Here is a 57,671-nt window from a genome sequence, read left to right on the forward strand (position 1 = left end):
CGACCTCCTCGCGAGAATCAGTTGACGGCCCGGGCCGGGGCACCAACCACGGAACCGGGCGGTATGGATATGCGCCGGCCTCGCCACTGAACGGTTGCCGCAACCGGGCGAACAGGGCAAAAGGCCTGACGGAAGATCCTTGGGAGACGTGGGGGAGCACGGCAGGACATGGCGGACACGGACGACATCGATATCAACGAGGCCCCGGGTACGCCGCGGTCGGCTCCGCTGGATTACCACGAGTTCCCACGCCCGGGAAAACTCGAGGTGCGGGCAACGAAGCCGCTGGCCAACAGCATCGACCTGACCCGGGCCTATTCGCCCGGCGTGGCCGAGGCCTGTGTGGAGATTGCGCGCGACCGTTCCAACGCGACCCGCTACACCGCCAAGGGGAATCTCGTCGCGGTCGTCTCGAACGGGACGGCCGTGCTCGGCCTTGGCGACATTGGCGCACAGGCCGCGAAGCCCGTGATGGAGGGCAAGGCGGTCCTGTTCAAGAAATTCGCGAATATCGACTGCTTCGATCTGGAGGTGAACGAGACCGATCCGAAGAAGCTGGCCGAAATCGTCTGCGCGCTGGAGCCCACCTTCGGGGCGGTGAACCTGGAGGACATCAAGGCACCGGATTGTTTCGAGGTCGAAGAGATTTGCCGGGAGCGCATGAATATCCCGGTCTTCCACGACGACCAGCACGGCACGGCCATCGTGGTGGGCGCCGCCGCGACCAACGCGCTGCGGGTCGCCGACAAGCGGTTCGAGGATATCAAGGTCGTCTCCACCGGCGGCGGCGCGGCCGGGATTGCCTGTCTGGACATGCTCATCATGTTGGGCGTCAAGCGGGAGAATATCTGGCTCTGCGACCTTCACGGCCTGGTCTACGAAGGCCGCGAGATCGACATGAACCCGAAGAAGGCCGGGTTTGCACGCGAAACCGATCTGCGGACGCTGGACGAGGTCATCGACGGGGCGGACATGTTCCTCGGCCTCTCGGGTGCGAATGTGCTCTCGCCGGAAATGGTGAGCCGCATGGCCCGGCGCCCGATCATCTTCGCACTGGCCAATCCGGTTCCGGAGATCTTCCCAGACGTGGCCCGCACGGCCGCGCCGGATGCGATCATCGCCACCGGGCGGTCGGACTACCCCAACCAGGTCAACAACGTGCTCTGCTTCCCGTTCATCTTCCGCGGCGCGCTGGATGTCGGGGCCACGGACATCAACGACGAGATGAAACTGGCCTGTATCTCGGCCATGGCGTCGCTGGCCCGCACGACAACGGCGGCGGAGACCGCCGCGGTCTACAAGGACGAGCAGCTCACGTTCGGCGCCGATTACCTGATCCCGAAACCGTTCGATCCGCGGCTGACGGGCATCATCGCGACCGCAGTCGCCAGGGCCGCCATGGACTCCGGCGTGGCGAGCCGGCCGATTGCCGATCTCGACGCCTACAGGCAGGAACTCGACAGCGCGGTCATCCGCTCCGCATTGCTCATGCGCCCGGTGTTCGAGGCGGCATCAAAGGCGCGCCGCCGGGTCGTCTTTGCCGAAGGTGAAAGCGAGCGGGTGCTCCGCACGGCAAACGCGATGCTGGAGGAGACCACGACGGTGCCGATCCTGATCGGGCGGCCTGACGTGGTCAATGCGCGACTGGAGGCGGCGGGCCTGTCGATCCGGCCCGGACATGACTTCGAACTGGTCAACCCGGAGCACGATTCACGTTACCGGGACTACTGGCAGAACTATCACCGCATCATGGCGCGTCAGGGCGTTACCCCGGAGCTCGCCCGCACCATCATGCGCACCAACACCACGGCCATTGCCGCGATCATGGTGCATCGTGGAGAGGCCGACAGCATGATCTGCGGCACCTTCGGCCAGTTCAGCTGGCATCTGCGCTACGTGACGCAGCTCTTGCAGGAAGGGACGCTCAACCCGGTGGCGACGGTCTCGATGATGATCCTCGAAGACGGGCCGCTGTTCGTCTCCGACACCCAGGTCAATCACCAGCCGACGTCCGAACAGATCGCCGAAACGGTTATCGGCTGCGCGCGGCACATCCGCCGGTTTGGCATCGAGCCGAAGATCGCCCTGTGTTCGTTTTCGCAATTCGGCAACCTGGACATCGATTCCGGTCGCCGCATGCGCGGTGCGCTGGAAATCCTCGACGCACGCAAGCCCGACTTCATCTACGAGGGCGAGATGCATCTGGACGCGGCGCTCGACCCGGAGATCCGCGAACGCCTGCTGCCGGATTCCCGGTTGGAGGGTTCGGCAAACGCCCTGGTCTTCGCCAATGCCGACGCTGCGAGCGCCGTGCGAAACATCCTGAAGACGAAGGCCGACGGGCTCGAGGTCGGGCCGATCCTGATGGGGATGGGGAACCGGGCGCATGTGGTGACACCTTCGATCACGTCGCGCGGTTTGCTAAACATGGCCGCGCTGGCCGGAACGCCGGTGGCGCATTACGGCTAAGTCCGCGGACCACACGGTCGCGCTCACGGACGTCGATTCAAACGCCCTCCCTTCCGGAGGGCGTTCCTCTTGATGGAAATCCATGGCGAGCCTGACACACAACCATCGTTGATTGAATCTGGTATACCTAGTACCATGATTGGGGCCGTCGCCCGTCTCGGGAGATCGGCGGCCAGGGGAGGCAATGGCACGGCCGGCTTCGCAGGAAGCATGCCGGCATCGGAGGAAGACGTGAAGATCTGCAATTGGCCGGACACGCTGCCCGGAGCCACTGCCCGCGCGGTCTCGAATCCAGACGCGCAAGCCGGGTCTGCCGGCGCCCAGGCCAACGACGCTGTCGCGGCGCGAGACTTTCCGTCGGCTGACGAAGTTCTGAGGCTCATCGACGCCCTTCCGACAACCGCACAGGGCCGCGAAACGGCCGAGCTCAGGGCGGCCGTCGTCGGCATGATGCGAAACGAGGCCAGCACGGCACCGACCCTGTCGCGCCAGTATCCGCAGGATTTCTCCGTCGATGCCTCCTATCGCTCGGGTCTGCCCGACTTGCAGAACGGGCCCGACAGCCTGATCCGCGGCGCGCGTGACCAGATCCGCCATGTGGGCATTTCCAACTTCCGCCTGCCCGTCCGCTACCGGATGCGATGCGGTGGGGATCTGACGCTGGAGACGTCGGTCTCCGGCACGGTCAGCCTCGCGGACGACCGTAAGGGCATCAACATGTCCCGCATCATGCGCAGCTTCTACGCCTCGGCCGAACGGGCGTTCAGCTTCGACGTGATGGAGGATGTTCTGCGCGGTTATCGCGCAGACCACCAAAGCCCGGCCGCGAGGTTGGCGATGAACTTCCGCTTTCCGGTCCGCGTGCAATCCTTGCGGTCCGGTCTCGAAGGCTACCAGTATTACAACACGACGCTGGAAGTCGCCGACCAGGAAAACACGCATCGCCAGGTGATCCACCTCGATTACGTGTATTCCTCGACCTGCCCATGTTCGCTGGAACTCTCCGAACATGCGCGTGCAACGCGGGGCCAGCTTGCCACACCGCATTCGCAGCGCTCGGTTGCGCGGCTTTCCGTCGTGGTCCGGCCCGGGTCCGGGATCCTCTGGTTCGAGGATGTGGTCGACATGTGCCGCCGGGCCGTTCCGACGGAGACGCAGGTCATGGTCAAACGGGAGGACGAACAGGCGTTTGCCGAGCTCAACGCGGCCAACCCGATCTTCGTGGAGGACGCTGTGCGGCTTTTTGCCGAGCAACTGGCCGGTGACGACAGGATCGCCGATTACAGGGTCGTCGCGAGCCATCAGGAAAGCCTGCACAGCCACGACGCCGTGGCCGTCATCGCGCGCGGACCGGCCTTCGAACAGCTGCCGATCGAACCCCACCTGTTCGACGATCTGCGCAACCTGCGATGAGGCCGGACTCGATTGCCTCCGACGCTCATCGGACGCGCACGCAGACGAACACCCGCTCGGTGACGGACGCCGATGCGCTCCTGCGGGCCATGTTCGAGGCGGCGATAGCGGCGGCGATGCCCGCGAGCTGTGTACCGCCCCATCTGCCGGAATATCCGCCGGTTGGCCGGCTTGTCGTCATTGGCGCCGGCAAGGCGTCTGCCGCGATGGCCCGGGCTGCCGAGGCGCACTATGGCCGGCCGTTGGAGGGGCTCGTGGTGACGCGCTATGGCCATGCCGTGGATTGTGCCGGCGTGGAGATCGTCGAAGCCGCGCATCCGGTGCCGGATTCGGCAGGGCAACGGGCCGCCGAGCGGATGCTGGCCCTGGCGGCAGGGCTGGGGAAGGACGATACGGTCCTGTGCATGATATCCGGCGGCGGCTCGGCACTACTGACACTGCCGGCCGAGGGACTCAGCCTCGAGGAAATGCAGGCGATCAACCGCGATCTGCTGCGCAGCGGCGCGAGCATCGACGAGATGAATTGCCTGCGACGGCACCTCTCGGCCATCAAGGGCGGCCGTCTCGCCGCGGCCTGCGCCCCGGCGAGGGTGGTCAACCTGTTGATCTCCGACGTACCGGGCGACGCGCCGATCAATATCGCTTCGGGACCGAGCGTGGCGGACCCGACGACCTGTTCCGACGCACTCGCAATCGCGGAACGATACGGGCTGGACCTGCCGCAACGGGCACAGGAGCTCCTCCGGTCGGGCGCCGGAGAAACGCTGAAACCCGGCGCTCCCGAACTGCGGCGTGTCGAGACGCATCTGGTTGCCGCGCCGCAGGCATCGCTGGAGGCGGCAGCTCGCATTGCCGACAAGGCCGGTATCGCGGCCCACATCCTCAGCGATTCCATAGAAGGCGAAGCGCAGGATGCCGCGAAGGCTCTGGGGGCGATCGCGCGGCAGGTGGCCCAGCGCCAGCAACCCTTCGCGAAACCCTGCATTCTTGTCTCCGGTGGCGAGACGACCGTCACCCTGCGCGGGGAGGGGCGCGGCGGGCGGAACGTCGAGTTCCTGCTGTCGCTTGCCTGCGTGCTCGACGGGACCGACGGGATATATGCAATCGCCGGCGACACGGATGGCGTGGACGGCCGTGAGGAGATCGCCGGCGCAATGATCCGCCCCGACACGCTCGCGCGCGGAAGCGCCCTGGGGATGAATGCGCGGGACTTTCTTGACCGGAACGACGCACACACGTTCTTCGAGCGGCTCGGAGATCAGGTTGTGACCGGCCCGACATTGACGAATGTGAACGACTTCAGAGCGATCCTTATAGCCTGATGTAGTACTCTGGCAGGATGGATCGTGGGAGGCGGCCGGACATGAAGAACCACAACACAGCGGATGACCTGGTTCGCATTGCGCCGAATGCGCTGGTGGAGCGCGACACGTTCGGCGAACGCGCGCATGACTTGCAGTGCCTGATCGACAACGCAATCCAATGCCCGGAAACTATCGCGATCTCCTGCCGGCGCGTACATCACATTGCCGAGGGTTTGCGCATGGACATGCCGGCGCTGCTCGCGCCCTTCGGCCCGTCTCCGCTTCTGTCGGTGCAGCCGTCGAGCCCGGACCGGGCATGGGGCGGACCACCCGGTTTCCACGATGTCGGGATGAACCTGGCGATCATGGAGCAAAAGCTCCGAGACGGCCGGGTCGCGAACTTGAACGGCCGGTACTTCGCCTACATCCTGCGTTTCGCGACCGATGTCGCCCGCCTCGATCCGGAGCCCTTCGAGGAGGCGGCCGCTGGCGCCGACCCAGTCGACGCAGCGTTGAAGGCGTTCGAAGCGGAAATGGGGGAACCCTTTCCGCAGGATCCCGGGCAACAGCTCGCCGATGTCCTGTCGTCGATGGCGACCGCATGGGAAGGCGTCACCGCGCGCCTTTTGCGCCAGTCGCAGGGATCGCCGATCGATGCCGGTCTCGGTTTGCTGATTCAGGACCATCGCTGGAGCCTGGGAAATGCGGACTTCGGCGCGGGAACGTGCCGGCTCTACGACCGCGCGACCGGGAGCGAACGGATCAACGGACGCTTTCGGTCCGGGTCCGCCCTTGAAGACAGCGATGCGCTCGACCACGCGCAGGATGGCAAGGAAATGGATCTGGAAACCACCTTCAAGGACGCGTTTCCGGATCTGTTCGCCAATATTGCAGATATCCTGCGAACCGGCCGTACCGTGTTCAAGGACGACCGGGACTACAGTTTCATCGCCGCCAACGATCACGTGCTTATCGTCGATGCGCGCAAGGCAAATCGCGGCGTGCAGGCACAGATCAACAATGCGGTGTCGCTTGTCGAAGCGGGTATCATCTCGAAGGACGAGGCGCTCCTGCGGATAGAGCCCAAATCGCTCGCCGAGCTTCTTCATCCGCAGATCAGCCTGGACGGCGAACAGACGCCGGTCTTTGGCGGCGTTGCCGCCTCGCCCGGTGGCGCCTGCGGACGCGTCGTCTTCAGCGCCCAATCCGTGCAGGCCTACGCGTCTCAGGATATCCCCTGTGTGCTGGTGCGGCGCGAGACCGGCCCCGAGGATATACGCGGCATGCACCTGGCAAAGGCGGTCGTGACCGAGCGGGGCGGGATGACCAGTCATGCCGCGGTGATTGCCCGCGGGCTCGGCGTGCCCTGCATCACCGGTGCGGCGGAGATCTCGATATCTGCCGACGGCGATTCGTTCAGGACGCAGGACGGGGCGCTGTTCCGAGAAGGCGACGTGATAACCGTCGACGGCACCAACGGCGACGCCTATGCCGGCGAGGTGCCGCTGGTTCCGCCCGAACAGGATGCAGGATTCCAGACGTTCATGTCCTGGGCCGACGAGATCCGCGATGTGGGTATCCGCGCGAATGCCGACACGCCGGAGGACGCCGCATTGGGGTTGACGCTCCATGCCGACGGGATCGGCCTGTGCAGAACCGAGCACATGTTCTTTGAGCCCCTACGGCTGAACGTGATGCGGGAGATGATATTTGCGGAGTCCGAAGTGGACCGCCGGACCGCGCTCGAACAACTCCGCCCGATGCAGCAGAGCGACTTCAAGGACTTGTTCGTGACCATGGACGGTCTGCCTGTCTGCATTCGCCTGTTCGACCCGCCTCTGCACGAGTTCCTGCCAACCGACCGCGCGGGGTGTTCCAACCTGGCAAAGTCGCTCGGATTGTCGCTGACCGAGGTCACGAAGCGCATCGCGGCCATTTCCGAGTTCAACCCGATGCTTGGAATGCGCGGCGTGCGGCTTGGCATCATGCACCCTGAAATCTACGACATGCAGGTGCGCGCCATTCTCGAAGCCGCGATCGAGGCAAGCTCCGTCGTCGGCAAGCAGATCGAGCCCGAGATCATGATCCCACTCGTGGCAAGTTCGCTTGAGGTCCGGCTGGTCAAGGAACGGATCGAAAGCGTTGCGGCCGCCGTGCGCATCGCGACGGGCCGCGATATCCGGTACCGGACCGGCGTGCTGGTAGAGACTCCGCGCGCGGCCCTTTGCGCGAATGAAATTGCCGAACACGTCCAGATTCTGAGCTTCGGAACGAACGACCTCACGCAGATGACCTTCGGGTTGTCGCGTGACGACGTTGGCCGCTTCATGAAGGCATACGTCCAGCGGGGCGCAATCTCGCACGACCCGTTCGAAATGCTGGACAAGACAGGCGTTGGAGAACTCATGCTGCTGGGGGCAAGCCGGGGGCGGGAGGTCAACAAGGACATTGTCCTTGCGGTCTGCGGCGAGCACGGCGGCGATATCGATACCATCGAGTTTTGCAGAAAAGCCGGGTTCGACTACTTCTCCTGCTCACCGTTCCGGGTACCGATTGCGCGCCTGTCAGCGGCGCAACTCGCCGTGCGGTCGCCGTAGCTTCCCGGTGCGCTAGACCGCGCTGGCGCTCGCGGACGGGGCCGTCAAATGCGGCACTAGACCCTCCAGCATGGCCAGGCACGACTGTAACTGCGCGACCTCCAGGTACTCGTCCGGCTGATGCGCCTGGGCGATGGAGCCGGGACCGCAGATTGCAACGGACATACCCATTGACTGAAACAGCCCCGCCTCGGTTCCGAATGCCACCAGGCCAGCCGTGGCCGCGCCTGTCAGCGCGAGGGCGAGGTCGCGGGCCGCGTTCTCCCGCACCGGGAGCAATCCGTCGATCTCCGCGATGACCTCGGTTTCGATCCGGGCATTGGGGGCTGTCTGCTGCATCTCTGGCAGCAAGACGTCGCTGCAGAGGGCTTCCACGGCCGCCCGGACGAACCGCGCGTCCTCGGCCGTCACCGGGCGTGTTTCCCATTCGACTTCGGCCATCCCGGCAAGGACGTTGCGTGCAATGCCGCCCTGCAGGCGACCGACATTCAACGTGCTCCAGGGAGGATCGAACCGGCTGTTCGTCGGAGCCCGTTCGCGCAATTCACGCCGGATTTCCAGCAACCGATGCACGAAGCGCGCCGCGAATTCGACGGCGTTGACGCCTTTTTCCGGTGCCGATCCATGTCCGTCGGTCCCGTGGAAGCGCGTGGTGTATTCGTTGCATCCCTTGTGCCCCTCGACCACGCGCATTTCCGTCGGCTCCCCGACGATTGCCATTGCAGGCGCAACGCCCCTGCGTCTCAACTCGGCCACCAACTGCTGCGCGCCGAGACAACCGACCTCCTCGTCATAGGTGAAGGCGACGTGCAGCGGGCGGCACAACGGGCGACCCGCGAATTCCGGAAGGCAGGCGAGAACGGCGGCGAGAAACCCCTTCATGTCGCAGGTGCCTCGGCCATAGAGCCGTCCTTGTGCCCGACGCAGCCGGAACGGGTCGCCCGTCCATCCGGGCCCGTCTGCCGGCACGACGTCGGTGTGGCCGGAGAGCACGAGGCCGCCATCAGCCTCGGGTCCGAGCGTCGCAAAGACATTGGCCTTCGTTCCGGTGGCGTCGTGAGACAATTCCACCGTCGCGCCCATGTCCTCAAGGCGGGTGGCGAGATACGTGACCATCTCGAGGTTCGGCGCGGCCGAAACGGTAGGAAAGGCGACCAGATCCTCAAGGATCGCGATGGCGGAGGCGAGCCGATCCATCGTCAATCCTTCACGAAGAGGCGGCGCGGCCTGTCGCAAAAGCACTCCGCCGGACCGTCGGGGCGGATCAGGATGCTCTCGGTGATCTCCAGCCCCCAATCCTCCATCCAGAGGCCGGGCATGAAATGGAACGTCATGCCGGGCTCCAGGATCGTTTGATCCTCGGCGCGCAGGGAAATGGTGCGCTCGCCCCAATCGGGGGGATAGCTCAGCCCGATCGGGTATCCGCAGCGCGCGCCCCGTTCGATACCGGCGCGCTCCAGCGGCGCCGCGAGCGCGTTGGCGACATCGGCCGCGCGGTTGCCCGCACGGGCGGTGTCGAGCCCGGCCTCCAGCCCCTCGACCAGTGCCGCCTCCGCCCGGCGAAAGGTCTCCGTGGGTGGGCCAAGGAACACCGTCCGGCACAATGGAACGTGGTAGCGGCGGTAGCAGCCGGCAAGTTCGAAGAACGTTGCCTCGCCCGCGCGAAAGGGCGACCCATCCCAGGTCAGATGCGGGGCGGCGGCGTCCGACCCGCTGGGCAGCAGCGGAACGATGGCGGGGTAGTCGCCCCAATCGTCACCGGAGCCCCGCACGAGGTCACGATAGATTTCGGCAACCAGCTCGTTCTTGCGCATTCCCGGTTCGATACGGTCGAGCACGCCGTCCATCACCGTCTCGACAATCCGGGCCGCCTTGCGCATGAACGCGATCTCTTCGTCGGATTTCACGGCGCGTTGCCAGTTCACCAACGCGGTCGCGTCGACCAGGTCCGCATCGGGCAATTCCTCGCACAGCGTCGTGTAGGCTTTTGCCGAGAAGTAGTAATTGTCCATCTCGACGCCGATACGGGATCGGCTGTCGCCGTACTCCCGAATGAGCGCGGCAAGATCCTGCATCGGATGGCGCTCGGTCGATTGAACGAAATTGTCCGCGTAGCCGCGAACGTTCGACGGTTCCATCCAGACCGTCCGGAGTGCGCCATTCGCATCCTGCCTCCGGCCCCACCAGAGCGGATCGCGGTCCGGAGTGACCAGCACGCCCTGATGGACATAGAAGGACCAGCCGTCGTAACCGGTTAGCCATGCCATGTTCGACGGATCCTGGACGAACAAGAGGTCGATCCCGGCGCGTTCCATCGCGGCGCGCACCTTCGCCAGCCGCCGCGCATACTCGGCCGCGCTGAACGGCAATTGCACTGTCGCCATGGGCGTCTCCACGTATCAAACCAACCACCGGAGACGACCGAACCGCCTCGCCCGTTCCGCGTTTGCAGAAGACCGCAATTTGGATGCGTCATTCAAGGGATCATTCTGGCCCGTCGGCTGGTTTCGCCCCCCGGCAGGCGCGGCGATTGGCACCCGGCCCGCGACGATCAGAGTTGATAGGCAAGGCGGAGCCCGCCCCAATGACGATCTGCGGCCCAGATGGGGGCCGACACGTCCTTCATCATGACGAATTCGCCGCCGCCCATGTCACGGCGATAGATCTGAACCAGAAAAGGCGACGTGCTTTGGCCCGCTTTCAGACCTACGCGATCATCGAAGATCCTCCGGTTCCGGCAATGTGCAGCGTTCCAGACCGGATCGGCGCCCTGCGGTTGCGAGAACTTGCGGTTGTGCGTTGGCAGGTAGCCATTGCGATCCACAGCGGCACAGAAAACGACGCGCGGATCGAGTTCGAGGGCGGCTTCCAGTATTGGCGGCAATATCCGGTCAGTGAGCATCGTGAACGGTGCAAGTACCTGCTGCGGGTCAGTGCCGGTCACGGGTGTGTAGTGTTCGGAAAACAGATCGCGCTCGGCAATGCGGCCGTCTGCAAGGGTCTTGTCGAACTGGTGTCCGATCTCGTCCGCCGCCGCCCGGCAATGTGCGATGAATGCCGCATCTCCGGTTTCACCACCGAGTTCGACGCTCTCCTGCACGATCACTTCCGACCGGTCGACAAGCCCGTGGACCCTGCTGCGAGAATCCGTGATACCGCGCGTCGTGTCCCGCGCGGCAGACACAACCTGATGAATTGCCGGCGCGAAGCCCGCAATCGCCTCCCGCACTGTCTCGGCCTCCGCGGTCACGTTCTCCGCATTTCTCGCGGAAAGGCGAACGCCGGCGGAGATCGCGGTGAGCGCTGCATCCGTGCGAGCGGAATCCTCCAGCACGGATCCGGCGTCGTGGGAAATGCCGGTGGCTTCCGCCCGCATCGCCGAGATCATCTCCGCCAGGGTCCTGACCGATGAGGTTATGCTCTCGGCCGCCTGACTTGTCTGTTGGCTGAGGTCGTTGATCGCATCGGCAACCACCGAGAAACCGCGGCCGAAATCTCCGGCCCGCGCCGCCTCTATCTTGGCATTGATGGCGAGGATGTTCACCTGTTGTGCAATTGCGGCGATGTTGCCGTTTTCTGATTCCACCGACTCCAGCGTCTCGCCGATTGCCTCCATCCGGCCGCCGACACCCTCGACCCAGGCGGCGATATTCCGCGTCCGGTCGCTGGCGTTCTTTACGTCGCTCACGGAGGTTTCAACCTGCGCCTCCGCGTCCGCGCAGGCATCCGAGACCGACGTGATCGCGGACCTAACGGAAGAATTCGCGGTCACAATCCGCTCCGCAAGCGTCTGGACGCTTTCCATCGTCGAAACCTGCGCCTTCGCCGTGCCTTCGATCTGGTCCAGCAAGGCGGCGACGTCCACGATCCCGAATCCGATGTCCGATGCATGTTGCACGAGGCTCGTGAGCCCGCCGGATTGCGCGGAGGGGTTCGACTGTCGGTTGTCCCGGAACAGGGGCGCTGGCGGCATGGTGCGGCTCCATTGAAAGGCCATCGCACGGTAAGGCGCCTTCCTTTCTGCCGCGTTAAGCCGATCCGTGCGGAGATACCGCGTTCCTGGCAAGCCGGGAGAGCCGAAGCCGGCAGCGGGACACCCGCTGATGCGGCAGGTCGGCGCGTGAATCTGCCGGTACGAAATTGGACGATATCAACAAATTGTTTCCGATTTCAGACGCTCCGTTAACCTTTGGCGACGGCCACATTCCCGCCACAGAACCGGTCGTCCCGAAGGACAGTCCCAGCCAGTTTCCACCATTGCCGCTTGGCGGAAGAACAATCAGGGGTGAGAAGGGCGTGCCCGCCACAATCGTGGCACTGCCGCGGGAATGTGGTCACTTTTCCTCCGCTGTCCGCCGGGTCTGGGGCGAACGGGACATCATTGGCCCCAATTCCGCAGCCATACTTACACCCGTCACGGGCCAAGATGTTCGGTCCTGGCAGCGTAATGAGTACCGGTGCGGGAGGTTCGTTCAGCTTGGACGCCTCCCGTACCAGCTTCTGAGGCCCCCTGGTTCCGGTTCAAGAGTCACCCTGCCCCTCGGTCTGTGCGCCGGACCGTTGGGCGGGACCGTTTTTGGAGCGTCTTACGACATCCCGTTCAGCCGGCCGTTCCCAGTCGCTTTCCCACACCGTTCCGGCCTCGGAGCGCCAGCCACCAGTCCCGGTTCTCGAGATACCAACGGACTGTGCGCTCCAGACCGTCTTCCAGAGAGACCGTTGCACGCCATCCCAGTTCTTCCCGGATTCGACTCGGGTCGATTGCATAGCGCGCGTCGTGACCCGGGCGATCCGCAACAAACGAGATCAGGTCGGAATAGGAACCCCGGTCTCGCGGCTGAAGCGAGTCCAACCGCGCGCATATCTTCTGGACGAGTTCGAGATTCGAGCATTCGCTCTCGCCGCCGATATTATAGGTGCGTCCCGGAACGCCCTTTTCAAGAACGCGCAAAAGGGCATCGACGTGATCCTCCACGAAGAGCCAGTCCCGCCGGTGGGAGCCGTCGCCATAGACCGGGATTTCCCGCCCCGACAACGCATTGAGGATCACCACCGGAATCAGCTTTTCGGGAAACTGGTACGGGCCGTAATTGTTGGAGCAATTGCTGACGACCACCGGGAGGCCGTAGGTCGTATGCCAGGCGCGTGCGAGGTGGTCCGAGGCTGCTTTCGTTGCCGAATAGGGGGACCGTGGATCGTAGGACGTGCGCTCATCGGATATCCCGCCCGGCGCCACGGACCCAAAGACCTCGTCGGTCGAGACGTGATGAAACCGGAAGGATTCCGGACGCCCGCGGTCGTCCCAGTAGGCCCTCGCGGCCTCGAGCAAGTGAAAACTCCCGACGACATTCGTGTCGACGAATGCCGCCGGACGGTCGATCGAGCGATCCACATGGCTTTCGGCGGCAAGGTGCAACACCGCATCGGGGCGGTGTGCCGCAAAGATCCGATCCAACGCAGTGCGGTCACAGATGTCTGCCCGCTCGAACGCATAGCCGGGCGCTTCCGCGACGCTCGCCACATTCGCCAGGCAGGCGGCGTAGGTCAACGCGTCGACGTTTACCACATCGTGCCCGCGCGCGATCGCCGACCGAACGGCCGCCGAACCTATGAATCCGGCACCGCCGGTGATCAGGATCTTCATCCGACGCTCCCAATGACGAGAGAGTTATCCAACCTTCCAACCAACGCGCCCGCCTGCCGCTCCGTCCTACTCCGACAGTGGTGCTGAACCCAATACAGCTGCAACCGGGAACCGTCGACACAGCCTTTTCCAAAAGGGTGCGCGATCCGCGTGGGACATATCTTTCGCATGTCCTCAGGCGCTCGTTCGGGCCTCGGTGTTCATGTCATCGGACGCTGGCGAAGGCGGCGTTTCAGCAACTCGGGTTTCGAAATCCAGGATAGACGCGAAACGGCGTTTTCGGCCCCCGAAACGGCTGTTCCGCGCCATTTTAGCGCATTTGCAGCGGGCGAAATGCCGGTTTGCGTTCGTGTGTTTTTCGCGGTTTTTGCCCTGTGCGGTCTTTACTTCTGGTCAGAAGGGCGCATTACGTTGCGTGCCACAAGGGTGAAACATCCCGAGGAAGGAGGGTCCTGACACCGACCCGGCGGATTCGGTTAGACCGCGGGGGAAGGCCCTGCCAGTTCCCGAAAACCGCCACGCCCATCCCCGGGCGCGGCCTCAGCAAAGCGGTTCTATCATGGCGATATCCAAGCCTCTCGCGGACGAGTTGGACAAGCGGCGCGCCGTTGCACTGGACGGCGGCGGCGAAAAGAAAGCCGAAGCCCGACACGCCAAGGGGCAAATGACGGCCCGTGAACGCCTCGACGCGCTGTTCAGCAAGGGCACGTTCCAGGAGTTCGGCCTGCACGCGCAACACAAGACACGGCATTTCGGAATGGAGAAGAAGTCCATTCCCACCGATGGGGTTATCACGGGCTCCGGCTTCGTCGATGGACGGCCCGTCGCGGCATTCAGCCAGGATTTCGGCGTCGTCGGCGGTTCGCTGGGCGAAATCCACTCCAAGAAGATCTGTCACACACTGGATCACGCCGTCAAAGCCGGCATCCCGGTCATCGGCTTCAACGATTCCGGCGGGGCGCGGATTCAGGAAGGCGTGGGGTCGCTCGCCGGCTACGGCCAGGTGTTCTACCGCAACGTGCAGCTCTCCGGGGTCGTCCCGCAGATCTCCATCATCGCCGGCCCCTGCGCAGGCGGCGCGGCCTATTCCCCGGCGCTCACCGATTTCATCATCATGACCCGGCAAAATGCCCAGATGTTCATCTGCGGCCCCGAGGTCATCCGTTCCGTCACCGGGCAGGTGACAACCATGGACGAGATCGGCTCGGCCAACGCCCATGCGTCGGTGTCGGGCAACATTCACTTCATTGCCGAAGACGACGCACACGCCATCGCCATCGCGCACCGGCTTCTGTCCTTCCTGCCGTCCAACAACATGATGGACCCGCCGCACCGGGTGGAGCCCGATCTCTCCATCGTTGACGATCCCGCGCTGGACGAACTGGTGCCCGAAGATCCCAAGACCCCCTTCGACTGCCGCGAAGTCATCAAGCATCTCGCGGACGACGGCGACTTCATGGAAGTGCAGCAACTCTTCGCGCAGAACATCGTGATCGGCTTCGGCCGGATCGGCGGCATCGTCGTGGGCTTCGTCGCCAACCAGCCGACGGTCAAGGCCGGGACGCTGGACATCGACGCCTCCGACAAGGCGGCACGCTTCGTGCGCTTCTGCAACGTCTACAATATCCCGCTGGTCACCCTCGTGGATGTCCCCGGCTTCCTGCCCGGCGTCAACGAGGAGCGGCGCGGCATCATCCGCCACGGCGCCAAGATGCTCTTCGCCTATGCCTCTGCCACGGTGCCGAAAATCACCGTGATCATGCGCAAGGCCTATGGGGGCGCCTACCTGGCCATGTGTTCCGAAGACATGGGGGCCGACCGTGTCATGGCCTGGCCAACCGCCGAGATTGCGGTGATGGGGGCTGAGGGCGCGGTGAATATCCTCTATCGCAAGGAACTGGCCGAGGCCGAGGACAGAGGCGCCAAAGCCAAGGAACTGGCCGACGAGTACCGGGCGGAATTCGCAACGCCCTATCTCTCTGCCGGTGAACTCATGGTGCACGACATCATCCACCCGCGCCAGACGCGCTCTGCCATCGCACTGTCGCTGCGCGGCCTGATGTCCAAGCGCGAGACCCGCCCGCCGAAGAAACACGGCAACATCCCGCTGTAGGAGGGGACATCGAATGCTCGAAAGTCTCGGACTTATCGGAACGGGCTTTGCCGTCGTGATGTCGGTGCTGGCATCGCTCTGGGCTGCCTGTTCGGTGATCGGCAAGTTCTTCAACCGGCCAAAACCGGACTCCACCTCCGCGACGCAGGCGGCCCCTGTGCCGCCGAGGGCAGCCGTGGCCTCGCGTGCGGGTGTGCCGCCGCACCACCTGGCCGCGATCTGCGCGGCGGTCGCGGACACCTTCGGGCCCGGCTACGTCGTTACACGCGTCGCCGCGCCGTCGCACAAAGTCACCGAATGGCCCATCGAAGGCAGAAAAGACACCTTCCAGGGCCGTCGTATCCGTAGGGACTGGGGTCCGACCCGGCCAACACTGGGTGGCGAAACCCCCAATATTCTGAGAGGACAGCAATAATGAAACGGCTGCGGATCACCGTGCAGGGCATCGCCTATGACGTGACGGTGGAAGACCTGGACACTCCCGCCACCCCGACCACCACTGCTGCGCCGGCACCCGCCGCTGCCGCACCGACGCCGACGCCGGCCCCGGCTGCGCCCGCCCCCGCTCCGGCAGCGGCGCCTGCTGCCGCACCGGCCGCACCCGCCGGCGATGGCGCCGTCCCCAGCCCGCTGGCCGGCACCGTGGTCAGCGTGGACGTCTCGGTCGGGCAGAAGGTCGCCAGCGGCGACACGCTGCTCGTGCTCGAAGCGATGAAGATGAACACAAACATTGGCGCACCGCAGGACGGCACGGTGACCGCCGTCAACGTGACCCCCGGTTCAACAGTGACCGAGGGACAGGTCCTCGTCACACTTTCCTGAATAAGGGGCCTCTTCGATGGAAGGCACCACCACAGAGACTTCCAAGCTGCAACAGCTCTGGGAACTGACCGCGATATCCGACGTCACCCTTTCGATGGTGATCATGTGGGTGGTCATTGCCGTGCTGTTCTACCTGGCGGTCTACAAGAAATACGAACCCCTCCTCCTCATCCCCATTGCCTTCGGTGCGTTGCTGGCCAACTTGCCGACCGAGGGGTTGATCAACCAACCGCATGGCGACCACCCTGGCGGGCTGTACTATTACATCTCGCTGGGCGTGGAATACGAGATCTTCCCGCCATTGATCTTCCTGGGCGTGGGCGCTCTGACGGACTTCGGCCCGCTGATCGCCAATCCCCGGACGCTCCTGCTGGGTGCAGCCGCGCAATTCGGCGTCTTCGCGACGTTCCTCGGCGCGACGATCATCGGCTTTTCGCCACAGGAAGCCGGCGCAATCGGCATCATCGGCGGCGCGGACGGCCCGACCTCGATCTTCCTGGCCAACAAGCTTGCGCCGCACCTGCTCGCTCCCATCGCCGTGGCCGCGTACAGCTACATGGCGTTGGTACCGATGCTGCAGCCGCCGATCATGCGGGCGCTGACCACCGAAGAAGAACGCAAGATCCGTATGAAGTCCCTGCGGGAAGTCACCCGGCTTGAGAAACTGATCTTCGCCGGAATGGTGACCATCGTCGTTATCCTGCTGGTACCGGCCGCGTCGGCGCTGATCGGCATGCTGATGCTGGGCAACTTCCTGCGCGAAAGCCTTGTGACCGAGCGTCTGACAAAGGCGGCACAGAACGAGTTGATCAACGTCGTGACGATCTTCCTCGGCACCTCCGTGGGCATCACCATGACCGGCGACGCGTTCCTGAACGCATCGACGCTCAAGATCCTCGGGCTTGGCGTGATCGCCTTCGGGATCGCCACCGCCTGCGGTGTGCTCATGGCCAAGCTGATGAACGTCTTCAGCAAGAACAAGATCAACCCGCTGATCGGCTCCGCCGGCGTCTCCGCCGTGCCCATGGCCGCTCGTGTGAGCCAGGTTGAAGGCCAGCGTGCTGATCCGGGGAACTTCCTGCTGATGCATGCCATGGGCCCGAACGTCGCCGGTGTGATCGGTACGGCCGTGGTCGCCGGGTACTTCATCGCCTGGTATGCCGGCTGATCGGCCGAAGGTCCGCTTACTCCACTCACGACGCCAGAAGAAAGGCCCGCAGGAAACCCCGCGGGCCTTTCTACTCTGATCTCTCGGTCCGTTCAGCCCGCATTTGAGAAACGCCCGAGACGCGACCCTCTAACCACCGCGCGACGCCGGATAGGATCGACATCGCGGGCAGCTTCCGCCCGATTTCCGTCGCAATACCGCCACTCTTTCGAACCTAGAATTCACAGATCTCGGGGGAAGGAGTGGAGTGAGCCGATGCATACGTGGAAATCTGTTCTGACAGCCGTGGTGATACTTGGGCTGCCGGTCGCGATGGGCGGCCAAGGCGTGCTGGATCTGGGCGACCACGGTGCCGCCTATGCCAAAAAGGGGGAGAACAACGGCAAGGGGGGCGGTAGCGGTAAATCAAGCAAGTCCGAAAAGTCGAAGGGCGGAAAGAGCGAGAAGTCATCCCGCACGAAAGCATCGAAGTCCGGCAAATCCGGTGGCTCGACCAAGGCAGATCGCACGAAGAGCGGCAAAAACCCCTTCGTTAAAATCCGGAGTGCTCTTTCTGGGAAGCCGACAGCGACAGAGCGCCCAGAAAAGAAACTGTCCAAGCGGACAGGGGCCGTAAAAACCGCGTCGGTGCGAAGGAGCGCGCCTGAGAAAACGCTAAAACCCATGAAGCGACCGGCAATGGCGATGGCAGGCGGGGCGCTCGCGTCGGACCTCAAGAGCCTCAATTCCCTCAGTCGCAACATCAACGGAATGATGAACGGCAAGGACGCGAAGATGGACCCGTTCCGGGACTTCATCATCGCCAGTGCGGAGAACGAGGTGGCGCAGGAAGAGCTGGAACGCGCAATAGCGGCGCTTGCCATGACGCAGGCCGACTACGATGAGATCGCGGCCGCATATGAGCTCCCCGAAGATCCGGCAGACGCGCTGAGCGCTCTCGAAGCGCTTGCCGATGCACATATCGCACCCGAGGAACCGATGCCTCCGGCGGAAACGGACCCCGAATACGATGACCTCTATCCCAAGTGGCTAGAGGCACATTCGGAATGGGAAAGTGAATATGAAACCTGGAAAGAGGAAAACGCGAAGCTGACGGAGGCCGTCGCCACGGCGAAGCAGCTTCAATCCGACAGTGAAACGTTGACGGCGGCCGAGGAGACGGCGACCCGAACGTCGGAAGCGGCCTCGGAGGAGGTCATGCGTCAAGCGATGGTGGATTCCCTGAATTCGACGGGGGCTGGCCCGGTCGCCGACGAGGATCTCACGCAGGAAATGGAGGATTGGGTCGCAGCGCGGCTTGGTGTCGACGACCATGACGGTTTGATCGACGACTACAGGGCCATTCAAGCGACGACCGACTTGGATGACACGAGCGCCGAGGACCCGGAAGTGTTGGACGAAGACGACGCCCTTGAAAAGGAAGAGGACGTTGAGGCGTCGGAAGTCGCTCTGAAATGAAGACGGGCGACCTTTGAAACTTCGCCGGATTGCGGCTTCAGAGGCTTTCGTACCTTCCGTCGGCCTCTGAAGGCGCTGGCATCATCAGCTTTTCATCTCGTCCCAGAAGCTCTTCACCCGCGAGAAGAAGTTGGACGAGCGCGGGTTGTTCTCCGCGCTCAACTCCTCGAACTCGCGCAAGAGCTCCTTCTGGCGGGCTGACAGGTTTACCGGGGTCTCGACCACCAGTTCAATGAACATATCGCCCAGTCCCGCGCCCCGCAGGGCCGGCATGCCCTTGCCGCGCAGACGCATCTGTTTGCCCGTCTGAGACCCGGCGGGCACCTTCACCCGGCTGCGGCCGCCGTCGATGGTGGGCACCTCTATGTCGCCGCCTAGGGCAGCCGAGGTGAAACTCACGGGCACATGGCAGAAAAGGTGCTGTGCGTCGCGCTTGAACAGGTCGTGTTCGGCCACGTCGATGAAGATGTAGAGATCGCCCGATGGCCCGCCGCGGGTACCGGCATCGCCTTCGCCGGCAAGGCGAATCCGCGTTCCGGTTTCCACGCCTGCCGGGATATTGACCGAGAGCGAGCGCTCCTTCTCCGTCCGGCCGCTGCCCTTGCAGGTCTGGCAGGGGTTCTTGATGATCTGACCGAGGCCGTTGCAGGTGGGACAGGTGCGCTCGACGGTGAAAAACCCCTGCTGCGCACGCACCTTGCCCATCCCCGAGCAGGTCGGGCAGGACACAGGCTCCGCGCCGCCCTCGGCGCCCGTTCCGGAACAAACGGAACAGGCGACCGACGTGGGCACGCTGATCGTTTTCTGGACGCCGGTATAGGCTTCCTCCAGGGACACCCGAAGGTTGTAGCGAAGGTCGGACCCACGCGCAGCACGCTGGCGCGGGCCGCCGCCGCCCCGCTGGCCACCCATGAAATCCCCGAAGAGGTCATCGAAGACGTCGGAAAAGGCCGAGGCGAAATCGCCTTGCTGGTTGAAGCCGCCGCGGGCACCGCCGCCGCCACCCATACCGCCCTCGAAGGCCGCGTGTCCGAACCGGTCATAGGCCGCCTTCTTCTCGGCATCCTTCAGGACATCGTAGGCCTCGTTCACTTCCTTGAACTGGGCCTCGGCATTGGGATTGTCGGAATTGCTGTCGGGGTGAAGCTCGCGCGCCTTGCGGCGGTAGGCTTTCTTGATGTCTGCCTCCGAGGCTCCACGCGCAACGCCCAGCACCTCGTAAAAGTCACGTTTTGCCATCGGTTATCCTCTTGCCTCCAACACGCGAGCCGGCCCGGTTTCCCGGACCGGCTCCGTGAGAGGGTTCCGGCGCTTAGCGCTTTTCGTCGCCAAGATCCTCGAAGTCGGCATCCACGATGTCTTCGTCGACACCGTGCGGCTCATCCTCGCCCTCGGGCGCGGCCTCGCCAGCCTTCTCCTGCTCGGCCTTGTAGATCGCCTCGCCGAGTTTCATCGCGGCCTCGGTCAGGTTCTGGATACCGGACTTGATCTTGCCCAGGTCCTCGCCTTCCAGCGCCTCTTCGAGCGGCCCCATGGCAAGTTCGATTGCCTCGACCGTCGACGGATCGACCTTGTCGGAGTGATCGGCCAGAGACTTCTTGGTCGAGTGCAGCAGGCTCTCGCCCTGGTTTTTCGCCTCGACCAGTTCCTTCTTCTCCTTGTCCGCTTCGGCGTTCGCCTCGGCGTCCTTGACCATCTGGTCGATCTCGTCGTCGGAGAGACCGCCGGAGGCCTGGATCGTGATGTTCTGCTCCTTGCCGGTGCCCTTGTCCTTGGCGGAGACCGACACGATGCCGTTGGCGTCGATGTCGAAGGTCACTTCGATCTGCGGCATGCCGCGCGGTGCCGGCGGGATGTCCTCAAGGTTGAACTGGCCCAGGAGCTTGTTGTCCGCGGCCATCTCGCGCTCGCCCTGGAACACCCGGATCGTCACCGCGTTCTGGTTGTCCTCGGCGGTGGAGAAGATCTGGCTCTTCTTGGTCGGGATCGTGGTGTTGCGGTCGATCAGGCGGGTGAACACACCACCCAGAGTCTCGATACCCAGGCTGAGCGGCGTCACGTCGAGAAGGACCACGTCCTTGACGTCACCCTGCAGCACGCCGGCCTGAATCGCGGCACCAGCGGCGACTACCTCGTCGGGGTTCACGCCCTTGTGCGGCTCCTTGCCGAAGAACTTGGTAACCTCTTCCACGACTTTGGGCATGCGCGTCATGCCGCCGACAAGCACGACCTCGTCGATGTCGCCCACCGAGATACCGGCATCCTTGAGCGCGGCCTGGCAGGGCTTGATCGACTTCTTGATCAGGTCGCCCACGAGGCTTTCCAGCTTCGCGCGGGTCAGCTTCATCACCATGTGCAGCGGCGTGCCGCCGTTGGGGTCCATCGAGATGAAGGGCTGGTTGATCTCGGTCTGCTGGCTCGACGAGAGCTCGATCTTGGCCTTCTCGGCAGCTTCCTTCAGACGCTGCAGGGCCATCTTGTCCTTCGACAGATCGACACCGTGCTCTTTCTTGAACTCGTCGGCGAGGTACTGGACGATCCGCATGTCGAAGTCTTCACCGCCGAGGAACGTGTCGCCGTTGGTGGATTTCACTTCGAAGAGGCCCTCGTCGATCTCCAGGATCGTCACGTCGAAGGTGCCGCCGCCGAGGTCATAGACGGCGATCGTCTTGGTCTCTTCCTTGTCGAGACCATAGGCCAACGCAGCCGCGGTCGGCTCGTTGATGATCCGCAGCACTTCGAGACCGGCGATCTTCCCGGCGTCCTTGGTGGCCTGACGCTGGGCATCGTTGAAATAGGCCGGGACGGTGATGACAGCCTGGCTGACGTCCTCACCCAGATACGACTCGGCAGTCTCCTTCATCTTCTGCAGAATGAAGGCCGAGATTTGCGACGGGGAGTACTTCTCGCCACGGGCTTCAACCCAGGCGTCGCCATTGCCGCCGTCCACGATGTTGTACGGGACGATCTTCCGGTCCTTGGCGACCGCCGGATCATCCTCGCGGCGACCGATCAGGCGCTTGACAGCGAAGATGGTGTTTTCGGGGTTGGTGACGGCCTGCCGTTTTGCGGGCTGACCGACGAGACGTTCGTTTTCGGTGAAGGCGACGATCGACGGAGTCGTGCGCGCGCCTTCGGCATTCTCGATCACGCGGGGCTGCGACCCGTCCATGATGGCAACGCAGCTGTTCGTCGTACCGAGGTCGATACCGATGACTTTGGCCATATGCTTACTACCTCTCTTGGCGATTTACTGGGGCTCGGGCCCTGTCAGGCTCCCGTGCCCCTATCCCAGTTTGACCGGACACGTGCCCGGCCGAGCATCCCGGCGTATATAGGATTGGATAATTGACCCTGCAAGCCGCCATGCGCAGCAGGTATGGTGGGAAATCATGAAGAAAGTGCCAGTATCCTCGCAATCCACGCCCACGCTGACGATTCGCGGCGTCGCACTCTATCAGCGCCTTCTGGATCGTTCGGCACAGACTGCCATGGTAGAGGACTTGCGCCGGGTCGTCGCCGATGCACCGCTCTTCCGGCCGGAGACGCCACGCGGCCAGGCTATGTCGGTGCGGATGACCTCCACAGGGTCCGTAGGCTGGGTCAGCGACCGCCGCGGATACCGATATCAGGAAACCCACCCGAAGGGCATGGCCTGGCCACCGATTCCCGAGAGCGTGCTCGCAATTTGGGACGCTGTCGCCGGGACCGAACGCCAGGCCGATACCTGCCTGATCAACTACTACGACGGAACCGCCCGCATGGGCATGCACCAGGACCGCGACGAAGCGGATTTCGACCAGCCCGTCGTATCGATCTCGCTGGGAGACGACGCGCTCTTCCGCATCGGCAATCTCACCCGTGGCGGAAAGACCGAATCGGTGTGGCTGTCCTCCGGCGACGTCCTGGTCATGGGCGGCGAGGCGCGGCTGGTCTACCACGGGATCGACCGGATCCGGGCCGGTTCATCGGATCTGCTGGCCAGCGGTGGGCGGATCAATCTCACACTGCGGGTTGCCCGCGCGTGATCCGGGCGCGATTTAATGGGCTGGCTTTCGGGTTGGTCATCGCGGTTCCCTACCCTACGTCGTGGAACGGTGAGAACACCGCCGGGCGAGACACGAGCGAAAGGACGCAACCATGACAACCATTCTCGGGCTATCGGGGAGCCTGCGGAAGGCATCGTTCAATACCGGTCTGCTGCGGGCCGCTTCGGATGCAATGCCGGAGGGCACGAAAATGGTGATCGGTACGATCGAGGGCGTCCCCCTTTACAACGGTGACGACGAGGCAGAGTTCGGCACACCTGAGGCCGTGGAACGCCTGCGCACGCACCTCTCCGCCGCGGACGGATTTTTGCTCAGCACCCCGGAATACAACAACGGCATTCCGGGAGTTTTCAAGAATGCGATTGACTGGATGGCCAGCGGAAAGGGCGCGGATGCCTTCGTTGGCAAACCCGTTGCGGTAATGGGCGCGTCGCCGATGACCTACGGAACGGTTCTGGCGCAGGACGCCTGGTGGCCGGTACTCCGAACGCTCAAGACACGGCCGTGGTTCGAGGGGCGCCTCATGGTCGGACGGGCACGCGACCTCTTCGATTCCAACGGCAACCTGACCGATGCCGACATGCGGAAACGGGTGGCCGATTTCGTGCAAGGGTTCGTTGCGAGTTTGTGATGCCTGCGAACGATCACCACCGATTCACGCCACCATCGCCTGCAGGCTTTCCTGCATCTCCTCGATTGCGCCGCGTTCTTGATCGCTGCGCGCCTTGAGACTGAGCATATGCAGGAGATCGTCCATGTGCGCACGTGCCATCGGATCCTGCGCCGCGTAGGGCAACGCCGCGCCGAACGTGCATGCCAGCAGAGAATCGACGGTCAGACGCTTGCGTCCCATCGGGCCGACCGAACGGCTGTCCAACCCGCCATCGAAAGTGAGTGCCAGGTCGAGCGCGGCGTACATCCGGTTGAGACAATCGCGTGCCGTGAACGGATCGTTGATGCCAGGTGAGAGGGCACGTACGGCGATCTCCACGAGTTGATCGGCCAGAAATAGCGGATTCTGATCCTCCGTCCGGCTGTCTCCCACCGCGAAACAGGCCCGGAGTGCGTCGCAGGCGCGTGAGTCCGGGGGCGTATCCGCCGAACCGGCATGAATATCGAGCACCGCGTCGTTGCGGGACACGAAGTCACCGGGCTGCGCGCGCAAGCGCACATGCCAGCCGTGCTGCTCACGCAGTGCCTCCACGCGGTCGGCGTCCAGGGTGCGGATGTAGCCCGATTGCCCCAGGCAAAGACGCACAAGGCACTCTCCGATCGGCTCCTCTGCGGGCTGCGGACCCGGGGTTGCACGGACCTCTCGCGCGATGGCCGCCTCCAACCGGCGGCTCAGACCTGCCGTGATGTTGCTGACATTGATCGTCTCGGGCACATGGTGAATGAAATAGATCATCACGACGACCGAGACGAAGGTTAGCAGCATCGCAATCGCGAGCACGAGATGCGGCACGAAAACCGGTTCATCGGGCCCTTTGACGATACGAAGCGCCTGAAGGCAGAAGGCGAAGGTGGCGATCAGCAAGCCAAGCGACCACTGGTTTCCGCGGTCTCGCATGAAATTTGTCACCAGCCGCGGGCCGAAATTGCCGGAGGCAAACGAAACCGCCACCATCGTCAGGGAGAACATCACGCCGGTGACACCGATCACCGAGCTTGCCATCAACGAAAGCAAGGCGCGTGCGCCCTCGGCCTGCGTATCGTGGAATACTGCCGGCAAGAACACCGGGCCCGCGTTGGGATAGGCTCGGTCAAGCCAGCCCGCCGCAAAGACCAAGACTTGCGACGCCACGAGCAGCACCAACGGCAGGAACCAGTAGCTGGCCCGCATATCTCGGAAAAGCGTCAGAAGCCAGGCACGGGACATCACCTCACAGACATCCGTTCTGGCAGTGAATAGGGTTCATGGCGAGGCCTCGTCACGCGAAGGATGCTCGAACTCAACCGCAAGACGGCCGGGCACGCAACCGCCCACGGTGCCCGTGGGGAGTGCCACCCATCAGTGCAACAAAACGACAATGGCACCGACCGTGACTGCGCCCGCAAGTGTTGCGGCCCCCATGGCGGAGGATGCAACGCGCTCCGCACCATGACGGGCCGCAAAGATGGGATAGATCGCCAGCATCGGCACGCAGGCGAAGATCAGGCCGCCGATCGCGAGGTCGGTCGGCACGCCCGGAAGAACAAGAAGAGTTCCGAAAACCGCCGCCGGGTGAATCAGCAGCTTGGCAATCACAACCGTCAGAACCGGCCCGCCAACCTCGGTGACACGGGAGAGCGCCATATTCCCGCCGACCACAAAAAGCGCCAGAACCGGAGCGGCGGCAACGATCAATCCGCGCGTTTTCTCGAACGGCGCCGGCAGACCCAGCCCGCTGGCCGCGCACAGCAGACCCACCGCAAGCCCGATCAGCACGGGGCTTCGGACCATGCGTCGCAACGTGTCGCCAACCGCCTCGCGGAAGCTCATCGGGTGGGTTTGCGCAACAACATCGGCCATGGTGGCTGCAAGCGGAATGGTCAGGACATTCTCCGTCATGACGACCCATGCAACGAGCATGTCCACACGGTCCGGAATGAGGATGAGCGCAATAGGCAAGCCAAGGAAAAGACTGTTGGAATTTCCCATCCCCAGCGCGATGACCCAGGACCGTCCCGGGCCGAACCCAAAGAAACGCCGCATCGCGAGCGCGCCCAGGAAAATGACCGCGAAGGACGCGAGACCGTATCCGGCAATGAACTGCCAGTTGAAGTCTTTCGGACTGCCAACCCTCGAGACCGCGGAAGCCACGAGAACCGGGATACAGATATAAAGCGTGAAACGGCTGATGTGCGGCAGCGCATCCGCCGAAAAAAGGCGGCTGCGGATAGAGAGGTAACCGAGCAGGATCAGAAGGTAGATCGGCAACAGCGATGCAAGTGGTGCGAACACGGGATTTCCTTTGGGGAGAAGGCACGCCCATTTGACCCCTCAGCCCGACAGACGCAAGGGTGGCCCCCACTAGCGCAGGTCAGGGCACCGACCTGCGCCTATCGCTTGGCCTGCCAACTCAACGATGCGTTCTTTCGGGTATAAAACTCCCCCAGCAGGCCGATGAAAATCAGCCCGACACTGACACCAATCGGGTAGAGGATGCTTGAGTAATGCGGATTGTAGTTGAGGAAGATGAACCCGCGACACTGATCGATCGTGTGAAAGAGCGGATTCCAGGCGAAGAAGCTCAGCATGTAGCTCGACATCTGGTTGGCCACGAACATCTTTCCTGAAGCGATCATGTTGGCGCGGGAGTAAACGTTGGTCAGTACCTTGACGAAGCCGGGAAACCAGGGCTTGACCGATAGGAAGATCAGGCCGATCGCGACACCGGAGAACCATGACAAAAGAACCATGCCAATAGCGCCGGCCGGCTGGTGGATATGCACCGGGTTGAACGCGACGTGGTAGATCGTCAGCACGACGATCATCGACAGAATCTGGATGTAGAGCGAGGCCAGCGCCGCGGCGGCAATCGCGACAGCGGTGTTCATTGGCGCATGTTTCATCATCGGAGAGGCCGGCCCCTCCGACCCCACCACGGCGCCCATGGCCTTGGTGTGGGTCATGAACAGGAAAATCCCCGACATGATGTAGAGCATGAAATCGCCCCGGATGGCCGCCCCACGCCAACCGATCAGCTCGTACATGAGGTAGAAGGTGAGCACGAATATCACCGTCTGCATCATGTTCATCATCAGCCCGACCAGCGCGTTCCCGTGGTCCTTGCGCAATTCTCGCACGGTCGCGTGATACACGAGCTCCGCCAGCCGAGTGGCTGAACCGATGGGCGATGTGGCAGTCGTGGCTCGGAACATGTGGGGTGAATTGCCGCTGTTTCGCCGGGGTTCGGGACTTTCTCGCACGGAAATCTTGCCGTTCCCTTGAACCGTGACGATAAGGGGCGCGATCAGTCATTGCAAAGAATTCGCCTGCTTCAAGGAGACCGAGTATGGATTATGACCGCCTGACCACAGTTATCCGGCGCCTGGCGCTGGAAGCGGGCGACCGGATCATGGAGATCTACAACTCCGAGGATTTCGAGGTTCGGGCCAAATCCGACGACAGCCCGGTGACGGAGGCCGACGAAGCCGCCGATGCGTTGATTGCCGAGGGATTGGCAGAGGCATTTCCGGGCGTCTTGGTGGTGACGGAAGAACAAGCGGCGTCCCACAGCGAGAGTGCCGAGAGCTTCCTGATCGTCGATCCGCTTGATGGAACCAAGGAATTTGTCAAGCGCCGCGGCGAGTTCACCGTGAACATCGCCTATGTGGAAAACGGTACGCCTGTGCGCGGTGTGGTCTATGCCCCCGCCAAGGGGCGCCTGTTCTACACGGATGCCTCGGGGCAGTCGGTCGAGGAGACCGGCGAGTTCGGCAAGGACGAGGCCGGACCCGTGAAACCGATCAAGGTCACCGCTCCGGATAACGCGGCATTGATGGTCGTGGCTTCGAAATCGCACCGCGATCAGGCCACGGACGATTACATTGCAAAGTACGACGTGAAGGACATGACGTCCGCGGGTTCATCCCTGAAGTTCTGTCTCGTGGCGGCCGGCGAAGCCGATCTTTACCCGCGGCTCGGACGCACGATGGAGTGGGACACGGCCGCGGCCGATGCCGTCTTGAGGGGGGCTGGCGGCAAGATGGTTCGCTTCGACGACCATACAGACTTCACTTATGGAAAGTCCGGCTACGAGAACCCGTTCTTCATTGCGTTCGCACCAGGTGTCGAGCTGAAGCCCGCCTCATGAGCGTGCTGATTGCCATCCCCGCCCGCTATGCCTCGCATCGATACCCCGGCAAGCCGCTGGTACCGCTGAAAGGCGCGAGCGGCCAATCCCGGACCCTGATCCAGCGGAGTTGGGAAGCTGCGATCGCCGTTGACGGCGTGGACCGGGTTGTTGTGGCAACGGACGACACACGGATCCGGGCGGAGGCCGAGGCTTTCGGCGCGGAAGTTGTCATGACATCTCCGGCCTGCGCCAACGGGACTGAACGTTGCGCCGAGGCGCACGCCCGCATTGGCGGCGACTACGAGATCGTCGTGAACCTACAGGGCGATGCTCCGCTTACCCCGACCTGGTTCATCAGTGATCTTGTCGCCGGGCTCCGCGCCGATCAGGAGGCGGAAATCGCCACACCGGTGCTTCGCTGCGACGGTCGCGCGCTTGCCAACTTGAAGGACGACCGCGCTGCCGGCCGGGTGGGTGGCACGACCGCCGTCTTTGACAGGTTTCAACGTGCATTGTACTTCTCGAAGGAAGTCGTGCCCTACACGGCAACTGTCTATGCACCGGAGGCGGAGACGCCCGTCTTTCACCATGTTGGCGTTTACGCCTATCGGGCGGCGGCGCTGGCCACATACCCATCGTGGCCGCATGGACCACTTGAGCGACTCGAAGGACTGGAGCAGTTGCGGTTTCTCGAGAACGGACGATATGTTCTCTGTGTCGAGGTTGAAGCGCGCGGGCGACTCTTCTGGGAGCTGAACAATCCGCAGGATGTGCCGCGATTGGAAGAAATGATGGCAGAGATGGGTGTCGATTGACTCACCGTTCGGCAATCGTCGCGATAACGGCGAAGTTTTGCCCCATAGCGCAAGTATGTGTGCATGTGTCGCTGCCATGCGGCGGCTGAGCACGTGAACCCGCAGGCAAATACTTGTAGGGTTCACACCTGTATTGTGCCGTACCGATAGGGCGGTGTCATGCTGGGCGAAATGGGTATATCGTCCGAATGTAGAATGAAAGGGAATAGGTTCATGCAACGAAAGGTCACTAAGGCGGTGTTTCCGGTGGCTGGGCTGGGGACGCGGTTTCTGCCGGCGACAAAATCTGTCCCGAAGGAAATCATGACCCTGGTGGACCGTCCGCTGATCCAATATGCGATCGACGAAGCGCGGGCTGCCGGTATTAAGGAATTCATTTTTGTAACGTCGCGCGGCAAGAGCGCACTGGAGGATTATTTCGACACCTCCCCGGAACTCGAAGCATCCCTGCGGAAGAAGGGCAAGGACGAACTGCTTGAGGTGCTCCAGCAGACCAACATGGAAAGCGGTGCCATCGCCTACATCCGCCAGCACCGCGCCCTCGGTCTTGGTCACGCGGTATGGTGTGCTCGCCGGTTGATTGCCGACGAGCCCTTTGCGGTAATCCTGCCGGATGACGTCATCGCGGGAGAGAAGTCCTGCTTGCAGCAAATGGTCGAAGCCTATGAAGAGACCGGCGGCTGCATGGTGGCGGCAATGGAAGTTCCACCGGCAAAGGCTTCGGCCTACGGGATCCTCGATATCGAAAGCGAGGACGGCGCCAAGGTGAAGGTCAAGGCCATGGTCGAGAAGCCCAAGGCAGAGGACGCGCCGTCCAACCTCGCCGTGATCGGTCGCTACATCCTGACGCCGGACGTCATGGAGAACCTCAATCGCATGAAGACCGGCGCGGGTGGTGAGATTCAGCTAACCGATGCCATCGCGGACGAGATCGAGGCCGGACGGGGCGTCTATGGCTACCGCTTCCGCGGCCAGCGCTTCGACTGCGGCTCAAAGGCGGGTTTCCTGCAGGCGACTGTGGCCTTTGGCCTCGCTCGCCCGGATCTTCGCGAGGAGTTCTCCGAATACCTTGCCGAGATGGCAGCATTGAAGAACGCCGCCCAGTAGGGCGGCGCGCGATCTGAACGGACTGGATCACGTCATGACCAAGATCCTTGTCACGGGTGGTGCGGGCTATATCGGCTCGCACGCCTGCAAGGTGCTTGCCCGCGAGGGCTATACCCCAATCGTTTTCGACAACATTTCCACCGGCTGGGAAGAGGCGGTCAAGTTCGGTCCGCTTGAGAAGGGCGATCTTCTGGACCGGGCGCGCCTGGACGAGGTGTTCGCCAAACACAAACCGGATGCGATCATGCATTTCGCCGCCCTGAGTCAGGTCGGCGAGTCGATGCAGGTCCCGGGCTGGTACTGGCGCTCCAACGTTCTGGGTGCGGTAAACCTTTGCGAAGCGGCCGTCGAGGCCGGTTGCGCGAAGTTCATCTTCTCCTCGACCTGCGCCACCTATGGCGATCAGGACGGTGTCGTGCTGGACGAAAACTCGTTGCAGATGCCCATCAACGCCTATGGCGCGTCGAAACGGGCCATTGAGGATATTCTCGCGAATTTCGGCGAGACCTTCGAATTGAAGCACGTGATCTTCCGGTACTTCAACGTCGCGGGTGGCGACGAAGCAGCGGAGATCGGCGAGTTCCACCGGCCCGAGACGCATCTCATCCCGATTGTGCTCGACGCGGTGGACGGCAAGCGGGACAAGCTGACCATCTACGGCACCGACTACGACACGCCAGACGGCACCTGTATTCGTGACTACGTGCACGTGATGGACCTCGTGGAGGCGCATGTTCTGGGTCTGAAGTGGCTGGAAGCCGGCAAAGACAGCCGCGCCTTCAATCTCGGTACCGGCTCCGGCTTCTCGGTGCGGGAAGTCATGAATGCTGCCGGGCAGGTCACCAACCGCCCGGTTCCTTACGAGGAAGGCGACCGGCGGCCCGGCGACGCCACCCGTCTTGTTTCCGGCAGCAGTCGGGCAATCGACGAACTTGGCTGGAAACCGCGCCGTTCGACAATGCCGCAAATGATCGAGGATGCCTGGCGCTGGCATCAAACCGGTCACTACGAGAAGTGATGACCGGGCCGGACGACCGGCCGGGAGTGACCTACCCAGCAATCCCGCCGTGGATGGGATACCGGATGCGGTGGAAGCGGCGACGCCTGCTGTGGCGGGCGATCCACGCACGCCGTGCTCTGCGTCCGGTCGCTGACCGAACGTCGCGGATCAGCGCCAAGGGCGTCCTTGCGTTCACAACCATCCGCGACGAGGCGCAGCGTCTTCCGCACTTCCTGACCCATTATCGCCAACTTGGCGTTTCGCATTTCCTTGTTGTAGACAACGGGAGCGCGGACGGCAGCACAGAATTCCTGGCGGAGCAATCCGATGTCTCCCTGTGGAGCGCCACGGCAAGCTACCGGATGTCACGGTTCGGCATGGATTGGCTCGGCTGGCTGCACTGGCGCTACGGTGGCGGGCACTGGTGCCTCACGGTGGATGCGGACGAACTTCTCGTCTATCCAGGCCACGAGTTGCGCCCGCTTGACACCCTCTGCTCGGGCCTGGAGGCATCCGGAAGACAGGCGATGGGCGCGCTGATGCTAGACCTCTATCCGCAGCGTCCGCTGACAGATGAAGCGTGCCGCGCCCCCGATCCGTTGACGGGCCTCCACTGGTTCGATTCCGGCCCCTACCGCACAAGCCGCCGGCCGCGCGACCACGCATTGAAGGTACAGGGCGGGGTTCGGGAACGGGTGTTCTTTCCCAATGCGCCTGAACGAGGCCCCACGCTCAACAAACTGCCTTTGGTCCGATGGAACCGCAGTTACGTGTATACGAACTCCACCCATGCCATGCTGCCGCCCCGGCTCAACCACGCGTACGACGGGCCGGGTGGCACGGTTTCATCCGGCGTCCTGCTGCATACGAAGTTCGCGCCGGGCATCCTGAAACGCTCGGCCAACGAGAAATCGCGCCGCCAGCATTTCGGCCAACCGCACAGGTTTGACGGGTATTACGACGCGATTCTTCGCCGCCCGTCGCTTTGGTCCGAAAGCTCGATCCGCTACGACAACTGGCAGCAACTGGTGGAACTTGGGCTCATGTCGGAATGACGGGGGCATACCCTTCCGCGTTGTAGGTAAAACGCGACAGTTTACCGCCGCCCCGCCAGCGCGTACCAATGTCTAAAAGCGAAGAGCATAGCGACAGGCACCACTTGACCCGGTTTGAACTCGCACAAATGAAAGCCGCCCGCGCAATTACAATGAAAGCGCCTGTTAACCCGGGGCCGCCATTGTCGCGCCATCGAAGACACGGACCGCCACCCACTTGAGTATCGTCGAGTCATATCGCCTGCGCTTGCGCCGCCAGCGATACCGCCTGCGCGCCCAACGCAAGCGCCGGGAATTGCAGGTTGTTGCCGACCGTACCCACGCAATTCGGCCCGAGGACGTGCTGGCCTTCACCACGCTGCGCAACGAACGGGTGCGCCTGCCGTATTTCCTCGATTACTACCGTCGGCAGGGGATCGGGCATTTCCTGATGGTTGACAACGGGTCTGACGACGGGTCCCGCGCGTTTCTGGCCGAGCAGGACGACGTTTCACTTTGGACCACGTATCACGGCTACAAACGCGCCCGGTATGGCGTGGACTGGCTGAACTGGCTACAGCGCAAGTACGCACACGGCCACTGGACTCTCGTCGTCGACCCGGATGAGTTCTTCGTCTACCCGTTCTGCGACACCCGTCCCATACAGGCATTGACCGGATGGCTGGATACCTGCGGTCTGCGCAGCTTTTCCGCGATGCTGATCGACATGTATCCGAAGGGCCAAATCGGCGCTGAAAGCTATATGGAAGGGCAGGATCCGTTCGAGATCGCGAGTTGGTTCGACAGCGGGAATTATTTCATCTCCCGCAACCCCGAGTACCACAACCTCTGGATCCAGGGTGGCCCGCGTGCACGCGCGTTCTTCGCCGACAATCCGGACGCAGCGCCCTCGCTCAACAAGATCCCGTTGGTGAAGTGGAGGCGGGAATACATCTACCTGCAATCCACCCATATGCTTCTGCCGCGCGGCCTGAACCGTGTCTATGACGACCACGGCGGCGAGAAGACGTCCGGCGCGCTGCTCCACGCCAAGTTCCTCGATACGCTTGCGAACAAGGCCAGCGAGGAACTGGAGCGCAACCAGCATTACGCGGGCGGGCGCGAGTATCGCGCGTATAACGAACATCTGCAGGACGGCGCCGTGCTCTGGAACAAGTGGTCCGAGAAGTACATCAATTGGCGGCAGTTGGAGATTCTCGGACTCATGTCCAAGGGGAACTGGGCGTGACCGTAGGCTTCATCATGCTGGTTCATACCGCGCTCGACCGCGCGGCACAGGTGGCGCGCCACTGGGCCGGAAGCGGCTGTCCGGTGGTAATCCATGCAGATAGCACCATCCCGGCGGCGACCTTTGACGCGTTTCAGGCTGACCTCGCGGGGCACGATAACATCCTTTTCGTCGCGCCCCGCCACCGTTGTGAATGGGGGACCTGGGGTATCGTCGGCGCGACAATCGACGCGTCGGAGCGGATGCTCGCGGCATTTCCAGACGTCACACACGTGTACCTGGCATCCGGCTCCTGTCTGCCACTCCGGCCAGTACCGGAATTGAACGCCTACCTCGCCGCGAGGCCCCATACCGATTTCATAGAATCCGCGACCATTGCCGATGTCGATTGGTCCAAGGGCGGATTCGACAACGAGCGCTTCACCCTTCGCTTTCCCTTTTCGTTCAAGCGGCAGCGCTTCCTGTTCGATCGCTTCGTTGAAGTCCAACGCCGGCTGGGGCTCAGCCGGCCATTGCCCGACGGGCTCGTGCCCCATTTGGGATCGCAATGGTGGTGCCTGACGCGTGCCACCCTGACCAACATCCTTGAGGACAGCAGGCGCGAGGAATACGAGCAGTTTTTTCAAAATGTCTGGATACCCGACGAGAGTTATTTCCAGACACTGGCCCGCAAGCATACGTGGCGGATCGAGAGCCGATCCCTGACGCTTGCGAAGTTCGACTTCCAGGGCAAGCCTCACACGTTCTATGACGACCACCTTCAACTGCTTCGCCGCTCCGATTGCTTCGTCGCGCGAAAAATCTGGCCACAGGCCGACCGCCTCTATTCCAGCCTGCTGTCGAATGACCCGGCGGTCACGAAGAATGCCGAGCCCAATCCTGGCAAGATCGACCGGCTCTTCGCGCAAGCCGCCGAGCGGCGGGTCCGGGGGCGACCCGGCCTCTATATGCAAAGCCGTTTTCCGCGCCACGACCGGGAGAATGGACGATCCTGTGGGCCGTATTCCGTCTTCGAAGGGTTTTCGGACTTGTTCGAGAACTTCGAGAGCTGGCTCAGCAAGACGACGGGGTGCCGCGTTCATGGGCATCTCTATGGTCCCGTACGGGCGGAGTTCGCTGGCGGCGAGGATGTTGCCAATGGATGCCTATCGGACAGTGCCACGCTGCGCGACTACAATCCTTGTGCCTTTCTGACCAATCTCACCTGGGCAACGCGCGGCGAGCGGCAGTGCTTCATGTTCGGCCCCGCCGACAACCAGTATCCGACAGCATTCATGGTTGGCGACCCACATGCGCAGATCTCGGTCATTACCGGCGCCTGGGCGATCGGGTTGTTCCGTGCTCAGATGACGTCCGAAGACGTTCGCAAGGAGGCGGCGCGCCTGCAACGGATCGAGCAGGGCCATGTGAAGACTCTTCGCGCCACCTGGGCCAAGGCCCGTATTCGCATCTGGTCGCTTGCGGAATTTGTCGAGGCACCGATGGACCGCCTGCAGGAAGTTCTCGACGAGATCAGCGGGCGCGGCGCCCGCCGCTTGACCGAGGCTCCGAGGTTGCGGGACCTGACGGGTTTCGGCCAGTTCCTGCAAGAATTGAAGAACGATGGCATGAACCTCCATGTCGCCGGGGACTTCCCGGCCGGGTACGATCCGGCGCCCTTGATCCCGGATCAACACCGCCGCTTCGTGGTGAAGTAGATCATGGCCCGATTTCACGGCTTTGTACTCTTCGCCGAAATGCGAACGGGGTCCAATTACCTGGAAGAGACGCTCAACCTCTTTCCCAGCCTCCAATGCCACGGCGAAGCCTTCAACCCGGAGTTCGTCGGGCAGCCGGGATGGCGCGATCTGTTCGGACTCGACAAGGCCACTCGAGACGCCGACCCACTGGAAATGCTTCGGCGGATTTCACAGAACAGCGAAGGTCTCGGCGGCTTCCGCTTCTTTCACGACCATGACACGCGCGTACTCGACAAGGTCTTGGCCGACCCCCGCATCGCGAAGATCATCCTGCACCGCAATCCGCTCGATGCCTATGTCTCCCTGAAGATTGCCGTCGCAACGGGACAGTGGCGATTGACCGACGCAACCCATCGCAAGAGCGCAAGGGTGAGGTTTGACCCGGCGGAATTCGAAGCCACGTTCGCCCGTCAACAGGAATTCCGAAACCGCGTGCGTCGCGCGCTGCAAGTATCGGGGCAGACGGCGTTTGAATTGAGCTACGAGGACACGGGACATCTCGATGTCGTCAACGGGCTGGCCGCATTTCTGGGTGAAACCCATAAACTCGACGCACTCTCCAACCGCCTGAAGCGACAGAACCCGGCTCCTCTCAGCGAGAAGGTCGAGAACTTCACGGAAATGCAGGCGGCCCTCGCCGAGATGAACCTGAGCGGCCTGACCCATGCCGACGCCGAAGCGTTCCGCCATGCGCCGGCGGTCCAGACTTATCTGGTCAGCCCCCGGACACCGCTCCTGTTCATGCCCCTCAAGGGCGGGCCCACCGAAACGATTTCAGCATGGTTGGCTGCGCTCGACGACGTCGGGCCCGACGAGCTGCGAGGCGATCTCACTCAGAAATCCCTGCGCCAATGGAAGAACCACAACAAGGACGGTCGCAGCTTCACCGTCGTTTCCCACCCGGTCGCCCGTGCGCATTCGGTGTTCTGCCGGTACATTCTTTCTACCGGACCAGGTAGCTTCGCCGCCATTCGGGCGCATCTGCGCGAGGATGTCGGCTTGCCTTTGCCCGAAAACGCGCCAAACGGCAGCTACGAGACACGTGATCACCATGCGGCGTTTCTCGGATTTCTGGAATTCGTCCGGCGCAATCTGTCGGGTCAAACGCGACACCGCACCGATCCGGCGTTTTCGACCCAGGCGAGCCTACTGCAATCCATGGCCGAGTTCCTCGCGCCCGATGTGGTCATTCGCGCCGATCAACTGGATCTTGGGCTGACGCAATTGTGTCAGCAGATTGGGCGGCGCCGGATGCCCGCGCCGCCGCGTAACACCGCCACGGATGTACGTCTCCTCAGCGCGATCTACGATGCGGACGTGGAAGCGGCAGTTCGCGCCGCCTACAACCGGGACTACATGGCCTTTGGCTACCGGAGCTGGTCCGCCGACTGAAACGGCCCTGCGATCCAGTCGTTGACCGGTCAGGCCGCCTGGGACTGCCCCTCCGTCAGAACCGTGTGCAGCGTCGTCGTATCGTCGTTCGCGCGCAGCTTCTCGCAAATCGCCGCGTTGCGCATCGTGCGAGAGATCAGCGCCAATGCCTTGAGATGGTCCACGCCCGAATTCTCGGGCGCGAACAGCGCGAAGACAAGATCCACGGGCTGGCGATCGACCGCGTTGAAGTCGATCGGCCGTTCGAGTCGGAAGAACACCCCGTGGACCTCATCCGCATCGGCCAGACGGGCATGCGGCAGGGCTATGCCATGGCCGACGCCAGTCGGCCCCAGGCTTTCCCGCTCCAGCAACGCATCGAGCGCCGCGTCGGCGTTAAGCCCATAGGCCGACCCTGCCGTATCGCTGAGACGCTGGAACAGCCGTTTCTTGCTGCTCGCATCCGATATCACCTTCACGGCGTCAGGTTTCAGGATGCTCGAAAGGTCCATAGTCCCTCCACTTGCCCCAGCTTGTGTTCAGGATGAATCAGCTTTGATCCGACGGATCGATCCAACCAATGTTGCCGTCCTCGCGGCGGTAGACCACGTTGACGCTCGTCTTGCCTTCGGGATGAAAGACCAGAACCGGTGCGCCGGCGAGTTCCATCTGCATGACGGCCTCGCCCACGGACAGGCTGGGGATCTGGGTCTCCATCTCGGCAATTATCATCGGCTGGAGCGTTTCAGGTTCCTGCTCGCCGACCCCATCCTCCGATGCGGCGAGGATATACGAGGCAGCGCCGAAGACTTCAACCGGCTCCTTGCGATCCTTGTAGTGGTCCTTTAGCCGACGCTTGTAGCGGCGAAGCTGCTTCTCAAGCTTCTCGCGGCAATCGTCGAAAGCCGCATAGATCTCGGACGCGCGCCCACTGGCCTTTGCGTTCAGGCCGGTCGAGAGGTGGACCGTCGTCTCGCAATGATACTCGTGACCGCGCTTCGAAAAGATCACCTGCGCGTCGGTGGGACGCTCCGCGTACTTCCCGACGGATTCGCCGAGTTCCGCTTTGACATGGGTCGAGAGGGATTCTCCGATGTCGATCTGGTGACCACTGATCTGATAGCGCATTTCGCCTCCTTAGGTTGGAGTTAGAGGTTCGCTCTCCTAGCGGAGAGCGACGCCGGATGAAAAGCTGAAAAACGCGAGGGGGCTTGGCTGGTCCGCCTCACTGTGTCGTCCCGAATGGGAACGAGACGGATGAGGCGGTAACTTGTAAGCAGTATGCTGTAGCATTCTTCTCATTTGGCGACGGTTCGACGCGCGATGTCAACGTCCGCGTGACGAAGAATCGTGCCGAACCCGCAGCCTGATTGCAGCCTATGCACAGCAAGGCGTCATTGATCCGTATCAATACGCGTGATTTGGGCGGCCAAGCGCGGAGTGAACGCAACGCCATGCAATCGCAGCGAGTTCAACCGATACGGAAATTCTGCCCCAGGTAGACGCGACGCACGTTCTCGTCGCGCACCACATCCTCGGCCGTGCCACTCATGAGCACCTTGCCATCGTGAAGGATGTAGGCCCTGTCCACGATCTCCAACGTCTCGCGCACGTTGTGATCGGTGATCAGCACGCCGATCCCCCGGTTTTTCAGGTCCATCACGAGATGACGGATGTCGCCAACGGAAATCGGGTCGACGCCCGCGAAGGGCTCGTCCAGCAGCAGGTAATTCGGCTCCGCCGCAAGACATCGGGCGATTTCCACCCGTCGGCGTTCGCCGCCCGAAAGCGAAAGTGCCGAGGCGCGCCGCAGATGCTCGATGCCGAACTCGGACAACAGGTCTTCCAGACGCTCACGCCGCTTGTGCCGGTCACGCACGGCAATCTCGAGAATCGCCATGATATTGTCTTCGACCGACAGCCCACGGAAGATCGACACCTCCTGCGGGAGGTATCCGATGCCGAACTTCGCCCGGCGATACATCGGCAGAGTCGTTACGTCCCGGCCATCGAGCTGCACCAGTCCGGATTCCGGCGTCACCAACCCGGCGATGGAATAGAAGCACGTGGTTTTTCCCGAGCCGTTTGGCCCGAGCAACGCCACCACCTCTCCGCGTTGCAGCTCCAGCGTGACGTCATGGATCACCGGTCGACGCCGGTAGCTCTTGCGGAGTTGCACCACCTGGAGTCCGGATGAACCCGGTGCCACTGTCAGCCCACGTTCCGACCGGCTCATTGAGCCTCGTCCGCCTGCTGTGCGTCCTGCGTTTTGAACACGACGCGCACCCGGCCCTCCATCACCCCGGTCCCTGTTTCCAGATTGACCGTCAGCTTCTCACCAGCCATTGCGTTCTCGCCCTGGGTGAGCAGCACGTCGCCAGTCAACACCACGACGCCCGATTCGATCGTGTAGACGGCCTCCTGCCCCTCGGCGGCCTCGCTGCCGTTGACCAACGTGACGCCGCCGGTGGCATGCAGGCGCTTGATTTCCGTCTCTCCGGTATCGTTTTCGCCATACTCCACGTCGACGACCTCGCCGGTCAGCCGCATCTCGCCTTGGCCCACGACGACGTTGCCGGTGAAAACGGCACGCCCGTCTGACTGGCTCACATCAAGCTGGTCTGCCGTGATCTCGACGGGCAGCGAGCTATCGTGGTCCGCCCCTCCAAAGCCGATGGAGGCCCCCTGCGCAAACACAGGTGTGGCAAACAGAAGAAAAACCGCGGCACGCGGCAGGGAGCGGAAAATCACGAAAACACCCTATTGGTTTTGCGGCACGTATATCAGTTTCACACCGTCCTTGAAAACCACGCGCACGTCACCGCGATCCGATCCTTCCTGCGTGACCTCCATACGTCCGGCGTCTATCCGGCCGAGCGGCCCTTCGGCAGTGACCACGCCAGGTGCTTCCATGTCAGTGCGGTCGAGCGCGGCGCGCAATTGCTCTGTATCAATCGTGAAACCGGTCGAGGTCGCGACGCGTACGTTCCCGTGCAAATGCGCCTGTGACTCGTCGGAATACACCGTTCCCGCATCCGCGCGCATGGTGATTGTGCCATCGTCGCCAGTCTCGAACCGCCCGCGAACCTGCACTGCGTCCACGACGCTCGCCTTGCTGTCGCGCGGGGTGGCTGTCTCCGCCGACAGGTTGATGGCACGGCCATCCTCTGTGAGACCGGCGAACTCCGGCCCTTCGACGCGTTGTTCGCTGGCCATTTCTTCGAGATCTTTCTCCGAGAATGGCAACGTCGCGTCCGGATCGCCTGTTCTCGCCACGAGGAACAATGTGGACAGCAACGCAAGCGCCGCCAGCGGCAAGATCACCTTGAGCCATGCGACGACGTGCGAATGAAGGTTGTCGCGTGCTGCCATCGGCTCAGGCGACGCCGGCGCGCAGGCAATCGTGAATATGCAGGATACCTTCGGCGCGACCATCGCCGTCCGGCGCGACGACGAAAAGACAGGTGATCTTGCGCGCGTTCATTTCCGCCAGCGCCTCTCCAGCGAGGGCATCGGGCCCGATGGTGCACGGATCGGCGGTCATCACCTCGCCGGCGCTGTGATCCAGCAGGCCCGCCATGTGCCGGCGCAGGTCGCCATCGGTAACGACACCCGCAAGCTGGCCGTTGGAGTCGGTCACCCCGACAACGCCAAATCCCTTTTGCGTCATCACCAGCAGCGTCTCTTGCATCGGAGTTTCCCGCCGCACCAACGGCAAGGCCTCGCCGCCGTGCATCAGGTCTCGCACACGGGCCAGTTGCGCGCCGAGTTTGCCGCCCGGGTGGAAGTCGCGGAAGTCGGCGGGAGTAAACTGCCGTCGCTCCATTAGCGCGATCGCCAACGCATCGCCCAGCGCGAGCGTAAGCGTTGTCGAGATCGATGGCACAATTCCCGCACCGCAGGCTTCCCCGAGCGCGGGGATCTGCAGTTGCAGGTCAGCCTGGGTCATCAAGGTGCTGTCCGGACGACTCGATAGGCCGATGAGCGGTATTGCAAACCGCCGGGTGAAGGCCAGAAGGTTCGCCAGTTCCGGCGCCTCCCCGGAGTTGGAAATCGCAAGCACGACGTCGCCACGGGTCAGCATCCCGAGGTCGCCATGACTTGCCTCGGCGGGATGAACGAAATGCGCCGGCGTGCCCGTACTGGCCAACGTTGCCGCCACCTTGCGCCCGATATGGCCGGACTTGCCTATTCCGCTGACAATGACCCGACCTGTCGCGGCAAGGATCATCTCGACCGCGGCGTCGAATCTATCGTCCAGATTCTCTGCGAGAGCGTCGAGTGCCCGCGCTTCGTCCAGGATCACCCTGCGTCCGACGGCCTGGAGGGACAACGTTTCGCTCATCTCAATGGGCAAAGATGTCTGTCTCCGGCCATCCCGTAAGGTCGAGCCTCGCGCGCATGGGCAGGAACTCGAAGCAGGCCTTGGCGAGTTCGGCGCGACCCTCTCGTGCCAGACGCCGATCCAGCTCCGCGCGCAGGCGGTGCAGGTAGAGCACGTCGGAGGCGGCATATTCCATTTGTGCCGTTGTCAGTTCCGCCGCCCCCCAATCGCTCGATTGCTGCTGCTTGGAGAGGTCCACGTCGATCAGTTCCTGACAGAGGTTCTTTAGCCCATGCCTGTCGGTATAGGTCCGCACGAGCTTTGAGGCGATTTTGGTGCAATAGACGGGGGCAGCGAGCGCGCCGAATGCATGGTAGAGCGCCGCGATGTCGAACCGCCCGAAATGGAAGAGTTTCAGCACATTCGCATCGGCCAGCATCCGAGAGAGATTCGGCGCTTCGGTCTGGCCGCGCGCGATCTGCACGAGATGGGCATGTCCGTCGCCGGACGAGAGCTGCACCAGGCAGAGCCGGTCGCGATGGGGCTCCAGCCCCATCGTCTCGCAGTCGATAGCCACCTCGGACCCAAGATCCAGCGTGTCAGGAAGATCATTGGCGTGAATATGAATCGCCATCGGACTGGCCCTTTTGTGTGCGTTTGGGCCGAAATACGGTCACGACGAACGGAATTCAATGGCGCCCCGAAGTCGGGGCGCCAAACTCACGCACTGACCCTCGGTCAGTTCGCGGCGATCTGTATGTCCGGAACCGCGTCGCCAATGACGAGATACTCGCCAACGGCGCTACATCCCGGGATCGCGAGCTTGAGACTGATTTCAGACATGCCGGTGCCGTGAGCCTGCTGCAGTGTCTGTGCCGAAACACGGCGGCCGCAGGTCTCGGGCGTGACTTCCGCCTCTATGGAGATCCGAACAGCGCCGGTCTCCCGGGCATCGGCTGCCGGGAAGGAGTACACCTCGCTCACCCAGCCGGCGGGTACGCTGTCCCGCCCAAGCCGTGTGAGAAAGCCTGCGTTGACCTCAAGGGCACGACCCGGTGTATGAGCCGCGCCGGCATGCACGTGTCCGGCATCTCCGTAGTCGGCACCGAACTCGAACGCATGCAACTGCAGGCCGGTTTGCCCCTGCCATTGGAGCGCCACCCGCTCATAGGTGTTCGCGTCGGGAACGTCTGCGACCGCTTCCAGAGTCTCGCCGTCGCCGAAGGTCAGCACGAAGGCGGCGGACACACTGAGTGCAGGAACAGTGGCTTCCAACGTTCCGTCGGGTGCGACTGTTTCGGTGAACCGCAGTGCTCCGTGGCGCACTGTGGCCACCTGCCCACCCTGGCAGGGCGCACTGAGCGACAGGCGCACGGTTGCGGCGGGACCAGGTGTTGCAGTCAACGACGTTTCACAACGAAGCCCGAAGGAATTGAAATCCTCGGTTTCGGCGAGCGATGCAATGTCAGGACCGGTGTCGGACACAGGCGTACGATCGGCAAAGGCCGCAGGCGCAGGGCGCTCAAGCGCGACGACCACCGGCTCGGCGGGAAGCGCGAGGTCTGGCAGCGTTTCGCCGGATCGCTCGATTGAGGCGACGGGTTGCGACATCGCCGGCGCATCTTTTTCCGGCAGCGCCAGAAACCGTGCCGCCAGGGCGTTCCCGTTTTGCATTGTGTAACCCGTGGCAAGCGCCACGAAGAAGACCGATCCGGCTGTTGCCACGCGCCGCACGTTCGTCATCACTGCCTCCGCTCTTTGACGGTTGCTTTGACGTTAGGAAAGGAAATGGGCAGGGACGTGGCGGCTTGCGGGCCGAATCCGGTCACAATAACCGGTTGCTAAGCCTACAGTTTGATGCAGCTTTTTCCGGCACCCGCTATATTATGGGCGGGTGTCCAGATGCTGTAGCCAACTCAGAATTGCCCGTGACAGTGTTTGAACTTCTTGCCGGACCCACAGGGGCACGGATCATTCCGCCCCGGATCTCCCCATGTCGTGGGATCGTTTTCGTCGAATCCCTCCACGAGCGGTGTCGTTTCTGCTGCTTGCGCGGCGGCCGCAGGCTCCGCGGCACCACTGGATTTGGCCTTCATCGCCTTTTCCATGGCTTGCTGCTGCGCCAGCATTTGCTGCATCATCGCCTGCTGCTCTTCCTGGGTCAGCGGTCGCACCTGGCTCAGTTTCTTGCTGACTTCCTCACGCAACCCATCAAGCATCCCCTCGAAAAGCTGGAACGCCTCGTTCTTGTACTCGTTGAGCGGATCGCGTTGCGCATATCCACGGAAGCCCACGACGGAGCGAAGATGTTCCAGCGTCAGCAGATGCTCCCGCCATTTCGAGTCGATTGTCTGCAGCAGGACCTGCTTTTCGATCTGGCGCATGTTCTCCGGGCCAAAGTCCACGGCTTTCTGCGCCATGAACTCGTCGGATGACTTGTAGAGGCGCTCACGCACGTCGTCGTCGTCCACACCTTCCTCTTCGGCCCAGGCAATCACGGGAACATCGATTCCGACGTGCTCGATCACCGACGCATAGAGCTTTTCCGTTTCCCATTGGTCGGCATAGCTCTTCTTCGGCATGAACTGATCGACCAGATCGTCGATGACCTGGTGACGCATGTCCTGCACAATCTCGGAGAGGTCCTCGGCCTCCATGATCTCCCGACGCTGGCCGAAGATAACCTTCCGCTGGTCATTCATGACATCGTCGAACTTCAGAAGCTGCTTGCGGATGTCGAAGTTACGTCCTTCGACCTTCGCCTGCGCGCGCTCCAGCGACTTGTTCACCCACGGGTGAACGATGGCCTCGCCTTCCTCCATGCCGAGCTTTCCGAGCATATTGTCGAGCCGTTCGGAGCCGAAGATGCGCATCAGGTCATCTTCGAGGCTCAGGAAGAAGCAGGAGCGCCCCGGGTCGCCCTGCCGGCCCGACCGGCCGCGGAGTTGGTTGTCGATCCTGCGACTCTCGTGGCGCTCGGTCGCCAGAACGAACAGCCCGCCTGCCTCCTTAACCGCCTCTTCGTCGCTCTGGTGACGCGCCTCTATCTCGGCGCGAATCTGTTCCGGATCGGCCTCCGGACTCGCGGCGATGGCCTCCATCACCTTGAATTCCACGTTGCCGCCCAATTTGATATCGGTACCCCGGCCGGCCATGTTGGTCGCGATGGTCACGGCACCCAGCTTGCCGGCGTCAGCGACGATCTGTGCTTCCTGCTCGTGCTGCCGCGCGTTCAGGACATTGTGCTTCAACCCTTCGGTCTGGAGCATCTGGCTCAGCAGTTCGGATTTCTCGATGGAGGTCGTCCCTACAAGGACGGGCTGCCCCTTCTCATTCGCCTTGCGAATTGCCTCGATCACGGCCGCGAACTTTTCTCGACCCGTCCGGTAGACCTGATCGTGATCGTCCGTGCGTGCAATGGGCAGGTTGGTAGGCACCTCGACCACGCCGAGACCGTAGATTTCCTGGAATTCTTCCGCCTCGGTCAGCGCTGTACCGGTCATGCCGGATAGTTTGTCGTAGAGCCGGAAATAGTTTTGGAAGGTGACGGAAGCCAGCGTCACGTTCTCAGGCTGGATTTCGCAGCCTTCCTTGGCCTCGATCGCCTGATGCAGCCCGTCGCTCAGGCGCCGGCCATGCATCATTCGCCCGGTGAATTCGTCGATCAGCACCACATCGCCGTCTCGGACGATGTAATCCTTGTCCTTCTGGAAGAGTTTGTGCGCCTTCAGCCCCTGATTGACGTGATGAACAATCGTCGTGCTTTCGGGATCGTAAAGGTTTTGTCCCTCGGGCAGGATGTCGTAGGTGCGCAGGCGCTCTTCGAGGAATTCATTGCCCTCGTCGGTGTAGGTGACGTTTTTCGTCTTTTCGTCCAGCGTGTAATGGCTGTCTTGAAGCTCCGGAATGATCTTGTCGATTGTCCGGTAGAGTTCCGACCGGTCCTGGCTCGGCCCCGAGATGATTAGCGGCGTGCGCGCTTCGTCGACCAGAATCGAGTCTACTTCGTCGACAATGGCGAAGTTGTGGTACTTCTGGCAGACGTCCTTTAGCTCGGACTTCATGTTGTCGCGCAGATAGTCAAAGCCAAGTTCATTGTTCGTCGCATAAGTCACGTCGCAACCATAGGCGCCAAGCTTCTCGGCCTCGGGTTGCTGAGGATAGACAACCCCGCAGGTCATTCCGAGCTGCGTGTAGACCTTGCCCATCCACTCAGCGTCACGCTTGGCAAGGTAATCGTTCACGGTCACGATATGCACGCCTTGACCACCGAGCGCGTTGAGATAGGCCGGGAAGGTGGCGACAAGCGTCTTGCCTTCGCCCGTCTTCATCTCCGAGATATTGCCCTCGTGCAGGAAGATACCGCCCATGAGCTGCACGTCGAAAGCGCGCAGGCCGAGCGCCCGCTTGGCCGCCTCCCGGCAGTTCGCGAAAGCCTCCGGCAACAGGTTGTCGAGAGCCTCGCCACCTCGGACACGTTCCTGAAGCTCATGCGTCTTCTCGATGATCTGCTCATCGGAAAGCGCTTCGTATTCCGGCTCCAGCGCGTTTATCTGGTCGATGACGGGACGGGTTGCCTTGATCTTCCGGTCATTCGGTGTCCCGAAGACCTTTTTCGCGATCGTTCCAATACCCAGCATGTGTGCTCCGCCTTGACGCTTTCGTGTGAGAGGATGCCTTGTCGACCCCTGCGCGCATCGTTACCAAGCATTCAACGAAGAGCCGTCCGCCTCTCGGACCATGCGGGATGTAAGGGCGTGCCAATGGAGTGTCAACGCCGCGGAGGAGCGCGGCCGATCAGGAGCCATTCAAGATGCGTACGACCAACAAAACCTGGGTTGCCGGGCTGATCATTGCGGCATGTGCCGCTGCGCCCGCGCTGGCCGAGGACGTAACGGCGGACACGGTCGTGGCAACCGTCGGCGGAACGGAGATCACCGTGGGCCATATGATTGTCGCGCGGACCGCTTTGCCGGCGCAATACCAACAGGTTGAAGCCTCGCTTCTGTTCGAGGGCATACTCGATCAACTCGTGCAGCAGAACGCGCTGGCCCTGTCACTGGGCGACGACGTGACACGCGCCACCGAGCTATCGATCGACAATCAGACCTCCGGCTTGCTAGCGGGCGAAGCCCTGGGCAAGGTGCTGAAGGAAGCGATCACAGAAGAGGCCCTGGCTGCTGCCTATTCGGCGAAATTCGACGACGCCGACCCCGAAACCGAGTACCACGCCGCCCACATCCTTGTGGAAACCGAGGAAGCTGCTCAGGAGATCAAGTCCGAACTCGACGGCGGCGCAGATTTCGCGACACTCGCGAAAGAGAAGTCCACCGGGCCGTCCGGACCGAATGGCGGGGAGCTGGGCTGGTTCGGCAAGGGGATGATGGTACCTGAGTTCGAGGCAGCCGTTATGGCTTTGGAACCCGGGCAGGTGTCCGATCCGGTCCAGACCCAGTTCGGCTGGCATGTTGTAGTCCTCAATGACACTCGGGTTGCCGAAGCCCCGACCATCGACGAGGTCCGCGACGAACTCGCAGCCGAGATCGAGAACAAGGTCGTGGCGGAAACCCTTGACGAGGTGCTGTCCAAGACCGAGGTCGTCAAGAGCGAGGTCGAGATCGACCCGGAGGTGATCAACAACATCGACCTCGTCGCGAACTGATCGCGCAGCCCTGGAGACTCCGATGGCCGGAACGTCGCCCCTCTCTCCGCTCGCGCCGGAGCGGTTTCCCGATCTGCCTGTTATTGCCGGTGTGGAGTTCGCGGCAGTGGCGGCCGGCGTGCGCTACAGCGATCGGAAGGATGTCATGCTGGCGCGCCTTGCGCCTGGCAGCTCCGTGGCAGGGGTATTCACCCGCTCGGCAACCCGATCGGCACCGGTCCTCGATTGCCAGGCCAAGCTTGCCGCGGGAACGGATGCGGAGGCAGGCGCGGCCATCCTTGTCAACTCCGGCAACGCGAATGCCTTCACGGGTGCGGCCGGCGACGGCTCCGTTTCGGCAATCTGCGACGCGGTAGCTGCCGCAGCCGGGGTACCGTCGTCGCGGGTTTTCACCGCGTCGACCGGGGTAATCGGCGAACGTCTCCCGCATGACCGGATCGTCAAACAGATGGCGAACTTGGTCACGTCCCTTGCGCCGGGCGCCATCGAGCTTGCCGCTGAGGCCATCCGTACGACGGATACCTTTGCCAAGGGAGCGGGCGCGGTGGTCGACACGCCCGCTGGCCAGATCCGCATTGCGGGAATCGCCAAGGGCTCCGGCATGATCGCGCCGGACATGGCGACGATGCTCGTCTATGTTTTCACCGACGCGACGGTACCACCGCCGATCTTGCAGTCCCTGCTTGCCGCCCATTGCGATGTGACTTTCAACGCGATCACCGTGGATGGCGATACCTCGACGTCCGACTCGCTCATGCTGACGGCAACCGGACAGGGCGGTGTTTCGATCACCACCACGTCGAGCCCGGAGTACAACGCATTTTCCGAGGCGCTGCATGGCGTCATGCGCGACCTGGCGCACCAGGTTGTCCGCGACGGAGAAGGTGCGACCAAGTTCCTGGAAGTGCGTGTCACCGGTGCTGCCAGTGCTACCGACGCCAAACGCGCCGCTATGGCTATTGCCAACTCACCTTTGGTGAAGACAGCCCTGGCCGGAGAGGATCCCAACTGGGGCCGAGTGGTTATGGCCATCGGCAAATCCGGCGCAAAGGCGGACCGGGACCGGCTGAGCATTCGCTTCGGCGATATCCTGGTTGCGGAGCAAGGCTGGGTGGCCGAAAGCTATTCCGAGGAGGCCGGCGCCGCCTACATGAAAGCGCCGGAACTGTGCCTCTCGGTGGACCTCGGGGTCGGTGATGAGGAATTCACTGCCTGGACCTGCGATCTCACGCACGGCTACATCACGATCAACGCGGACTACCGGTCTTGAAGAGCGTTCTCGTCTCGGCGGTCGCCCTCGTTGACAGGGATGGTCGGGTCTTGCTGGCGCAGAGGCCGGAAGGAAAGTCCATGGCAGGGCTGTGGGAGTTTCCCGGCGGCAAGGTCGAATCCGGAGAAACGCCCGAAGCCGCGTTGATTCGGGAACTCCACGAGGAACTGGGAATCGGTACGTGGGCGTCCTGTCTCGCGCCGTTGACGTTTGCCAGCCACAGCTACGAAAGCTTTCATCTCCTGATGCCGTTGTTCATCTGCCGAAAGTGGGAAGGCACGCCAAGGTCCAGGGAAAACCAGGCGCTGAAATGGGTGCGACCGGAGAATTTGCGCGATTTTCCAATGCCTGAGGCGGACATACCGCTCATTCCGCACTTGCGGGAGTGGCTCTAGACTGGCCCTATCCGGTCAACAATATGCTGAAGATTTCAGCTACTTTTTCCCGTTTGTGATAAATTTAACGGTGATTTTTGTAACAGATTTTAATATTCTGTGATCCGCACGACACAGGGAAGGAGACACCACTCAATGCTGCGGACCATAACCATCGGCGCTCACAGTTCCGTTCAGGGCGTTTTCGTTCAAGATCTCAAGGACGGGCGCATTCTGGTGCGCGTAGGCGATCGCACCTACACAGGCAATCCGGTTACCTACAAGAAAGCCGCATGACGGCTGGTCTAAGACAAGCGCACCCCAAAATCGATTAAGGGCGGCCCATCCTCTTGGCCGCCCTATCTTTTTGTCTGTTCGCAGACGCGAAGGGTCAGAGTGTGCGTTCGACCTCTTCGCGCTCGAATATCTCGATGACATCACCCTGGCGAATGTCGTCGTAGTTCTCGAAGGCCATCCCGCACTCCTGACCAGACTGCACCTCGGCAACCTCGTCCTTGAAGCGCTTGAGCGTCTTCAGCGTGCCTTCGTGGATCACGACGTCGTCGCGCAGCAGACGGACACCGGCAGACCGGCGAGCGACGCCTTCGGTAACCAGACACCCCGCCACCTTGCCGACACCGGAAACCTTGAAGACTTCCTTGATCTCGGCATAGCCGATGAAATTCTCGCGGACTTCGGCAGAAAGCAGGCCGGAAGCGGCTGCCTTCACATCGTCAACGAGGTCATAGATCACCGAGTAGTAGCGGATCTCCACGCCCTTCTGGTTCGCCGCAGCACGTGCAGGAGCATTTGCACGGACGTTGAAACCGATAACCGGCGCACCGCTGGCTTCCGCGAGGCCAATATCGGATTCGGTAATCGCGCCCACGGCCGAGTGAAGCAGGCGAACGCGCACCTCCTCGTTCCCGATCTTGTCCATCGCCTGCGCAATCGCTTCGGCAGAGCCCTGAACGTCGGCCTTCACGAGGATCGGAAGCTCCTGAACATTCTCGTCCTGCTTCGCTTTGGCCAGCAGCTGGTCGAGCGTTGCAGCAGCACCGGCGGCCGCGCGTTTATCCTTCGCGGCCTGTTCGCGATATTCCGCGATCTCGCGCGCCTGCGCCTCGGTGTCCACGACGTTGAGCACATCGCCCGCCTCCGGCGTCCCGTTGAGGCCGAGCACCTCGACCGGCACGGACGGCCCGGCTTCCTTGACACGGTTCCCCTTGTCATCGACCAGCGCACGGACCTTGCCCCATTGCTCACCGACAACGAAGATATCGCCCTGCTTGAGGGTACCGTTCTGAACGAGAACGGTCGCAACCGGGCCGCGGCCCACATCGAGTTGCGCCTCGATCACCGCACCCTGTGCAGCGCGGTTCGGGTTGGCCTTGAGCTCCAGGATTTCCGACTGAAGCGCGATGGCTTCCAGCAATTCGTCCAGGCCCTGCCCGGAGATCGCCGAAACCTCAACGTCCTGAACCTCGCCCGACATCTGCTCCACGATCACCTCGTGCTGCAGGAGGTCGGTCCGCACTTTGTTCGGATCGGCTTCCGGTTTGTCGATCTTGTTGATCGCAACGATCATCGGTACTTCGGCCGCCTTGGCATGGTTGATGGCCTCAACCGTCTGCGGCATTACCGCGTCGTCGGCCGCGACCACGAGCACGACGATATCCGTCACCTGTGCACCGCGAGCGCGCATGGAGGTGAAGGCCGCGTGACCGGGCGTATCGAGGAATGACAGGATCTGGCCGCTGTCGGTCTTCACCTGATAGGCGCCGATGTGTTGCGTAATGCCCCCGGCTTCTCCGGACACCACCTTGGCGTGGCGGATCGCATCCAGCAACGACGTCTTGCCGTGGTCGACGTGCCCCATAACGGTCACGACTGGCGGACGCGGACGAAGATCCTCGTCCTTGTCCTCGACCGTGTCGATGACGTCTTCCACATCTGCGTCGGACACGCGCACGACCTTGTGGCCGAACTCCTCGACGATCAGTTCCGCGGTGTCGGCATCGATCGACTGGTTCTGGGTCACCATCATGCCGTTCTGCATAAGCGCCTTGACCACGTCGGCCACGCGCTCCGCCATCCGGTTTGCAAGTTCCGAAACAACGATGGTTTCGGGGACCTGAACGTCGCGGACAACCTTTTCGCGGTTTTCGGCACCACCAAGCGCTTTCTGACGTGCGCGCTCCTGCTTGCGCTTCATGGAAGCGAGCGAACGCTGCCGGCCGCCCTCACCACCCGAAAGGGCCTGGTTGAGGGTCAACTTGCCGGAACGCCGGCCGTCCTCTCGCCCTTTGCCACGGTTCTCGCGCTGGCGATCCTCGCGGTCGTTCTTGCGCGGTGTTGCATCCGGTTTAGTGAAGTTCCGCTGCGGGCCGGTGGCCTCACCCGGCTTTGGCGACGCCGCCGCGGGTTCCGCAGCTTTTTCGGTGCTCGCCTTCTTCGCGGAGGCACGCGCTTCGCGCTCGCGCTTGGCAGCTTCTTCCGCCTCACGCTTCTTGCGCTCTTCTTCCTCAGCCTTCGCCTTCAGCGCCTCTTCGCGTTCGCGCTCCTCGCGTTCCTTGGCCTCCGCCTCGGCACGCCGGCGCTCACGCTCTTCCTCTCGGCGCTTCTCTTCCTCGGCGCGTGCCTGAGCCTCTTCGGCCTCGCGGGCCTTGGCGGCCTGCAGAGCCTTCAGACGACGCTCCATCTCCGCATCCGAGATTCCTGCCGGACGGCGCGACGGATCTCCGCCGGCCGCGCCACCGCCGCCCTTGCCTGCGCCAGGTTTCGGCACCACGACCCGCTTGCGCTTCGTTTCGACCACGACGTTCTTCGTACGTCCGTGGCTGAAGCTCTGCTTCACGGAGCCAGAGCGCGGTCCGCCCTTCAGGCCCAGGGTCTTTTTGCCGTCATTGTCGCTCATGCGATACCATCGTCCTTTCCGGGGCCGTTTGCCCCGATATTGCCGCGCAGGCCGGAGAGCCGTGTAGCGTCCTCTACGACGCGAGTCGTGAGTCCTCCGGCACACAGCGCCGCGTGTATTACATGGTCTCGACCAAAGGACAAACCGATTTCGTCGGCCGTCAGACAGTCGAAAGTGGCACCTTCCTCTTCAGGCAGGCGCAATTTGCTCTTTCCGCGGGCCGATCCGTCCGAGGCTTGAATCAAAGCCACCGCAGATCCCGCCTGGATCATCGCCCGCGCCTTCTCGTAACCGGCAACGGCCAGACCGGCCTTACGTGCCAGCGACAGCAAGTCCGTGACCCGGCGTGCAAGCCCCGCCTCGACAGCGCAAACGAGCCCGTCCTGCACCTGGACCTGCCGCTTTGCACCACGGCTGAACAGGCGTTTCGCCACCGCCGTCTCAAGCGCGGCCCGGTCTGCGGAAACCCAGATTCCGCGGCCCGGAAGCTTGCCCGCAAGGTCTGGCACGATCTCGTCACCGGGGCCGACAACGAAACGGATCAGTTCCGCCTTCGGCTTGACCGCACGCGTGGCGATGCAGCGCCGCTCCGCCACCTCCCGCGTTTCAACCTGCCCGCCGCGCCCCAAGGCCCGTCACCAAACCGGCGCCTGAGATCAGGCGCCGACCTCCTCGGCTTCGCCGTCGGTCTCTTCGTCGGCTTCGGTCTCGAGATCAGCCGGATCGACCCAGCCGAGTTGAATACGTGCTGTCATCACCATGTCCTGTGCCTCGCCAAGCGAGACATCAAACTTCTCCAGCACCCCATCATCCTTGATGCGTTCGCCCTCGACGGTCGTCCAGCCGCCGGCCAGTTCCCAGTCGGCGCAGGTCGCGAAGTCTTCCAAAGTCTTCACACCGTCCTCAGCAAGCGCCTCGATCATTTGGGGCGTGAGACCCTCGAAATCAATAAGGCTCTGCTCGACACCCATCTCGCGGGCCCGCTCCAGGGCCTTCCGGTTGATTTCGTCGATGTGGTCACGGGCACGGGCTTGAAGCTCGTTCGCGGTGTCCTCGTCCACGCCGTCGATCACCAGAAGCTCGTCGATCTCCACGTAGGCGACTTCCTCGAGGCTCGTGAAACCTTCAGACACCAGCAACTGGGCGAAGAATTCGTCGAGATCGAGCGTGTCCATGAAGAGTTGCGTGCGCTCCTCGAATTCCTTCTGGCGGCGCTGGCTTTCCTCTTCCTCGGTCATGATGTCGATGTCGAGCCCGGTCAACTGGCTTGCCAACCGCACGTTCTGACCGCGCCGGCCGATGGCAAGGCTGAGTTGCTCGTCCGGCACCACAACCTCGATACGCTCGGCCTCCTCGTCGAGCACAACCTTGGAGACCTCGGCCGGTTGCAACGCATTGACCAGGAAGGTCGGCACATCCTCGTTCCACGGGATGATGTCGATCTTCTCGCCCTGCAACTCGTTCACCACCGCCTGCACACGGGAGCCGCGCATACCCACGCAGGCACCCACAGGGTCGATGGAGCCGTCGTAGGACACCACGGCAATCTTCGCGCGGCTGCCCGGATCGCGTGCCACCGCCTTGATCTCGATGATGCCGTCGTAAATCTCCGGCACTTCCATCTTGAACAGCTCGGCCATGAACTCCGGTGCCGTGCGGCTCAGGAAGATCTGCGGTCCACGGGCTTCGCGGCGCACATCCTTGATGTAGCAACGAATACGGTCGCCATTGCGGTAGCTCTCGCGGCCGATCTTCTCGTTGCGGCGCAGGATCCCCTCGCCACGACCGATATCGACGATGACGTTGCCGTATTCCTCGCGTTTGACGACCCCATTGATAATCGTGCCCGCGCGATCCTTGAATTCCTCGTACTGGCGATCCCGCTCGGCCTCACGCACCTTCTGCAGGATGACCTGCTTGGCTGATTGCGCGGCGATCCGGCCCATCTCGACGGGGGGCACTTCGTCCGTGATCACGTCGCCAACCTTCGGGTCGTCAAGATACTGCTTTGCCTGCTGGACCGTCAGTTCCGCCTGGTAGTTCTCCAGCTCTTCGTCCTCGACCACCGTACGCACTCGGGTAAAGGTCGCCCGGCCCGTCTTGCGGTCGATGGAGACACGAATGTCCATCTCAGAGCCGTAGCGCGACTTCGCCGCCCGCGCGAGGCTTTCCTCCATCGCTTCGATTACCAGCTCCGGTTCGATCATCTTTTCGCGGGCCACAGCCTCGGCGGTCTGCAGCAACTCAAGCTGGTTGGCGGATGTGATGGCCATCTCTTCTTGGTCCTCTCTTACGAGTTCTCTGCGGCGCCGTCCTCGGGCGCCAAAACGGTCTCTATTTCGTCGAACTGGGCTTCGTCGATGTCGCCGGAATGCTTGCGCTGGCTCAGCATCTCACGAATCAGGTCGTCGGTGAGCACAAGCTTCGCATCCGAAAGCCATTCGAACTGGAGCCCGATCAATACCGGCCCGCCTTCATGGTCGATCTCGATCAGGACTTCGCCGTCTTCGACGCCCTTCAACTCACCCTTGAAGCGGCGCCGGCCGTCGATCAGCTCATGGGTCTCCAGCTTGGCCTCGTACCCCTCCCAGGTCTCGAAATCCTTCAGCCGGGTCAACGGACGGTCAATCCCGGGGCTCGATACTTCCAGCGTGTAATTGTCTTCGATCGGGTCCTCGACATCCATCACCGCGCTCACCGCGGTAGATATCTCGGCGCAATCATCGACCTCGATGCCACCGTCGGGCTTCTCGGCCATGATCTGCAGAGTCTTGGTCTTGCCCGACATAAGGCGGATACGCACCAACTCGTACCCCATCCCCTCGATGACGGGCGACAGAATCTCAGCCAGACGCTGGTCCATGTTGGTTTTTGCGATCAGGTCGGTCACGATTGTTCCAAACACAAAAAAACGGGCGCGCGGCCCGTCGATCTTTCCCGGTGGAGCTTTCGGGTTGCCCCGACAGCGCCGCTGTTGGATGCGCATATACGCACTGGCAGAGCATTCCGCAAGCCCTCGTCGCGGGAACTTGGCGGATATGGTGGTTTCGCTCTAGTCTGCCTGGGTTGGGCGCCGGAGGACTTCATGGATCACTACATCAACGCAATCGCTATCTGCATACTGGCGTTCTGCTTCTTCTCGGCGCGTTTGGCCAGGGCTGGCGTCACAATGCCAATGGTGTTCCTCACGGTCGGCGTCGCAATCGGAGTTACGGGGCTCGATTTGGAACCGGGCGCGGCGACCACGTTTCACACGCTTGCCGAATTGACCTTGGCACTGCTGCTGTTTGCCGACGCGACGCTCCTCAACCGGGAGGCGATGCGCGCAATCGGAAACTGGACCGCGCGCATGCTGCTGATCGGATTGCCGCTGGCTATCGCTTTCGGGAGCCTGGCAAACTGGATCCTGTTGCCGGATTGGCCGCTGTGGGAGATTTGCCTGCTAGCAGCACTCCTTGCACCGACCGACGCCGCACTCGGGCAATCCATCAAGTCGAATAACGCGATCCCGCAGAAACTCCGTGATACGCTGAACGCAGAAAGCGGCCTGAACGACGGGTTGGCACTGCCGTTTGTGATCTTCTTTGCCAGCCTCGCGGCTGGCGGACACGACGAGCCGGAAACGCGCCTAATAACAAGCGTCGTGGTGCAGATCGGGCTTGGCGGGCTGATCGGGTTGGCGGGCGGATGGATCGCGGGAAAACTGCGCGGGGCAGCCGAAACGCGCCAGTTGATGGATCACGCGTTGGAAGGCGTCGCCACGCTCGCACTTGTAGGCACGGTCTTTTTCAGCGCCGAGCATCTTGGCGGAAACTCCTTCGTGGCGGTTTTCGCGGCCGGATTTGCCTATGGCGTCACGGCCGGAGCCCCTGCGGGACATGCGCGGGAATTCATCGAGAGCGATGGCCAGTTCCTCGCGATCATGAGTTTCTTCTTTATCGGCGCCATCTTTGTTCCTGCCGCACTCAGCATTCTCGACATCCGGCTGCTGACCGTCTTCGCCGTGTCGCTTCTCGTGGTGCGCCCGGTTGCAATCTGGGTGTCCCTCGCCGGTACAGACGCCACGCCAAACGAGCGCGTGTTCTTCGGTTGGTTCGGACCGCGCGGGCTGGCGACCGCGCTCTTCGCCGTTTTCGTCATCGTCGACTTTGGACAGTTGCAGAACGGCCAGGAAATCCTCGTCGCGGCAATTGCTTCCGTGCTTGTCTCTGCCTTTGCCCATGGGATCACCGCCCGTTGGGCACCGGAGATCTTCAAGCTCGGAGATGTCGCGGCGAGTACCCGCGTGTAGCGTAGCAAGGCCAGGGTGCCGGCGATCTGGGCTAGAACCCCAGCCGCCCCGCGATCCGGCGAACCGAATCAGTCACTCTCACAAGTTCGGAGGTGATACCGGGCTCAGTCAGTGCGTGCCCGGCCATTCCCACCATGCGCAATTCACCGCGCGACCAGCGTTCGGTGAGCTTCCAAGCGGATGCCGGTGGGCAGATCATGTCGTACCGCCCCTGCACCACCGTGCCCGGGATGTGCGATATCAACGACATGTCCTCAAGAATGCGACCGTCGCGCTCCAACCAACCGAGATTCCGAAAGTAGTGGTTTTCCAGCCGCGCAAAGGCGCGGGCGTAGTCCGGCGGGCTGTCGGTTCCGGGGCCTTCGTGAGACATCGCCGCGAGTGCATTTTCCCAGGTTGCCCACGCCCGCGCAAATCGCACCTGCACCGAGCGGTCATTGCCGAAGAGGCGCCGCGCAAAACCTTCGATCACGTCGCCGCGCTCGCTCTCCGGCAGCAGGCCGGTGAAACGCTGCCACTGCTCGGGAAAAAACGCGCCTGCACCACCGCCGTAGAACCACGTCAACTCAGCCCGCGTCATCAGGAAAACGCCGCGCAGGATCAGGTAGGCCGCACGGTCGGGATGCGTCTGCGCGTAGATCAGAGCCAGCGTTGCGCCCCAACTGCCGCCGAACACGACCCAGCGGTCGATTCCGAGTTCCTCGCGGATCAGTTCCATATCCGCCACGAGGTGCCATGTCGTGTTCGCTTCCACGCTGGCATGGGGTCGCGACCGTCCGCAGCCTCGCTGATCGAAAAGCACGATACGATAGTCGTTCGGGTCGAAGAACCGGCGCATCGCCGGGCTGCACCCACCGCCGGGACCGCCATGGAGCACGACGACCGGTAGCCCGTCGGGGTTGCCGCACTGTTCGACGTAGACCCTGTGGCCATCGCCGACGTCCAACACCCGCTGGTCAAACGGCGCCAGTGGCGGATAGAGAAAGTCCTGTGCGCTTTTGTGATCTGCGACCCTGTCCATGAGAGAGCTATATAGCGGACGGTAGGACGGCGCCACGCCCTATCCGCGCCATGATGAAGGAGCTGCCGATGACCCCGACCCAGACCACCGTCGACCCCGCCGAGGTTGCCAAGTTCGAGGCAATGGCGGCCGAGTGGTGGGATCCAACGGGTAAGTTCAAGCCCCTGCACATGCTCAACCCGACCCGTCTCGACTACATCACCCGCCAAATCGCGGCGGAATTCGACCGGGATCTGTCGGCCGACGCTCCTTTCGAAGGGTTGCGGCTCCTCGATATCGGATGCGGCGGCGGGCTTCTGAGCGAGCCCATGGCACGGCTTGGTGCAACGGTTGTGGGCGCCGACGCCGCGCAGCGGAACATCCCTGTGGCGCAAATTCATGCGGAGCAGTCCGGACTCGAGATCGACTACCGCTGTATCACTGCGGAAGAGCTCGCCGCGAACGGAGAGCAATTTGACGTGGTCCTGAACATGGAGGTGGTGGAACACGTCGCCGACCCTCTGGCCTATCTGACCGCCTGCCAGCAACTGCTGAAGCCCGGCGGGCTGATGATCTGTTCGACCATCAACCGCAACGCAAAGAGCTTTGCGATGGCGATCATCGGAGCCGAATGGGTGATGCGGTGGCTGCCTAAGGGCACGCATGAATGGGCGAAATTCATCACACCGGACGAATTGAAGGATCTTTTCGTCAAGGCCGGCCTGACACCCGAGGATGCCACCGGCTTCGTCTTCAACCCGGTAACATGGACGTGGTCGCTGTCGCCGACCGACCTGTCGGTGAACTACGTGACCGCTTCGACCAAACCCGCCTAGCGGCCCGGCACTAAGGTCAGGTCAACGGATAGCTTGCAAGTTCGGTATGCACCGCCGGGCCGCGCCCCAGGTCTGACCGGAAAAGCGTGAACGCCTCTACCTCGAAGGCCGGCGGCCGCAGGAGCGCGTGACTTTCGAGGAAGCGGCCCAGACGCGCCGCCTCGTCGCGGTTCGGCGGCCGGTTGATGCGCGCAAGCGTGATGTGAGGACGATACCGTTCGCGCGCAAGGACGATGCCAGCGGCTGCAACCTTGCCGCGCACCGTCGCGTGCAGTTCCATCAATGGGTCGCTCCGGCGCAGGGTCGCGGCGAGGATCTTTGGTTTGCGACCGCCAAAATGGTCCATTCCGTCGATCTGCAACGAGAAACGCGCCCCGGTGATCTCCGACAACCTTTCGTGAACCGCCACGACCTCACCATCGGAAAGCTCGTCGAGAAACGCCAGAGTGAGGTGCAGATTCTCCGGCGGTGCGGGGCGGCCCACCGGTGTCCCCTCGGCGATCGAAACGAGCGATTCGCGGATATGTTCAGGAACGGCGATTGCCACGAAACAGCGCATCTTGACGTGCCGCGACCTCAGATCTCACCCAGGCGTTCCCGCAACTCGCGCAGAATCGGCAACGCCTGGCGGACTCGTTCCGGCCCGATCTCCTGCACGACGTCGCCGATAATTGGGGCAACGGCCGCAATCGCCGCTTCCCGCGCAGCGCGCCCCGACGGGCTGATGGAAACGAATTTCCGGCGCGCATCCTCCCAATCCGGGCGGATATGGACGTGGCCCGCCCACTCCAGCTTGTTCAGTGTGTTGGTCATTGCCCCGCGCGTGAGGTGAAAGGCCTGAGCGAGTTGCGCGGGCGTGCGCTC

At 62.7% G+C, this 57,671-nt stretch carries 50 protein-coding genes (1 of these 50 running past the window's edge); 25 read left to right on the forward strand and 25 right to left on the reverse strand.

What is annotated here, in order from left to right; all coding sequences use genetic code 11:
• The first annotated feature begins 168 nt into the window (after nucleotides 1–168).
• The 4 genes from ARC39_RS17070 to ARC39_RS17085 all read left to right on the forward strand — a co-directional run bounded on the left by ARC39_RS17070 (nucleotide 169) and on the right by ARC39_RS17085 (nucleotide 7,783).
• Entirely contained in the window at nucleotides 169–2,469 is a 2,301-nt protein-coding gene (locus tag ARC39_RS17070; protein WP_149866470.1) for an NADP-dependent malic enzyme, read from the forward strand.
• A 372-nt stretch (nucleotides 2,470–2,841) separates the two neighbouring features.
• Nucleotides 2,842–3,882, forward strand: a complete 1,041-nt coding sequence (folE2, locus tag ARC39_RS17075) for a GTP cyclohydrolase FolE2 (RefSeq protein WP_068116283.1) — start codon at nucleotides 2,842–2,844, stop codon at nucleotides 3,880–3,882.
• Between the two features lie 89 nt (nucleotides 3,883–3,971).
• The gene (locus ARC39_RS17080; protein WP_068116284.1) at nucleotides 3,972–5,204 is read left to right on the forward strand and encodes a glycerate kinase type-2 family protein; all 1,233 of its coding nucleotides are present in this window, start codon (nucleotides 3,972–3,974) and stop codon (nucleotides 5,202–5,204) included.
• 41 nt (nucleotides 5,205–5,245) lie between these two features.
• Nucleotides 5,246–7,783 carry a putative PEP-binding protein gene (locus tag ARC39_RS17085; protein WP_068116062.1) on the forward strand — a complete coding sequence of 846 codons (2,538 nt, stop codon included), beginning with the start codon at nucleotides 5,246–5,248 and terminating at the stop codon, nucleotides 7,781–7,783.
• 12 nt (nucleotides 7,784–7,795) lie between these two features.
• Here ARC39_RS17085 and argE read toward each other — a convergent pair whose 3' ends face one another.
• The 4 genes from argE to rfbB form a co-directional block, all read right to left on the reverse strand.
• The gene (gene argE, locus ARC39_RS17090; protein ID WP_068116063.1) at nucleotides 7,796–8,980 is read right to left on the reverse strand and encodes an acetylornithine deacetylase; all 1,185 of its coding nucleotides are present in this window, start codon (nucleotides 8,978–8,980) and stop codon (nucleotides 7,796–7,798) included.
• Between the two features lie 2 nt (nucleotides 8,981–8,982).
• Complete coding sequence (gene doeA / locus ARC39_RS17095; protein ID WP_068116064.1) at nucleotides 8,983–10,167, reverse strand: ectoine hydrolase DoeA; 1,185 nt, start codon at nucleotides 10,165–10,167, stop codon at nucleotides 8,983–8,985.
• Nucleotides 10,168–10,334: 167 nt separating this feature from the next.
• Nucleotides 10,335–11,756, reverse strand: coding sequence for a methyl-accepting chemotaxis protein (locus ARC39_RS17100; RefSeq protein ID WP_149866471.1), 1,422 nt, complete (start codon nucleotides 11,754–11,756; stop codon nucleotides 10,335–10,337).
• 627 nt (nucleotides 11,757–12,383) lie between these two features.
• Nucleotides 12,384–13,427 (reverse strand): dTDP-glucose 4,6-dehydratase, encoded by a 1,044-nt coding sequence (gene rfbB, locus ARC39_RS17105; protein ID WP_068116066.1) that lies wholly within the window; start codon nucleotides 13,425–13,427, stop codon nucleotides 12,384–12,386.
• 559 nt (nucleotides 13,428–13,986) lie between these two features.
• On the opposite strand from rfbB, the gene ARC39_RS17110 reads away from it, so the two are divergent.
• The 5 genes from ARC39_RS17110 to ARC39_RS17130 all read left to right on the forward strand — a co-directional run bounded on the left by ARC39_RS17110 (nucleotide 13,987) and on the right by ARC39_RS17130 (nucleotide 18,988).
• Entirely contained in the window at nucleotides 13,987–15,540 is a 1,554-nt protein-coding gene (locus ARC39_RS17110) for an acyl-CoA carboxylase subunit beta (RefSeq protein ID WP_068116067.1), read from the forward strand.
• Nucleotides 15,541–15,553: 13 nt separating this feature from the next.
• Nucleotides 15,554–15,955: an OadG family protein gene (locus ARC39_RS17115; RefSeq protein WP_068116068.1), complete on the forward strand. Its 402-nt coding sequence runs from the start codon at nucleotides 15,554–15,556 to the stop codon at nucleotides 15,953–15,955.
• The gene (locus tag ARC39_RS17120) at nucleotides 15,955–16,362 is read left to right on the forward strand and encodes an acyl-CoA carboxylase biotin carboxyl carrier protein subunit (RefSeq protein WP_068116069.1); all 408 of its coding nucleotides are present in this window, start codon (nucleotides 15,955–15,957) and stop codon (nucleotides 16,360–16,362) included. Before ARC39_RS17115 ends, ARC39_RS17120 begins: the two co-directional genes overlap by 1 nt.
• 16 nt (nucleotides 16,363–16,378) lie before the next feature.
• A complete protein-coding gene (locus ARC39_RS17125; protein ID WP_068116070.1) occupies nucleotides 16,379–17,530 on the forward strand; it encodes a sodium ion-translocating decarboxylase subunit beta in 1,152 nt (383 codons plus the stop codon).
• Between the two features lie 255 nt (nucleotides 17,531–17,785).
• Complete coding sequence (locus tag ARC39_RS17130; protein ID WP_068116071.1) at nucleotides 17,786–18,988, forward strand: hypothetical protein; 1,203 nt, start codon at nucleotides 17,786–17,788, stop codon at nucleotides 18,986–18,988.
• A gap of 84 nt (nucleotides 18,989–19,072) precedes the next feature.
• Here ARC39_RS17130 and dnaJ read toward each other — a convergent pair whose 3' ends face one another.
• Together dnaJ and dnaK are read right to left on the reverse strand one after the other, a co-directional pair.
• Nucleotides 19,073–20,227, reverse strand: coding sequence for a molecular chaperone DnaJ (dnaJ, locus tag ARC39_RS17135; RefSeq protein WP_068116072.1), 1,155 nt, complete (start codon nucleotides 20,225–20,227; stop codon nucleotides 19,073–19,075).
• A 73-nt stretch (nucleotides 20,228–20,300) separates the two neighbouring features.
• On the reverse strand, nucleotides 20,301–22,214 hold the full coding sequence (gene dnaK / locus ARC39_RS17140; RefSeq protein ID WP_068116073.1) for a molecular chaperone DnaK: 1,914 nt from the start codon (nucleotides 22,212–22,214) through the stop codon (nucleotides 20,301–20,303).
• Between the two features lie 166 nt (nucleotides 22,215–22,380).
• Here dnaK and ARC39_RS17145 point away from each other — a divergent pair, with 166 nt between their 5' ends.
• Nucleotides 22,381–23,016: an alpha-ketoglutarate-dependent dioxygenase AlkB family protein gene (locus ARC39_RS17145; RefSeq protein ID WP_068116074.1), complete on the forward strand. Its 636-nt coding sequence runs from the start codon at nucleotides 22,381–22,383 to the stop codon at nucleotides 23,014–23,016.
• A gap of 112 nt (nucleotides 23,017–23,128) precedes the next feature.
• Nucleotides 23,129–23,668 (forward strand): NADPH-dependent FMN reductase, encoded by a 540-nt coding sequence (locus ARC39_RS17150; protein ID WP_068116075.1) that lies wholly within the window; start codon nucleotides 23,129–23,131, stop codon nucleotides 23,666–23,668.
• 24 nt (nucleotides 23,669–23,692) lie between these two features.
• Here ARC39_RS17150 and ARC39_RS17155 read toward each other — a convergent pair whose 3' ends face one another.
• The 3 genes from ARC39_RS17155 to ARC39_RS17165 form a co-directional block, all read right to left on the reverse strand.
• Nucleotides 23,693–24,916 (reverse strand): DUF2254 domain-containing protein, encoded by a 1,224-nt coding sequence (locus ARC39_RS17155; RefSeq protein WP_068116076.1) that lies wholly within the window; start codon nucleotides 24,914–24,916, stop codon nucleotides 23,693–23,695.
• Nucleotides 24,917–25,048: 132 nt separating this feature from the next.
• A complete protein-coding gene (locus ARC39_RS17160; RefSeq protein WP_068116077.1) occupies nucleotides 25,049–25,981 on the reverse strand; it encodes an AEC family transporter in 933 nt (310 codons plus the stop codon).
• A 98-nt stretch (nucleotides 25,982–26,079) separates the two neighbouring features.
• A complete protein-coding gene (locus tag ARC39_RS17165) occupies nucleotides 26,080–26,901 on the reverse strand; it encodes an ABC transporter permease (protein WP_068116078.1) in 822 nt (273 codons plus the stop codon).
• 134 nt (nucleotides 26,902–27,035) lie between these two features.
• On the opposite strand from ARC39_RS17165, the gene cysQ reads away from it, so the two are divergent.
• From cysQ to ARC39_RS17205, 8 genes are all read left to right on the forward strand, one after another.
• The gene (gene cysQ / locus ARC39_RS17170) at nucleotides 27,036–27,836 is read left to right on the forward strand and encodes a 3'(2'),5'-bisphosphate nucleotidase CysQ (RefSeq protein WP_068116079.1); all 801 of its coding nucleotides are present in this window, start codon (nucleotides 27,036–27,038) and stop codon (nucleotides 27,834–27,836) included.
• Entirely contained in the window at nucleotides 27,833–28,633 is an 801-nt protein-coding gene (locus ARC39_RS17175) for a 3-deoxy-manno-octulosonate cytidylyltransferase (RefSeq protein ID WP_068116080.1), read from the forward strand. Before cysQ ends, ARC39_RS17175 begins: the two co-directional genes overlap by 4 nt.
• 213 nt (nucleotides 28,634–28,846) lie before the next feature.
• Nucleotides 28,847–29,740: a UTP--glucose-1-phosphate uridylyltransferase GalU gene (gene galU / locus ARC39_RS17180; RefSeq protein WP_068116081.1), complete on the forward strand. Its 894-nt coding sequence runs from the start codon at nucleotides 28,847–28,849 to the stop codon at nucleotides 29,738–29,740.
• Between the two features lie 34 nt (nucleotides 29,741–29,774).
• On the forward strand, nucleotides 29,775–30,758 hold the full coding sequence (gene galE / locus ARC39_RS17185) for a UDP-glucose 4-epimerase GalE (RefSeq protein ID WP_068116082.1): 984 nt from the start codon (nucleotides 29,775–29,777) through the stop codon (nucleotides 30,756–30,758).
• Entirely contained in the window at nucleotides 30,758–31,795 is a 1,038-nt protein-coding gene (locus ARC39_RS17190; RefSeq protein ID WP_068116083.1) for a glycosyltransferase family 2 protein, read from the forward strand. The genes galE and ARC39_RS17190 overlap by 1 nt, the downstream gene beginning before the upstream one ends.
• A gap of 217 nt (nucleotides 31,796–32,012) precedes the next feature.
• A complete protein-coding gene (locus tag ARC39_RS17195) occupies nucleotides 32,013–33,023 on the forward strand; it encodes a glycosyltransferase family 2 protein (protein ID WP_068116084.1) in 1,011 nt (336 codons plus the stop codon).
• A complete protein-coding gene (locus tag ARC39_RS17200) occupies nucleotides 33,020–34,720 on the forward strand; it encodes a DUF5927 domain-containing protein (protein WP_068116085.1) in 1,701 nt (566 codons plus the stop codon). Before ARC39_RS17195 ends, ARC39_RS17200 begins: the two co-directional genes overlap by 4 nt.
• Nucleotides 34,721–34,723: 3 nt before the next feature.
• Nucleotides 34,724–36,154: a hypothetical protein gene (locus tag ARC39_RS17205; RefSeq protein ID WP_068116086.1), complete on the forward strand. Its 1,431-nt coding sequence runs from the start codon at nucleotides 34,724–34,726 to the stop codon at nucleotides 36,152–36,154.
• 29 nt (nucleotides 36,155–36,183) lie between these two features.
• On the opposite strand, the gene ARC39_RS17210 is transcribed toward ARC39_RS17205, so the two are convergent.
• From ARC39_RS17210 to secA, 9 genes are all read right to left on the reverse strand, one after another.
• Nucleotides 36,184–36,645, reverse strand: coding sequence for a PTS sugar transporter subunit IIA (locus ARC39_RS17210; RefSeq protein WP_068116087.1), 462 nt, complete (start codon nucleotides 36,643–36,645; stop codon nucleotides 36,184–36,186).
• 37 nt (nucleotides 36,646–36,682) lie between these two features.
• On the reverse strand, nucleotides 36,683–37,261 hold the full coding sequence (hpf, locus tag ARC39_RS17215) for a ribosome hibernation-promoting factor, HPF/YfiA family (protein ID WP_068116088.1): 579 nt from the start codon (nucleotides 37,259–37,261) through the stop codon (nucleotides 36,683–36,685).
• 343 nt (nucleotides 37,262–37,604) lie between these two features.
• Nucleotides 37,605–38,369 (reverse strand): LPS export ABC transporter ATP-binding protein, encoded by a 765-nt coding sequence (gene lptB, locus ARC39_RS17220; RefSeq protein WP_068116089.1) that lies wholly within the window; start codon nucleotides 38,367–38,369, stop codon nucleotides 37,605–37,607.
• Entirely contained in the window at nucleotides 38,366–38,881 is a 516-nt protein-coding gene (locus ARC39_RS17225) for an LptA/OstA family protein (protein WP_068116285.1), read from the reverse strand. Before ARC39_RS17225 ends, lptB begins: the two co-directional genes overlap by 4 nt.
• Nucleotides 38,882–38,893: 12 nt before the next feature.
• Nucleotides 38,894–39,505: an LPS export ABC transporter periplasmic protein LptC gene (lptC, locus tag ARC39_RS17230; protein ID WP_068116090.1), complete on the reverse strand. Its 612-nt coding sequence runs from the start codon at nucleotides 39,503–39,505 to the stop codon at nucleotides 38,894–38,896.
• Between the two features lie 4 nt (nucleotides 39,506–39,509).
• Nucleotides 39,510–40,466, reverse strand: a complete 957-nt coding sequence (locus ARC39_RS17235; protein ID WP_438273271.1) for a KpsF/GutQ family sugar-phosphate isomerase — start codon at nucleotides 40,464–40,466, stop codon at nucleotides 39,510–39,512.
• A 13-nt stretch (nucleotides 40,467–40,479) separates the two neighbouring features.
• Nucleotides 40,480–41,091 (reverse strand): ribonuclease D, encoded by a 612-nt coding sequence (locus ARC39_RS17240; protein WP_068116092.1) that lies wholly within the window; start codon nucleotides 41,089–41,091, stop codon nucleotides 40,480–40,482.
• 104 nt (nucleotides 41,092–41,195) lie between these two features.
• Nucleotides 41,196–42,200 (reverse strand): hypothetical protein, encoded by a 1,005-nt coding sequence (locus ARC39_RS17245; RefSeq protein ID WP_068116093.1) that lies wholly within the window; start codon nucleotides 42,198–42,200, stop codon nucleotides 41,196–41,198.
• 173 nt (nucleotides 42,201–42,373) lie between these two features.
• Nucleotides 42,374–45,097, reverse strand: coding sequence for a preprotein translocase subunit SecA (secA, locus tag ARC39_RS17250; RefSeq protein WP_068116094.1), 2,724 nt, complete (start codon nucleotides 45,095–45,097; stop codon nucleotides 42,374–42,376).
• A 173-nt stretch (nucleotides 45,098–45,270) separates the two neighbouring features.
• On the opposite strand from secA, the gene ARC39_RS17255 reads away from it, so the two are divergent.
• The 4 genes from ARC39_RS17255 to ARC39_RS26020 all read left to right on the forward strand — a co-directional run bounded on the left by ARC39_RS17255 (nucleotide 45,271) and on the right by ARC39_RS26020 (nucleotide 48,060).
• Nucleotides 45,271–46,119, forward strand: coding sequence for a peptidylprolyl isomerase (locus tag ARC39_RS17255; RefSeq protein ID WP_068116095.1), 849 nt, complete (start codon nucleotides 45,271–45,273; stop codon nucleotides 46,117–46,119).
• A 22-nt stretch (nucleotides 46,120–46,141) separates the two neighbouring features.
• On the forward strand, nucleotides 46,142–47,389 hold the full coding sequence (gene argJ, locus ARC39_RS17260; RefSeq protein ID WP_068116096.1) for a bifunctional glutamate N-acetyltransferase/amino-acid acetyltransferase ArgJ: 1,248 nt from the start codon (nucleotides 46,142–46,144) through the stop codon (nucleotides 47,387–47,389).
• Complete coding sequence (locus ARC39_RS17265) at nucleotides 47,386–47,784, forward strand: (deoxy)nucleoside triphosphate pyrophosphohydrolase (protein WP_068116097.1); 399 nt, start codon at nucleotides 47,386–47,388, stop codon at nucleotides 47,782–47,784. The genes argJ and ARC39_RS17265 overlap by 4 nt, the downstream gene beginning before the upstream one ends.
• A 135-nt stretch (nucleotides 47,785–47,919) precedes the next feature.
• Complete coding sequence (locus tag ARC39_RS26020; RefSeq protein ID WP_068116098.1) at nucleotides 47,920–48,060, forward strand: translation initiation factor 2; 141 nt, start codon at nucleotides 47,920–47,922, stop codon at nucleotides 48,058–48,060.
• A gap of 94 nt (nucleotides 48,061–48,154) precedes the next feature.
• Here ARC39_RS26020 and infB read toward each other — a convergent pair whose 3' ends face one another.
• The 4 genes from infB to rimP are packed head-to-tail and all read right to left on the reverse strand — an operon-like array spanning nucleotide 48,155 to nucleotide 53,570.
• Nucleotides 48,155–50,680: a translation initiation factor IF-2 gene (gene infB, locus ARC39_RS17275; RefSeq protein ID WP_068116099.1), complete on the reverse strand. Its 2,526-nt coding sequence runs from the start codon at nucleotides 50,678–50,680 to the stop codon at nucleotides 48,155–48,157.
• Nucleotides 50,677–51,309: an RNA-binding protein gene (locus ARC39_RS17280; RefSeq protein WP_068116100.1), complete on the reverse strand. Its 633-nt coding sequence runs from the start codon at nucleotides 51,307–51,309 to the stop codon at nucleotides 50,677–50,679. Before ARC39_RS17280 ends, infB begins: the two co-directional genes overlap by 4 nt.
• A 27-nt stretch (nucleotides 51,310–51,336) precedes the next feature.
• Nucleotides 51,337–52,953: a transcription termination factor NusA gene (gene nusA, locus ARC39_RS17285; protein WP_068116101.1), complete on the reverse strand. Its 1,617-nt coding sequence runs from the start codon at nucleotides 52,951–52,953 to the stop codon at nucleotides 51,337–51,339.
• Nucleotides 52,954–52,970: 17 nt separating this feature from the next.
• Nucleotides 52,971–53,570, reverse strand: coding sequence for a ribosome maturation factor RimP (gene rimP / locus ARC39_RS17290; RefSeq protein WP_201455770.1), 600 nt, complete (start codon nucleotides 53,568–53,570; stop codon nucleotides 52,971–52,973).
• A 195-nt stretch (nucleotides 53,571–53,765) separates the two neighbouring features.
• On the opposite strand from rimP, the gene ARC39_RS17295 reads away from it, so the two are divergent.
• Complete coding sequence (locus tag ARC39_RS17295) at nucleotides 53,766–54,971, forward strand: cation:proton antiporter (RefSeq protein WP_068116102.1); 1,206 nt, start codon at nucleotides 53,766–53,768, stop codon at nucleotides 54,969–54,971.
• A gap of 31 nt (nucleotides 54,972–55,002) precedes the next feature.
• Here ARC39_RS17295 and pip read toward each other — a convergent pair whose 3' ends face one another.
• On the reverse strand, nucleotides 55,003–55,992 hold the full coding sequence (pip, locus tag ARC39_RS17300; protein ID WP_068116103.1) for a prolyl aminopeptidase: 990 nt from the start codon (nucleotides 55,990–55,992) through the stop codon (nucleotides 55,003–55,005).
• A gap of 68 nt (nucleotides 55,993–56,060) precedes the next feature.
• Here pip and ubiG point away from each other — a divergent pair, with 68 nt between their 5' ends.
• Complete coding sequence (gene ubiG / locus ARC39_RS17305) at nucleotides 56,061–56,807, forward strand: bifunctional 2-polyprenyl-6-hydroxyphenol methylase/3-demethylubiquinol 3-O-methyltransferase UbiG (RefSeq protein ID WP_068116287.1); 747 nt, start codon at nucleotides 56,061–56,063, stop codon at nucleotides 56,805–56,807.
• Between the two features lie 16 nt (nucleotides 56,808–56,823).
• On the opposite strand, the gene thpR is transcribed toward ubiG, so the two are convergent.
• A complete protein-coding gene (gene thpR, locus ARC39_RS17310) occupies nucleotides 56,824–57,366 on the reverse strand; it encodes an RNA 2',3'-cyclic phosphodiesterase (protein ID WP_068116104.1) in 543 nt (180 codons plus the stop codon).
• 17 nt (nucleotides 57,367–57,383) lie between these two features.
• On the reverse strand, nucleotides 57,384–57,671 hold the 3' portion of the coding sequence (locus ARC39_RS17315) for a MarR family winged helix-turn-helix transcriptional regulator (protein ID WP_068116105.1). It continues 153 nt past the right edge of the window; 288 of the gene's 441 nt are visible here — the last part of the coding sequence; its start codon lies beyond the right edge, outside the window — the gene reads right to left on this strand; the stop codon is at nucleotides 57,384–57,386.

This window comes from Tropicimonas marinistellae (assembly GCF_001509585.1).
In the GTDB taxonomy this organism is placed as follows: domain Bacteria; phylum Pseudomonadota; class Alphaproteobacteria; order Rhodobacterales; family Rhodobacteraceae; genus Tropicimonas; species Tropicimonas marinistellae.

Bases quoted from the DNA above. Each gene is read 5' to 3' on its own strand.
- cysQ (WP_068116079.1), top strand. From the start codon at position 27,036: ATGGATTATGACCGCCTGACCACAGTTATCCGGCGCCTGGCGCTGGAA.
- doeA (WP_068116064.1), bottom strand. From the start codon at position 10,167: ATGGCGACAGTGCAATTGCCGTTCAGCGCGGCCGAGTATGCGCGGCGG.
- ARC39_RS17295 (WP_068116102.1), top strand. From the start codon at position 53,766: ATGGATCACTACATCAACGCAATCGCTATCTGCATACTGGCGTTCTGC.
- ARC39_RS17130 (WP_068116071.1), top strand. From the start codon at position 17,786: ATGCATACGTGGAAATCTGTTCTGACAGCCGTGGTGATACTTGGGCTG.
- ARC39_RS17070 (WP_149866470.1), top strand. From the start codon at position 169: ATGGCGGACACGGACGACATCGATATCAACGAGGCCCCGGGTACGCCG.
- dnaK (WP_068116073.1), bottom strand. From the start codon at position 22,214: ATGGCCAAAGTCATCGGTATCGACCTCGGTACGACGAACAGCTGCGTT.
- hpf (WP_068116088.1), bottom strand. From the start codon at position 37,261: ATGCGCTATCAGATCAGTGGTCACCAGATCGACATCGGAGAATCCCTC.
- lptB (WP_068116089.1), bottom strand. From the start codon at position 38,369: ATGAGCCGGTCGGAACGTGGGCTGACAGTGGCACCGGGTTCATCCGGA.
- ARC39_RS17145 (WP_068116074.1), top strand. From the start codon at position 22,381: ATGAAGAAAGTGCCAGTATCCTCGCAATCCACGCCCACGCTGACGATT.
- argJ (WP_068116096.1), top strand. From the start codon at position 46,142: ATGGCCGGAACGTCGCCCCTCTCTCCGCTCGCGCCGGAGCGGTTTCCC.
- ARC39_RS17255 (WP_068116095.1), top strand. From the start codon at position 45,271: ATGCGTACGACCAACAAAACCTGGGTTGCCGGGCTGATCATTGCGGCA.
- infB (WP_068116099.1), bottom strand. From the start codon at position 50,680: ATGAGCGACAATGACGGCAAAAAGACCCTGGGCCTGAAGGGCGGACCG.
- ARC39_RS17100 (WP_149866471.1), bottom strand. From the start codon at position 11,756: ATGCCGCCAGCGCCCCTGTTCCGGGACAACCGACAGTCGAACCCCTCC.
- ARC39_RS26020 (WP_068116098.1), top strand. From the start codon at position 47,920: ATGCTGCGGACCATAACCATCGGCGCTCACAGTTCCGTTCAGGGCGTT.
- ARC39_RS17190 (WP_068116083.1), top strand. From the start codon at position 30,758: ATGACCGGGCCGGACGACCGGCCGGGAGTGACCTACCCAGCAATCCCG.
- ARC39_RS17125 (WP_068116070.1), top strand. From the start codon at position 16,379: ATGGAAGGCACCACCACAGAGACTTCCAAGCTGCAACAGCTCTGGGAA.
- ARC39_RS17245 (WP_068116093.1), bottom strand. From the start codon at position 42,200: ATGACGAACGTGCGGCGCGTGGCAACAGCCGGATCGGTCTTCTTCGTG.
- ubiG (WP_068116287.1), top strand. From the start codon at position 56,061: ATGACCCCGACCCAGACCACCGTCGACCCCGCCGAGGTTGCCAAGTTC.
- ARC39_RS17080 (WP_068116284.1), top strand. From the start codon at position 3,972: ATGTTCGAGGCGGCGATAGCGGCGGCGATGCCCGCGAGCTGTGTACCG.
- dnaJ (WP_068116072.1), bottom strand. From the start codon at position 20,227: ATGGCAAAACGTGACTTTTACGAGGTGCTGGGCGTTGCGCGTGGAGCC.
- ARC39_RS17150 (WP_068116075.1), top strand. From the start codon at position 23,129: ATGACAACCATTCTCGGGCTATCGGGGAGCCTGCGGAAGGCATCGTTC.
- ARC39_RS17155 (WP_068116076.1), bottom strand. From the start codon at position 24,916: ATGTCCCGTGCCTGGCTTCTGACGCTTTTCCGAGATATGCGGGCCAGC.
- pip (WP_068116103.1), bottom strand. From the start codon at position 55,992: ATGGACAGGGTCGCAGATCACAAAAGCGCACAGGACTTTCTCTATCCG.
- galU (WP_068116081.1), top strand. From the start codon at position 28,847: ATGCAACGAAAGGTCACTAAGGCGGTGTTTCCGGTGGCTGGGCTGGGG.
- ARC39_RS17115 (WP_068116068.1), top strand. From the start codon at position 15,554: ATGCTCGAAAGTCTCGGACTTATCGGAACGGGCTTTGCCGTCGTGATG.
- ARC39_RS17175 (WP_068116080.1), top strand. From the start codon at position 27,833: ATGAGCGTGCTGATTGCCATCCCCGCCCGCTATGCCTCGCATCGATAC.
- ARC39_RS17205 (WP_068116086.1), top strand. From the start codon at position 34,724: ATGGCCCGATTTCACGGCTTTGTACTCTTCGCCGAAATGCGAACGGGG.
- lptC (WP_068116090.1), bottom strand. From the start codon at position 39,505: ATGGCAGCACGCGACAACCTTCATTCGCACGTCGTCGCATGGCTCAAG.
- secA (WP_068116094.1), bottom strand. From the start codon at position 45,097: ATGCTGGGTATTGGAACGATCGCGAAAAAGGTCTTCGGGACACCGAAT.
- ARC39_RS17085 (WP_068116062.1), top strand. From the start codon at position 5,246: ATGAAGAACCACAACACAGCGGATGACCTGGTTCGCATTGCGCCGAAT.
- argE (WP_068116063.1), bottom strand. From the start codon at position 8,980: ATGGATCGGCTCGCCTCCGCCATCGCGATCCTTGAGGATCTGGTCGCC.
- nusA (WP_068116101.1), bottom strand. From the start codon at position 52,953: ATGGCCATCACATCCGCCAACCAGCTTGAGTTGCTGCAGACCGCCGAG.
- thpR (WP_068116104.1), bottom strand. From the start codon at position 57,366: ATGCGCTGTTTCGTGGCAATCGCCGTTCCTGAACATATCCGCGAATCG.
- ARC39_RS17165 (WP_068116078.1), bottom strand. From the start codon at position 26,901: ATGTTCCGAGCCACGACTGCCACATCGCCCATCGGTTCAGCCACTCGG.
- ARC39_RS17240 (WP_068116092.1), bottom strand. From the start codon at position 41,091: ATGGCGATTCATATTCACGCCAATGATCTTCCTGACACGCTGGATCTT.
- ARC39_RS17210 (WP_068116087.1), bottom strand. From the start codon at position 36,645: ATGGACCTTTCGAGCATCCTGAAACCTGACGCCGTGAAGGTGATATCG.
- rfbB (WP_068116066.1), bottom strand. From the start codon at position 13,427: ATGAAGATCCTGATCACCGGCGGTGCCGGATTCATAGGTTCGGCGGCC.
- galE (WP_068116082.1), top strand. From the start codon at position 29,775: ATGACCAAGATCCTTGTCACGGGTGGTGCGGGCTATATCGGCTCGCAC.
- ARC39_RS17110 (WP_068116067.1), top strand. From the start codon at position 13,987: ATGGCGATATCCAAGCCTCTCGCGGACGAGTTGGACAAGCGGCGCGCC.
- ARC39_RS17120 (WP_068116069.1), top strand. From the start codon at position 15,955: ATGAAACGGCTGCGGATCACCGTGCAGGGCATCGCCTATGACGTGACG.